This is a genomic window from Bartonella sp. CL434QHHD (genome assembly GCF_042195145.1).
In the GTDB taxonomy this organism is placed as follows: Bacteria; Pseudomonadota; Alphaproteobacteria; order Rhizobiales; family Rhizobiaceae; genus Bartonella.
In genome coordinates this window covers 55,129-112,799 of sequence record NZ_JBHINT010000025.1, presented here as the reverse complement: position 1 = coordinate 112,799, position 57,671 = coordinate 55,129, and the positions used below count along the sequence as shown (strand labels likewise).

Below are 57,671 nucleotides of genomic sequence, written 5' to 3'. Positions count from 1 at the left end.
TAAGGTAGGAGAATCTTCTAAAATCAATCATTTAAGTTATATTGGTGATGCTGAAATTGGTGCACATACCAATATTGGAGCCGGTACAATTACTTGCAATTATGATGGATTTAACAAATATAAAACCGTGATTGGTGATCATGCTTTTGTTGGGTCTAATACGGCACTTGTTTCCCCATTGATAATAGGGGATGGCTCTTATGTTGCTTCAGGAAGTGTTATTACTGAAAATATTCCTATGAACAGTATGGCTTTTGGGCGTGCACGACAGGTTATAAAAGAGGGCTATGCGACAAAATTTCGAGAGCGCTTGTTAGAAAACAAACAGAAAAAATGATTATTTTCGGCTTATTCTTTTGTTTCGTGTTAATCTAACGATGGATGGGAGGTTTATTCTTAAAGATTGCCGTACTCCATGTTTGAATTATTTTTATTATTTATAGTTTTAAATAAAGGCTGTTGGATTGTTTTATAAGATTTAAATCTTAAGATGTGGGTTGGAGCTTTTTAATGTGTGGAATTATTGGAATTCTTGGAAAGAGGTGTGTTTCGTCCTCTTTGGTTGAGGGGTTAAAACGTCTTGAATATAGAGGGTATGATTCATCTGGGGTGGCAACGGTCCATAATGGGCATCTTTATCGTGTACGTGCTGAGGGGAAGCTTGTTCATTTAGAAGAAAAATTAAAAAAAACACCTCTGGAGGGAAATTTAGGGATTGGTCATACCCGTTGGGCTACGCATGGAATTGCTGTTGAACGCAATGCGCATCCCCATGTGACTGAAAAGCTTGCGATTGTTCATAATGGTATTATTGAAAACTTTGTAGAACTGCAAAAGGAACTCATAGAGGATGGTTGTATCTTTGTAACAGAGACGGATACGGAAGTTATTGCACATTTAATAACGCGTGCATTAAAAGATGGTCTTTCTCCGCAAGAAGCCATACGCACCAGTTGGAAAAGGCTGCAGGGGGCTTTTGCTATTGCTCTTATTTTCGAAGGTGAAGATAACCTTATGATTGCGGCTTGTTCTGGTCCACCTCTGGCAATTGGTTATGGAAAAGATGAATTTTTTGTGGGGTCAGATGCGATTGCTTTGGCACCATTCGTTGATTATATTAGCTATATGGAAGATGGGGATTGGGCTGTTCTCACACGGGAGGGTGTTACAATTTATGATGCTAATAACCAACCGGTAAAACGTCCTGTGACGACATTACTTGAAGGGGCTTTATTGATTTCTAAGGGTAATCATCGTCATTTTATGCACAAGGAAATGTTTGAACAACCTGAAGTGATTTCTCATAATTTGGCGCATTATCTTGATCTTGGAAATTATGTCGTTCGACCCCTTGAGAATTTGATTGATTGGAAAAATATTCATCGTCTCCTTTTTGCGAGTTGTGGAACGGCGTATTATTCAACCTTAGTTGCGCGCTATTGGTTTGAGAAATTTGCCGCTTTAAGTGTTGATAATGATGTTGCTTCGGAGTTTCGTTATCGTGAACCTCCTATAACGTCTGATGTGTTATCGCTGTTTGTTTCTCAATCTGGTGAGACAGCTGATACATTGGCTTCTTTGCGTTATTGTCGTGAGCGGGGTGTACAAACAGCAACAATTGTGAATGTAGAGCAATCAACAATGGCAAGGGAGGCTGATTTTATTCTCCCAACACTTGCCGGACCGGAAATAGGTGTTGCTTCAACAAAAGCTTTTACCTGTCAATTGGCAACGCTTGCTTCACTAGCACTTAGTGCTGCTAAACAACGTGGCTATCTCTCGGCTCAAATGGAAAAGAAACTGGTTCAACAGTTGGCAGAAGTTCCACGTATTTTAAATGAGGTCTTAAAACTAGAGAGAAAAATTGAATGTATTTGTCGTGATTTGGTAAATGCAAAAAGTGTTCTTTATCTGGGACGTGGAACTTCTTATCCGATTGCTTTGGAGGGAGCCCTTAAACTGAAAGAGCTTTCTTATATTCATGCTGAAGGTTATGCGGCAGGTGAATTAAAGCATGGACCAATTGCTCTGGTGGATGAGACAATACCCGTTATTGTTGTTGCACCGTATGATCGGTGGTTTGAAAAAACTTTTTCTAATATGCAAGAAGTGGTAGCGCGTAATGGTCGTATTATTTTAATAACCGATAAAAAAGGAGCAGAAGTAGCTTGTCTTAAGACTTTATCAACGATCACTTTGCCAGATGTTCCAGAATTTATTTCTCCTATTATTTATGCACTCCCTGTTCAGTTAATCGCTTATCATACGGCTGTTTTATTAGGAACAGATGTTGATCAACCCCGTAATTTAGCAAAATCAGTCACGGTTGAATAAAAGTATATTTCTGAATCTTTTGGAGAATAATCAAGTGTAAGAAATTGATTTATAATGAAACTTATTTTTTCATTTTTCTCTGTTGAACGAGAATACTGAAGAAAAGTTTTTTCTTTCTAAATCCTTTACGATAAAACGAAAAATATTTTCTTACCTATCAAAAAATAGATCAGTTATGTGAATATAATGGTAGAAAAAGACGCAATATTGCTTCTACTGTTTTAATGCAAGAATAATTCAGATTGAGAGAGAAGATAGTGCTGTTGATTTGTTATTCGTTCATGAAGCATAAAGATGCTAAGAGACTGCGTAGATCATTTATGGGTAATTCTAAGAGAGAAAACCATATTTGAACAGAGAGGTATTTAAGTTTTTTATTAGAGGGTCTTTGTTATCCTGCTCGTAAGAGGCGTGCAGCATCGTTGTGTCCGAAAAGATAAAGGAGCAACCGTAAAGCTTGTCCTTGCTCAGAAGAAAGATGAGGATCGCGTTGTAAAAATAAACGAGCATATTTTCTTGCCATTGACAAAAGATCGCTATGAACTGCAAGGTTTGCTATATGAAATTCAGGGACTCCGGATTGTTTTGTACCTAAAAGTTCTCCTTCGCCTCGTAGGCGCCAATCTTCTTCAGCAATTTCAAAACCATCTTCTGTATTGCGGATAATATTAAGGCGTGTTGCTGCTGTTTTAGTCAGTGGATCTTTATAGAGCAAAATGCAGGAAGATTTTTTATCGCCTCGTCCTACACGTCCACGTAATTGGTGCAATTGTGAAAGGCCAAAATGTTCCGCGTGTTCGATGATAATGATCGAAGCATCTGGAATATCTACTCCCACTTCAATGACGGTGGTTGCAACTAAAATACGTGTATTTCCACATTTAAAAGATGCCATAGCGGCTTCTTTTTCTGCTGTAGACATTTTTCCATGGATCATACCAACGTGTGCTCCAAAGCGCTCATGGAGAAATGCAAAGCGGTTTTCAATTGAAGTGAGATCAAGAGCTGTCGATTCTTCTACTAAAGGACAAATCCAATAGAGCTTTTCTCCTTTTTCTAATGCAATTGCGATTCTCTCTATAAGCTCATGAAGACGTTTCAAAGAAAGCGTTGCTGTTGTAATGGGTTGTCGTCCCATTGGTTTTTCGGTAATTTTAGAGACATCCATATCACCAAAAGCTGTTAAGACGAGTGTGCGCGGAATGGGTGTGGCGGTCATAACCAGCATATCAGCTTTATTGCCTTTTTCTGTAAGAGCGATACGTTGATGGACACCAAAACGGTGTTGTTCATCGATAATGGTTAAAGCGAGATTATTATAAGTAACGCTGTTTTGTATGAGAGCATGGGTTCCGATGACAATAGAAACTTGACCTGACAGAATATCATTCACGATATTTGTCCTCAACTTCCCTTTTTCTCGTCCTGTTAAAAGGGTTGTTTGTAATCCGACCTTTTCGGCAAGAGGAGCGATGGTGGCAAAATGTTGCCTGGCAAGCACTTCGGTTGGTGCCATTAAAGCTGATTGTCCTGAATTTTCAGCAATTTGTGCCATTGCCATCAATGCAACAACAGTTTTTCCTGCGCCTACATCACCTTGAAGTAGTCTTAGCATCGGTTCTGGTGAAGCAAGATCATTTGCGATATCTTCTACTGCTTTTTTTTGTCCGGTTGTGAGTTGAAAGGGGAGGATATTGAGCAATTTTTTAGTATAAATTCCTGTTGATGGTCGAGAAGTGCCAACAAGAGATTTAGTTTTCAAACGCACGAGTCCTAGTGCCAATTGACAAGCGAGCAATTCATCATAGGCAAGACGTTTGCGTGCTGTACTTTCTAAGGATAGATCGTCGGGGTTAATGGGCGCATGGATACGGCGTAAAGCAACAGAAAAAGAAGGAAAATTTTGCTGCTTTTTCACATTTTCATCTATCCATTCTGGGAGGAGTGGAATAAAATCAAGAGCGTTTTGTATGGCGCGTCTTAGTGTCTTTGCAGTTAGTCCTGCAGTAGAGGGATAGACAGGTTCGATGAGAGGTATCTGATTTGATTGTTCGCTCGAGGCAATATAGTCTGGATGCGCCATTGAAAGCTGTCCATTAAACCATTCAACTTTTCCTGATATAATGACTTTTTTTCCTTCGGGGAGTTGTTTTTTTAGCCAAAGAGGTTGAGCATGAAAAAAGACTAAATTTATTTTTCCTGTGTGATCATGGGCAATAACTCGATAGGGAATTCGGTTGTGACCACGGGGTGGTGATTGATGTTGATCGATGATAATTTCGAGCGTAACAGTATCTCCTTCTTTTGCACAAGCAATACTGGGACGCATTCTGCGGTCTATAACGGAATGGGGCATTAATTGAAGAAGGTCAATAAGGGTTGCTTCTCGTTGTGTAGGATTAACATCTAAGAGTTTGGTCAATAAACCATAGACTTTAGGTGTAATACCAGAAAGAGTTCGAATAGAATTAAAAAGAGGGGTAAGAAGACTTGGAGGCATGAGCAAACTTAACCTGCCCTTTTTGTTTTTTCTAGACCTTTAGAAGAGCTTTTTGGGGATAACGTCATAAAGAGGAGGTTGCTTTATTTACACATTGAACTTTAGGAAGAAAAATACAATTAAAGGGTCAAAAATTAAAGTGCTTAGATGAGGTATATTGTTTTTCTTTTTATTTTAGGTGTTTATTTGCTGTGAATAGAAGCATTTTCTTGATAGAACTCTCTTATAAATATTAATAAAATTGGGATATTTCTCCTATGTATGATGATGAATTTATAGCTTTAAAGTTATGATAAACAGAAGTTTTTTCTTTTATAAGGGGTGCTGTTTAGCATTGATTTTGTAGTGGGAAATTGTGAGAGTGGTAAAAAATAAAATGCAAGAGAACAAAAATTCTCTTCCTCGCTTTATTCATTTGAGAGTGCATTCAGCTTATTCCTTGCTCGAGGGGGCTTTAAAAATCCCCCAAATTATTCAACAGGCGATTTCAGATCATGCACCAGCGGTTGCTATTACCGATACCAATAATTTATTTGGTGCTTTGGAATTTTCACAGCATTGTCTTTCTCATGGGGTCCAACCTATTATTGGTTGTCAGCTTACTGTTGACTTTCGTGATGAAAATGATCATTCACGTTTGGCTAAATGGCGTAATTCTTCTGATTTCTGCTCTATTGTTCTTTTGGCTGCTAGCAAAACCGGTTATGCTCATTTGGTTCGTCTTGTTAGCCGTGCTTATCTTGATAAATGTGATACTGATCCTCCTCATATTAAAGCTGATTGGTTGTCAGAACACAGTGAAGGAATAATCGCTTTAACGGGAGGAAAGGGAGGACCTATTAATCTTTCTTTGGCAGAAGAGAAAAAAGAACATGCTGTTGAGCGCTTAATTTATTTGAAAAAATCTTTTGCTGATCGTCTTTATGTGGAGTTACAACGGCATGGCTCTTATGATCAGAGAGTAGAAGCTGATCTTATTGAATTGGCTTATGCGCATGAAATTCCTCTTGTTGCAACAAATGAAGCTTTTTTTCTGAAGAGAGAAGGATATGAAGCCCATGATGCGCTGATGGCTGTTTCAGAAGGACAAATCGTCTCTAATCCAGATCGCAAACGTGTGACGCCAGATCATTATTTGAAGTCACAAGATGAAATGGTTACACTGTTTTCTGATCTTCCAGAAGCTTTGGAAAATAGTGTTGAAATTGCATTGCGTTGTCATATTGCCACGCCTCTTCGAAAACCGATATTGCCTCGTTTTATAGAACAATCTGCTAATTCAGAAACTACTTTAGAAATAGAAGATAGTGAGTTGTTAAATCAGGCTAAAGCTGGTTTGAAGATGCGGCTTGAAACAATAGGGTTGGCTGAAGGGTATACGATTGCAGATTATGAACAGCGGCTTGATTATGAAATTTCAGTTATTACGCGTATGCAATTTTCTGGATATTTTCTTATCGTTTCAGATTTCATAAAATGGGCAAAGGTTCATGATATTCCCGTTGGACCAGGACGGGGTTCTGGTGCTGGTTCACTTGTTGCTTATGCATTGACGATTACTGATGTTGATCCCTTACGGTTTTCTCTTCTCTTTGAACGTTTTCTCAACCCAGATCGTGTTTCAATGCCAGATTTTGATATCGACTTTTGTCAAGAGCGGCGCGAAGAAGTTATTCAATATGTTCAAAAAAAATATGGACGTGATCAAGTTGCTCAAATTATTACCTTTGGTAAGTTACAGGCGCGTGCAGTTTTGCGTGATGTGGGGCGTGTTTTAGAAGTTCCTTATCGTCAGGTGGATTATCTTACAAAATTAATTCCTGCCACGCCAGGAAGTCAGGTAGAATTGGCTGATGCTATTAAGGATGAACCTAAATTTGAAGAGGAAAAGAAAAAAGATCCCGTTGTTGGCCGCGCATTAGATATAGCACTTCAGTTGGAGGGACTTTATCGTCATGCTTCAACTCATGCTGCTGGGATTGTTATCGGAGATCGTCCACTTTGGGAGCTTGTCCCGATGTATCGTGATCCTCGTTCTGATATGCCTGTTACACAATTTAACATGAAATATGTGGAACAGGCGGGGCTGGTAAAATTTGATTTTCTTGGATTAAAAACGCTTACTGTTTTGAAAATGGCAGTCGATTTTGTTGCCAGAAAGGGGATTAAAATAGATTTATCAAATATTCCTCTGAATGATGAAGCAACCTACGCTATGATGGCACGTGGTGAAACGGTTGGTGTGTTTCAGGTGGAAAGTTCTGGTATGCGCAAGGCGTTGATTGGAATGAAGCCAGACCGTATTGAAGATATTATTGCGCTGGTCGCACTTTATCGTCCAGGTCCAATGGAGAATATTCCAACCTATAATGCACGCAAACATGGGGAAGAGGAAATTGCTTCTATTCATCCTAAAATAGATCATCTGATCAAAGAAACACAAGGTGTGATTGTTTATCAAGAACAGGTGATGCAGATTGCTCAGGTTCTTGCTGGTTATTCGCTTGGAGAAGCTGATTTATTACGTCGTGCTATGGGGAAAAAAATTCATGCTGAAATGCAAAAACAGCGTACGCGTTTTGTCAATGGAGCTGTTGCAGGTGGCGTGGATAAAGATCAAGCTGATATTATCTTTGATCTTTTAGCAAAATTTGCCGATTATGGTTTTAATAAATCGCACGCTGCTGCTTATGCAATTGTTTCTTACCAAACGGCTTATATGAAAGCAAACTATCCCGTTGAGTTTTTAGCTGCTTCAATGACATATGATATGACGAATACAGATAAGCTCAATGATTTTCGGCGTGAAGCATTAAGGTTGGGTATTGAAGTTATTGCACCTTCTATACAAACATCTCATCGTGTTTTTGAGGTTGGTGATAACTGTATTTATTATTCTCTTGCTGCCATTAAAGGTGTGGGAGAAACTGTTGTAGATCATATTGTTTCTTGTCGTGGGAATAAGATTTTTAAGGATTTGGAAGATTTTTGTGCGCGTGTTGATCCTCGTATTGTTAATAAGCGTGCGATGGAAAGTTTAGTTTGTGCTGGTGCTTTTGATTGTTTTAACATTGCACGTGAGGTTTTATTAGCCAATCTTGGAACCCTTCATGCGCGTGCACTTCGTATTCTCGATGACAATTCTAGCGGGCAGGTTGATATATTTGGAATGGCAGGCGGATTAAAAGAACCATTGATTTTATCGCAAACAACCCCTTGGTTGCCGGCTGAGAAACTTTATCGAGAATTTCAAGCTATAGGTTTTTACTTTTCTGCGCATCCTTTGGAGGAGTATCAAGCTATTCTAAACAAAAAACGCATTCAGACTTGGGGTAATTTTGCCAATGCCGTTAAAGGGGGAGCAACGGCTGCACGGCTTGCTGGAACTGTTGTGGCAAAAAACGTGCGCAAAACAAAATCTGGTAAAAAAATGGGAATTATTCATTTTTCTGATACAAGTGGACAATATGAAGCAGTTCTCTTTTCTGAGGCACTCTCGGATTATGAAGAGATGCTAGAACCCGGAAAATCTTTTATTATTACGGTGAGCGCAGAAAATCGTTCTGAAGGAGTTAGTTTGCGAATTGAAACAATTCAGTCTTTGGAAAATGAATCATTACAACAGCATAAAATGATGCGTCTCTTTATAAAAACAGTTGATATGCTTCCACAAATTGAACAAAACTTAAATCTTGGGGGGAATGGAGAGGTGGGGCTTATTTTAATTCAAGAGGATGGATTGCGAGAAGTCGAAATTGCGCTTCCTAAGCGATATAAGGTAAATTCACATGTCGCAAATGCTATGAAATTAATTCAGGGTGTTGTTGATGTAGAATTGAGTTAAAGAAAGATTAAAGATGGGAGCTGATTTTGAGTGGTGTTTTTGCTTTTAGGAGAGCTAAAAATTGAGCTTTTAAAATCGGATTGTAGGTTTCGAAAAATATTGCTTTTATTTGAGTAAATTATGATATTTTTTTAGTGTCATAAAATTAAAAAAAATCTCGTTCTTTCGTAATATTCAAAGTGTCGGAAGGATTTTATAAGTTTTTATCATTATTTTTTATAGAATTCATCGCATCATACATGTAAAGCCAATTGAGATCTGACATAATGCTCTCTGGTGTACGAATTTTCATCATGAGATTGCGTGCAATTGCTATGGGACCGGTTGCATGATAGGCTAATCTATTGAAATCTCCGCGTTTTTTTACTGCTGCAATACGGGGTGTGCGTGTTGTTTCGTAAAGCGAAAGTGCTTTCGTTAATGAAAAATCTTTCAATGAAAGTGCTTTTGCTAATGTGGCAGCATCTTCGATTGCCATAGCGGCACCCTGTGCTGCAAAAGGTAAGGTAGCATGTGCGCAATCGCCAACAAATACTTGTCTCTCTAAACCGATAAAACGATTTTGTTTCATTTGAAAGAGTGGCCAATAACTCCATTCATCAATATGATCGAAAATTTGTAAGATTTTTGAATTCCAATCTTTAAAAAGAGATTTGAGTTTTTCTTTATTTCCTTTATGGGCCCATCCTTCTTTTGAATTTTCTCCATGCGTAATGGCGACAAAATTAAAAATTTTTTCTGATGATTGAATGGGGTAGACAACAAGATGATTTTTTGGTCCCATCCAAGCCGTAATTGTCTTCATATTTTGCAATGAAGAACGAAAGTTTTGAGGAAGATTATCAAATGTTGTTGTTGCACGCCAAGCAATAAAGCCACTAAAATTTGCTTTTTCATGAAAAGGAGATTGTTGCCGTAATGTTGACCAAACGCCATCACATCCGATCAAGAGGGGCGTTGAATGAAGCTGTTCTGTTGCCGTATCTGTTTTTATTGTCGTGATTTTAATGTTGGTCGCAGATTGGGTAGAAGATAAAATTGTTTCGCCTGCTTTGTATTTGATCAAAGGATTTTCAATCACTGCATTATATAAAATTTTTTGTAAAGCCGCGCGGTGAATCGTCATATAAGGGGCTTTCCAATATTTTTCTGTTAGATTAATAAGATGAGCCCGTAGATGTATTTTTAAAGATAATCCATCTTTTAACTCAAGAAAATATGGGATTGTCGCGACTTCAGTGAGTTTGTTAAGAAGTTTCCAGCGAGCAAGAATAGATGTTGCATTTGGTGTCAATTGAATACCAGCGCCTATCGTTTCAAGTTGCTTACACTTTTCGATAATGGTGCTTGCAATTCCTTTATGAGCGAGTGCTAAAGCAGTGCTTAAACCAGCAATTCCTCCTCCAACGATGATGGGTGATTGTTCCACAAATGATTTCATATTAAACAAGCAGAATTAAAAGAGTGGTTATTAAGAAAGCCAAAAAACGCAATTATAATAGCTTTTCTGGATGATATAAGCATCCTGTTGGGTTTGTTTGATCGTATGATAGCGAGGGAACATAACGATAAAGGGTTGAGCAGTAAGGGCAAATTTTCTCATCTGCTGTTCCCATGTCGATAAAGATATGAGGATGATCGAATGGTTGTGTAGCGCCTACACACATAAATTCTTTCACACCAATTTCGATTGTTTTATATCCAAGGTCATTTTGGAAATGAGGAATATTGTGATCAGCCATGGCATACAAACTCCAGAATAAATTTTCTCATCAGCTATGATTGGGCTCTTCTATTTTATAGGCGTGAGTTTGTAATAAAGCGTATAATAATGCAAGATGCTTTTTAAGACAAATTTCTCTTCTTTTATGCTATATTAGAATAGTTGTCTTAGCTTTTAGTGCTTTGCGCATAGCAATAATTCCAAGTATTTTTAAATATTAAATGGAAAAATGATGAGGGAAGTTAGGCATTGATATATTATTATGATGATAACATATTATCAAATGTTATGTGAGATATTTTGTCAAGGATTTTAGAAAATATAAAAGAAAATTATTTAGGATATATGGAACAGAGGGTGGTAAATAAAATTTCTATATCGAATATAACAATGAAAAATCCGGTACGGTTTATTAATCGAGAGTTTTCATGGCTACAATTTAATAATCGTGTTTTGATGGAAGCGGCTAATTCGAAACATCCTTTATTAGAGCGTCTACAATTTCTTTCTATTTCAGCTGCAAATCTTGATGAGTTTTTTATGGTTCGTGTTGCAGGACTAGCAGCTCAAATTCGTGCTCGCGTTACAGCGTGCAGTGCAGATGGGCACACTCCACAGGAACAACTTGATATTGTATTAGCTGAGATTTTAAAGCTGCAGGCTCACCAACTACGAGAATTGAATGTTTTACGTGATGAATTAAAAAAGAATGATATTGAAATTATTTGTTCTGATGATCTTTCAGAAATTGAAAAATTATGGCTTGAAAAATATTTTCTTGAGACAATTTTTCCTGTTTTAAAACCTTTGCCTGTTGATTCTACTCATCCTTTTCCATTTATTCCTAATTTAGGGCTTTCTATTGCGCTTCAATTGTCTGGAGAAACTGATCAGAACTCACACACAGTGTTGTTGTCTATTTCAATGCTTTTAAGGCGTTTTATTCTTCTTCCTCAAGAAGGCAATCATTTTCGTTTTATTGCATCTGAAGATGTTATTTGCCTTTTTATTAAACATGTATTTCCTAACTATGAGGTTAAAGGAATTGGTACATTTAGAGTAATCCGAGATAGCGATATTGAAGTAGAAGAAGAAGCTGAGGATCTTGTTCACTTTTTTGAAATTGCTCTTAAAAGGCGGCGCCGTGGGCAGGTTATTCGAGTTGAGTTTGACGCAAAAATGCCAGAGAGTTTACGTCAATTTATAGCGAATAGTCTCGCTGTTCCTGATAATTGTATTAATGTTCTTGATGGATTTTTAGCGCTTAATACGGTATCAGAAATTGTTTCTATTCCTCGTGATGATCTCAAATTTATTCCTTATATTTCTCGTGTTCCAGAATGTATTCGTAAACATAAAGGGGATTGTTTTGCGGCTATTCGTGAAAATGATATTGTGATTCATCACCCCTATGAGACATTTGATGTTGTTGTCCAATTTTTACGTCAAGCTGCTTGCGATCCTGATGTTGTGGAAATCAAACAAACACTTTATCGTACATCAAATGATAGTCCAATTGTTGGCGCTTTGATTGAAGCAGCTGAACAGGGAAAGTCTGTGACTGCTTTGGTAGAACTTAAAGCACGTTTTGATGAGGAAGCAAATATTCGTTGGGCCCGAGATCTTGAATGTGCTGGGGTTCAAGTTATTTTTGGTTTTATTGCATTAAAAACGCATGCTAAGATGTCATTGGTTGTGAGACGTGAGGGAAAACGTCTTTGCTCTTATGTTCATCTTGGGACAGGAAATTATCATCCCATTAACGCTAAAACTTATACCGATCTTTCTTTTTTTTCCACAGATGATGATATCGCTCATGATGTTGCGTTATTGTTCAATTATATTGCGCAATATGAGCGTCCAAATGAAACAATGAAGATTGCTTTTTCACCCTTAACATTGCGTGGTCGTATCTTAGAGCATATTGAGGAAGAAATTGTTTACGCACAACAGGGAAGGTTTGCTGCTATTTGGATGAAAGTTAATGCATTGGTAGATCCTGAAATTATTGATGCTTTATATCGTGCTAGTCAAGCAGGGGTGCAAATTGATTTGGTTGTGCGGGGGATATGTTGTTTACGTCCTGGTATTCTAGGAATTTCGGATAATATTCGTGTAAAATCAATTGTCGGGCGTTTTCTTGAACATAGTCGCATTTTTTGTTTTGGGAATGGTCAAGATTTGCCTAATGAAAATGCAATCGTTTACTTAGGCTCTGCTGATATGATGCCTCGTAATCTGGACTATCGTATTGAAATATTGGTTCCAGTTTTTAATAAAATAGTCCGTCAAAAAATTCTTTTACAGATTATGTTAGCTAATATCATTGATAATCAACAAAGCTTTGATATACTTAAGGATGGAACATCAAAACGTATTACACCGCAGATAGGTGAAAGTCTATTTAATGCGCAGGAGTATTTTATGGCCAATACAAGTTTTGCGGGGGAAAATGAGTCTTTTGAGTCTTCTGTTTCGCGCTTGGTTGCGTTGCATCGGCAACAAGCCGAAATACATAAAGACTGAAATCCAATGACATATAGAGATGCTCAAGGTCGGTTAAAAGGGTGTAAGCCTGTTGCTGTTATTGACATTGGCTCAAATTCTGTTCGGTTGGTTATTTATGAGGGGCTTGTTCGATCACCAACAGTTTTGTTTAATGAAAAGATTCTTTGTGGTCTCGGTCATGGTGTGGCAAAAACGGGATTTTTAGAAGAAAAATCGATGAAAATGGCGTTGCAAACACTGAAACGGTTTCGTACGCTTTGTCGACAGATTGGGGCAGATGAGGTCTATACTTTAGCAACAGCAGCAGCACGAGATGCACAGAATGGCGTAGCATTTATTCAGCATGCTGAAGATATTTTGCAAAATAAAATATATCTTCTTTCAGGAAGTGAAGAAGCTATGTATTCAGCATATGGAGTTGTGTCTACTTTTTATCAACCAAAAGGTATTTCTGGGGATCTTGGTGGTGGAAGTCTTGAGCTGATTGATATTGATCATTCTGATGTTGGTGAAGGGATAACTCTTCCATTGGGTGGTTTAAGGCTACAGTATATGTCAAATAATGATAGTGCTGTAGCTACAAAAATTGTACATGAGCAATTTTATAAATCGTCTGTTGTTCGTACTCGTAAAGGTATAGCACGTTATTTTTATGCAGTAGGGGGGACATGGCGTAATTTGGCAAAACTCCATATGGCAATGAAACACTATCGGCTCCCTGTTATGCATGGCTATGAAGTTGATGCCGTTGAAATGGAGAACTTTTTACGTCTTGTAGCACGTGGCAATATTGATAATATGAGAGGGATTGCAGCGGTTTCTCAGAATCGTCGAAAACTTTTATCTTATGGGGCAATAGTTCTTATTGAACTCATTCAGTGTATGGAGTTTGAAAAGATAATCTTTTCTGGTGCTGGCGTTCGTGAAGGTTTTCTTTATTCACGTTTGCCGCAGGCGATTCGGCTTTCAGATCCTCTCATTGCAGCATGCACAGAAATGGCTATTTTACGGGCACGTTCACCAAAACAAGCAGAAGAACTCATTGATTTTACGACGAATGCTTTTGAAGTTTTTGGAATTTCAGAAACTGAAAATGAATGCCGTTATCGTCAAGCCGCTTGTCTTCTTGCAGATATTGGTTGGCGTATACATCCAGATTATCGAGGCAATGAAGCAGCAAATCAAATAGCTTTAGGATCTTATCCAGGAATTTCTCATGAAGGGCGCCTTTATGCAGCGCTTGCTGTTTTTTTTCGCAATACGAGTTTATTGGTTGATAAAGAATCTCTTCCCATTTTTCAATTAGCAACTCAAAATATAATTGAAAAAGCACGTATTCTTGGCGAAACTATGCGTATTGCTCATCTTTTTAGTGCTTCTGTTGCAGGAATTTTACCTCATTTATTGTGGCATAAAAAAGCAGATCATATTATCCTGCAGATCCCAAAGAATTACGCTGGGTTATTAGGAGAACGTCCTCTTGGACGATTACAGAAGTTATCAAAAATAATAAAACAACCTCTCGCTTTTGAAATTTTTTGATTTTTTTCTAATTTATTCGTGTTTTATGTCTTATAATAGGGCCATTGACAAGGGATAAACTAGGCAATCTATCATCACGAGCTGGACAATAGGACTTGTTCCATAACGCCCAAGCCAGACTCCATGCAAGGCATTTGTAATGCCCTGAGCATTCATAAAAGAAAACATAATTTTTTATTCTGTTATTTGCGTCACAGGATGGATTTTTCACTTCATAAGCTTCATGTGAAAATGAAAAGCCTTGTCCATTTTTACGTGAAAAGATTTTCTTTTATGCTGCGTCGTTATAACGTTTCTGTTTAGCTTGCTCGATTATCTTGATAAGATTCGATTGTAACCAACGCGATAAAAAACAAAACTTTAAAGGTTTTGGAAGAGATCCATTGGTTACATGACGGCGGAATGTTGAAATACTCATATGAAACAGTTTTGCACTTTCACGGTCTGGCAAAAGAATATCATTTCAGTCATTATAAAATCCTTCCACTATAAAAAATAAAAATAAATCATAACTATTTATTAACCATGATTTTTGAATCCTTTGAAATGTGTTTAATCTATAAAAAAAACAGCGCTTTATAATATAATTTCTTATGTAAAACTTTATGAGTCTTATTGAGATGGAATGAGAGAAACTTACGATATTCGGGGGCTAATTTAATATAAATAACGCTAGATTATCTTTATAAATAAATATATTGCCTTTGTTAGGTATTTTAGTTGTTATGCTGGATCGTTTTTGATTGTTAGATTGCAATCTCGGTAGTTTTTTTAATACGATATGGTGACGTGAGGCATTATATCTTTGTTTGTTCCGATTGCTAGGCTACTATTTTTGTAATGAATACGCTTTTATTATCAGAGCTTTTTCTTTTTAAAACTTTTAAATGAGGAGCTGTCTGTTTTTTTAGATTTTCTTAATAAGATTGCTATTTGATTGATCTAATAAAGATTTATCTGTCATTTTTAATAAGAGTTTACTATTTAAGTTTTTAACTTTGTCAGAAGTAGGTTTTATTTATCCTATTTGCGTTGGCCTATAGGGCATACCAATTGATGTAGATTATATGTATCATAATGGATTTTTAAAATAAAAATGTAAATTAAAGCTGTTTTGTGCTTACTTTTCCATCGTTAAAGTAAAATCCTATCTGGCCCTTTAGCAGTTGTTCGGCTTTTTGACCAAATATTTCATAGCGCCAGCCATTCATAGCAGGAATATTTTTCTTTATTCCTCCATTGGCAATTTTTTCTAAATCATTAGATGTTGCAATAATTTTAGGGGCAATGCTGTTTTCATTTGCAACAATTTTTAATAACACTTTAAGTAGATCGATAACAGCGGCCGTCGTATCATTGAGTGGATTATGTTTAGGAATGGGGGGTAAAGTAGAAAGATCCACCTCTAATCCTTCGTGGACAGCTTTGATTAATGATTGAGAAATTGAGAGTTTATCCCAGTTCTTATTAAGACTGCGCAACCGCTTTAATGCAGATTCATCTTTTGGTTGTTGGGTTGCTATTTCTATAAGACATTCATCTTTTATGATATGACGACGTGGCATATTGTATTTTCGTGCTTCACGTTCCCGCCAAGCTGCTATCTTTTGTAATACAGCAAGTTCACGTGGCTTTTTAATTTTTCCTTTCACTTTTTTCCATGCTTCATCTTCTGGCATATCATAGGTTTTAGGATTTAAAAGGATTGTTATTTCATCGTCCATCCAGTGAGCACGTTGATTTTTTTCTAACCTTTTTTTCAATAACAGGTAAACATCTCTTAAGTAAGTTACATCGGCAAGTGCATAGAGCAGTTGTTTTTCAGACAAAGGGCGGTAACTCCAGTCTGTAAAGCGGGAGGATTTATCAAGATGATGCCCCGTGCAGCGTTGTACAATTTGATCATAGGAGATAGAATCACCAAATCCACAAATTGATCCTGCTATTTGCGTATCAAAGAGAGGGGAAGGAATAACACCTCCAAGATGATAAATTGTTTCAATATCTTGGCGCGCAGCATGAAAAACTTTTACAACTTTTTTATCGATCATAAGGTCAAAAAAAGGTTGTAAATCAATATCTGGTGCTATGGGATCAATCAAAACTGTGACATCTGGTGATGCGAGCTGGATTAAACACAGTTGAGGCCAAAAAGTTGTTTCGCGGATAAACTCAGTATCGACTGTTACAAAATCAGAGGTACGTAGAGCGTTAAGTGCAATTTCAAGATCTGTTGTTTGTGTAATAAGATTCATCATTTTATTATAATTCGATAAATTAAATTTGTGCTTTATTGACTTTATTTTTGAGTTTTTATTCTCATATCTTGACAAATGGTTATTAAAAAGCGTTTGTAGCGCATGTGAATATTATAATCAAAGGCAAAAAACATGCACCGTTATCGCAGTCATCATTGTGCGGCTCTTCGTAGATGTGATGTAGGAACACAAGTTCGTCTTTCGGGGTGGGTTCATCGTGTTCGTGATCATGGAGGGATTCTTTTTGTGGATTTACGTGATCATTTTGGAATCACACAAATTGTTGCTGATCCTGCTTCACCAGCTTTTAAAGTTATTGAAAAAGTGCGTTCTGAATGGGTTATTCGTGTGGATGGGGAGGTGTGTGCACGTTCTGATGAGGTTATTAATGCAACGCTTCCAACAGGTGAGATTGAAATTTTTGCACAAGAGGTAGAAATTCTTTCGAAATCTGATGAGCTTCCTTTACCGGTTTTTGGTGAGCCTGATTATCCAGAAGATATTCGATTAAAATATCGTTTTCTTGATTTGCGTCGGGAGACTATGCACAAAAATATCATGCGTCGGACTGAAATTATTGCGGCTATGAGACGGGCTATGCAAAATAATGGTTTTACGGAATTTACGACGCCACTTTTGACAGCTTCATCGCCGGAAGGAGCGCGTGATTTTTTGGTTCCAAGTCGTGTTCATCAGGGAAAATTTTATGCGTTACCGCAAGCGCCACAGCAATATAAACAATTGTTGATGATGTCAGGTTTTGATCGTTATTTTCAGATTGCTCCATGTTTTAGAGATGAAGATCCAAGGGCCGACCGTCTTCCTGGTGAATTTTATCAATTAGATGTTGAGATGAGTTTTGTTGAGCAAGAAGATGTTTTAGCAACTATGGAACCTATTATGCGTTCTATTTTTGAAGAATTTGCAGATGGAAAGACTGTGACACAAAGCTTTCCTCGCATTTCCTATGATGAAGCAATGCAAAAATATGGTTCTGATAAGCCTGATCTACGTAATCCGATCATTATGGAAGATGTTTCTCAGCATTTTTATAATTCTGGTTTCAAAGTCTTTGCTCAAATTTTAGCGAATGATGAGAATGCTCAAGTGTGGGCTATTCCAGCTAAAACGGGTGGAAGTCGTGCTTTTTGTGATCGTATGAATGTATGGGCACAAGGTGAGGGGCAACCAGGGCTCGGTTATATTTTTTGGCGTGAAGAAGAAGGAAAATTTGAAGGAGCAGGGCCTATCGCCAAAAATATTGGTGAACAGAGGACTGAAGCAATCCGTATACAGCTTGGGCTTGAAAGTGGGGATGCCTGTTTTTTTGTAGCTGGCGATCCAAAAAAGTTTTCATCTTTTGCCGGAGCCGCACGCACAAGGGTAGGAGAAGAATTAGATCTTCTTGATAGAGATAGTTTCTCTTTGGCGTGGATTGTTGATTTTCCATTTTTTGAATGGAATGAAGATGAAAAAAAGATTGATTTTGGACATAATCCTTTTTCTATGCCTCAAGGGGGAGAAAATGCCCTTGCCTGTCAAGATCCTCTTACTATTAAAGCTTTTCAATATGATCTTGTTTGCAATGGTTATGAAATTGCATCAGGTGGAATTCGTAATCACTTACCAGAAATGATGCTTAAAGTTTTTGAACTTGTAGGACTTTCTAAGGAAGTTGTGAAAGATCGTTTCGGTGGTCTTTATCGTGCATTCCATTATGGGGCTCCACCACATGGTGGTATGGCTGCAGGAATTGACCGCATCATTATGCTGTTGCAAGGTGTTAAAAATTTGCGTGAAGTTGCTTTATTTCCTATGAATCAACAGGCGCTTGATCTTTTGATGAGTGCTCCGTCTGATGTTTCTCCTACACAATTACGTGATTTAGGAATCCGCATGGCTCCTACTCACAAAAATAGCTCATAAAGTTGATAATGGATTGTTTTCATCTTTTCTACGTAGAGTGAAGTTTTGATGCCTTTCAAGAGCCATTGGTGTGTGTGGCTGTTTGTGAAATTTAGATAGGTAAAAACGCTATTGTGTTGATTCTTTACGAGGCATTTTTATTCCTTGTTTCTATAGTGGCTCTTCCACTTGTGATAGGTGAGGAAATGATTATGATTGCTTGATCATGAATAAATTAGAATGAAAGAACTCTATAATATTCGGGAGTCTCATTTTAGTTGAAAAAAATGAATTATCTTTATGTGTCAATATATTATTTATTTTTTATTGAAGTTTTTACAACGTTGTAGCAGAGAATTGTGTCTCTTCGTTTTTATGAAAATAATGTGATTTTCCATTCTATGGACTTACTCTAAAAAGTTTAAGTTTCATAAGTTTTGAATATTTTTTAGTTTTTCATAGAAAAACTGAAGGGGATTGTTATACAATTTATCTTTATAATAAAAGATGATGTTTGAAAGGTGCTTTTGTCATTCCAGAAAGGATGAAATAGCTCTTTGTGGGCAGTTAATTATCGTCGGATTTGACAAAGCTTTCAATAAATTACTTAGGACAAGGGGGACGGACATGTATAAATTTTTCAAATTGATATAATTTTCTGTTCATGTTCTAATTGCAGCGTTTGTTTTTATGTAATTGACTTTTAATAAAAAAGTCGACTCATAGAAGATTTCACTAAATAAATCCTATAAGATAATTTCTTATTATTGTGGGAATTGTTGTTTTAATACTATGTCTGATAAAATGAATTTACCTTTTGATAAAGAACATATTGAACCAATAGAATTACGCTCTGCTTTACAGGAACGTTATTTGGCTTATGCACTTTCTACGATTACACACCGTGCATTGCCTGATGTACGTGATGGATTGAAGCCGGTCCACCGGCGGATTGTTCATGCGATGCGTCTTCTCAAACTAAATCCTGGACAGTCTTATGCGAAATGTGCGCGGATTGTTGGTGATGTCATGGGAAAATTTCATCCTCATGGGGATGCGTCTATTTATGATGCCTTGGTGCGCTTGGCTCAAAGTTTTGCTGTTCGTTATCCGTTGGTTGATGGGCAAGGCAATTTTGGTAATATTGATGGTGATAATGCTGCTGCCATGCGTTATACGGAAGCACGTATGACTGAAGTGGCTGCATTGTTACTTGAAGGAATTAATGAGAATGCTATTGATTTTCGTTTAACCTATAATGAGGAAGATGAAGAGCCGGTTGTTTTACCAGGAGCTTTCCCTAATCTTTTAGCAAATGGTTCTTCTGGTATTGCTGTTGGTATGGCAACATCTATTCCACCCCATAATGTTGCTGAGCTTTGTGATGCAGCACTCCATTTGATTGCGCATCCCGATGTAAATGATGAGGCATTAAATCAATTCGTTCTTGGTCCTGATTTTCCGACGGGGGGAATTTTAGTTGAACCTAAAAAAAGTATTGAGGAATCCTATCGTGTTGGGCGTGGATTCTTTCGCTTGCGTTCACGTTGGCATCAGGAACCTGGTAGCCGTGGTTCTTATGTGATTGTTGTGACTGAAATTCCCTATCAGATTCAAAAGTCACGTCTTATTGAAAAAACAGCAGAGTTATTGCTTGCACGCCGATTGCCAATGCTTGAGGATATCCAAGATGAATCAGCAGAAGATATCAGAATCGTGCTGGTTCCTAAAAATCGGTCGGTTGATCCGGAGCTCCTTATGGAGTCTCTTTTTAAATTGACTGACTTTGAAGTAAGATTTCCCCTCAATCTGAATGTTTTGTCTTTGGGAAAAATACCCAATGTTCTTTCTTTACGAGAAAGTTTGCAGCAATGGCTTGAACATCGTCAAGAAGTGCTTATTCGTCGCTCTCATTATCGGCTTGATCAAATTGATAGCCGATTGGAAATTCTTCATGGATATCTTATTGCCTATTTAAATCTCGATGAGGTCATTCAGATTATTCGTGAAGAGGATGAACCGAAAAAGAAGCTGATTAATCGGTTTGAATTAACAGAAAATCAAGCTGAAGCTATTCTTAATATGCGCTTGCGTTCTTTGCGTAAACTTGAGGAATTTGAAATTCGTAAAGAATTTGAAAGTTTGAAAGCTGAAAAAGAAAAACTACAGAATTTGTTAGCTTCTCCTATAAAACAGTGGAAAATAATTTCAGAAGAAATCAAAAAAGTTCGAAACACTTTTGGTCCTGAAACACTCTTGGGGAAAAGACGTACGACGTTTGAAGAGGCACCAAGACATGATCTTGATGATATTCAACAAGCAATGATCGAAAAAGAACCGATTACTATTGTTATTTCTGAAAAGGGGTGGATGCGCGCTTTGAAGGGACATTTGACCGATTATAAAGCGCTTTCTTTTAAAGAAGGAGACAGTTTAAAGTTAGCATTTCCGGCATTTACAACCGACAAGATTGTGCTGATCAGTACGGGTGGAAAGTTTTTTGCTATTGGTGCAAATAGTTTACCTGGAGGGCGGGGACATGGTGAACCTATTCGTCTTTTAGTTGATATGGATGATGAGCACGATGTTCTCACAGCTTTTGTGCATCGCGCCGAGGAAAAATTGCTCTTGGTTTCATCTCACGGTAATGGTTTTATTGTTTCTTCTGCAGAAGTGATCGCCAATACACGAAAAGGAAAGCAAGTGATGAATGTGAAAGCTCCTGATAAGGTAAAGCTTTGTGTTCCGGTAAATGGTGATCATGTGGCTGTAGTTGGTGAAAACCGTAAAATGCTTATTTTTTCTATTGAACAAATACCAGAAATGAATCGCGGTAAAGGTGTTCGTTTACAGCGTTATAAAGAAGGTGGTGTTGTTGATGCCAAGACTTTTAATTTATCAGAAGGCTTAAGTTGGCAAGATACAGCTGAACGAATCTTTAACCGTCAGGCGGACGATCTCTTTGAATGGATGGGAACGCGTGCGGGAGTTGGGCGTTTGGTTCCAAAAGGATTTCCAAAATCAGGAAAATTTATTAATTAAATGTATTTTATAAATGGGGAAAATTCCCTATAGTTTTATGATTGTTTAAGATATTAATTTATAAGGATAATTTATTATTTTTTATATTGAAAGAAAGACCTAAAGCGTAAGTTTTTCTCTTATTTCGATCTTGTTCAGGTTAAATCAATCAAAACTGTTTGTTTGCCTATCATGAGATGAGAGACCAGCCCGTCTTCATAAAAACTATTGAAGAAAAGAATAAAAATATTTTTTAATAAACCGTTTCACATACAAGAGTTGTTGCAACAATAGGTATGTTTGTTTTTTTACATTATACCATTTATGGGTGCTGTCGTGAAATGATTTGATATTTCGAGAGCTGTACCTTTAAACAAACAATGTGAATGTTAACACAAGAGTGTTCTATTTGGAGATGTTTTATTTTGTCTGATAGGTTTATCTTCTTATTGTTTCTTATTGTTCAAGAGAGATGTTATTAATCTTTCATAGTAATATTTATTCGTTAGGATTACTATGATATTGTCTAAAAAGATGACCACGTTCAGCCCATAAGACGAGAAGTATGGCAGTGAGACTCAGAAAGAAAAATCCTGCTGAGTTTGGGATGGTTGTTTCATCAAATTGTTGGGCAATAAAAAAGCTAAGTCCTGCACCGATAGATGTTTGAAGAAAGCCGGATACAGAAGAAGCTGTTCCAGCTATTTCTCCTACAGGTTCAAGAGCGAGTGTATTGAAATTGGCCATAATACCACCGCAGGTAAACATTAATATACAATATAACGTCATATAAAAAGGAAAAGGGATAACACCACCTGCTAAGATGGACCCAATAAACCAAATGCATGAAGCGGCACAAAAGAGCAAAAGCATAGTATGAGCAATACGCCGCATTCCAAGGCGTCCAACGAGTTGAGAGTTAAAGAATGATGATAGAGCTTGAAATGCAGCACCAACTGCAAAAGCAATAGGGAACCAAAGTCCTAGATTATAGATCCCTTCATATGTTTGTTGTGATGTATTAACGGCGGTAAAGATACAGCCTAAAATAATGGAAGTTGCAAGTGTATAGCAAAGTGTTGTGCGATTGGTTATTACAATCCATAAGTTGTGTTTAACTGAAAAAAAGGAAAGAGAGCGTTGCGTATAAAGAGTTTCAGGCAAGCGCAGTTGAATCCAAATCATCAGTCCTAAACCAATCATTGCCATGAAAATAAAAATATATTGCCAATGTCCGAGCAGTAAAATGATCTGTCCTGTTGCGGGACCAACCATTGGTGCAACAAGAAAAACCATCATAACAATAGACATAACTTCTGCCATTTTTCGACCACTGTAAAGATCACGTACGACGGAAACTGTAAGAACCCGCATAGCAGCCCCTCCAATACCTTGCAAGATACGTAAAATAAGCAAGAGAGAAAAATCAGTTACAAAGGCACAGCCAATCGCCGTAAATGAATAGAAAGCAAGCCCGAGAAGAATAAGTTTACGTCGTCCATACCTATCGCTTATTGGACCGAAAAATATTTGAGCAATGCCATAGCTAATAAGATAACTCGAAATGATATAATGTTGATCATTTTCATTGAGAACATTTAAGCCGTCTAAAATATTGGGCATAGCTGGCAGCATAATATCAACAGCTATAGCGTTAATAGCCATAAGCGAAGCAATAAGAATAACAAATTCTTTATAGCCAATTTTGTTTCTAATCGCATCTCTATGCGTTTGTTCATCGACTGAATATGACATATGGCATCCTTGAAATAAAAATTTCGTCTGAAAACAGCTCTTTTTAAGAGTCTGAATAAAATGAAAGATACCTATGATTGATTACAGGGAATATTTTTTTCTTTCAAAAGTTCCTGTAACTCATTGTTTTGAAACATCTCTTTAACAATATCACAGCCTCCGATAAATTCACCTTTGATATAAAGCTGTGGAATTGTTGGCCAATTTGAGTAATCTTTAATCCCTTGACGCAATTCGTTAGAAGTTAAGATATTAATCCCTTTATAATTCAATCCTAAATAATCAAGGATTTGAACCACTTGTCCTGAAAACCCGCATTGCGGAGCGTCAGGTGTTCCTTTCATGAATAAAATGACGTCGTTTGTTTTAATTTCGTTGTCAATAAAATCATGAACAGTGGTCATTTTTATCCCTCGATATTTCAGATTTTTATCAGTGTGTAATTTATATCCATACTGCTTTTAATCGTATTAAATGTGTGAATGCAAGAAAAAATTTTAGATTATTTTGGGACATTTGTTTGCAACATTAAGGCGTGAAGGTCATTTCCCATATTGCCTTTAAGGGCATCATAGACCATTTTATGTTGTTGAACACGGGTTTTACCACGAAAACTTTCAGAAATAACTTCTGCAGCATAATGTTCCCCATCTCCAGCAAGATCACGAATTGTTACAGTAGCATCAGGAATGCCTTCACGAATAAGCGTTTCAATTGCATGGGCACTCATTGCCATCATTATTCTCCTATGTTGTTCATTTTTTTATAAAGGCTGTTTAAGAGAAAAAACAATTTTTATTCTTCACCCATAAATTGTGGAAACCAGTTTTCATAGGCTTTTGTGAGTTTGTCTACTGAAAGTGTTAATATCCCATCTATATTAAGGGAAGTACCCTCGACTTGACCTAGCTCTGTTAAAGAAACTGTATTGATTTGTGCACGCTCTTTAAGACTATTAAGAGAGTGAGGTTTGACGGCTAAAAGATAACGTCCTTGGTCTTCTCCAAAAAGTTCTGCATGATGGGGTGATTTATTGCTTAATTTTACTTTGATTCCTTTACCTGCTTTAATCACCATTTCAGCAAGTGCTATCGCTAATCCTCCGTCAGAAAGGTCATGGGCGGCGTGAATAAAACCACGATGTATGACATCTCGAACAAATTGACCATGCTTTTTTTCAAGTTGTAAATCTACAGGGGGGGGGGGGCGCCTGCATCAATATTTAAAATGTTACGTGCATAGATTGATTGTCCTAAATGGGAGCCGCAATTTCCTACTAAAACAAGAATATCTCCATTTTGCATACCACTTATTGTTACCATTTTAGACCAATCATTAAGAAGACCTACCCCAGCAATTGTGGGGGTTGGAAGAATGGCTTCCCCATTTGTTTCATTGTAAAGAGAAACATTGCCTGAAACGATAGGAAAATCGAGGATTCTACAAGCTTCTCCTATACCTTTAATAGCAAAAACCAGCTGTCCCATAATTTCAGGTTTTTCAGGGTTACCAAAATTGAGATTATCTGTAGCAGCCAGTGGTGTTGCACCTGTCGTACTAATGTTTCGCCAGCATTCTGCGACAGCTTGTTTCCCCCCTTCATAAGGGTCTGCTTCACAATAGCGAGGTGTTACATCAGAAGAAAAAGCAAGAGCACGTTTGCTGTTGTTTCCTACACGGATAACGCCTGCATCACCTCCTGGACAAACAAGGCTATTTCCTTGGATAAGGGTATCATATTGTTCATAAACCCATCGCCGTGAACTTTGATTAGCAGAATTCAATAAGGTCAGAAGCGCATCACCAAGATTTTCAACTTTTTTGACGTCTTCTGCTTTCAAGGGTGTTTTTTTTGCCGGCTCACTCCAAGGACGATCATAAACAGGCGCTTCATCACCAAGCTCTTTGATGGGAAGATTGACAACTTCTTCCCCTTGATGAAATACACGAAAACGTAAATCATCGGTTGTTTTCCCAATGATAGAAAAATGTAGCCCCCACTTATGAAAAATTGCTTCTGCTTGCTTTTCTAGTTCTGGTTTAAGGACCATGAGCATACGCTCTTGACTTTCAGAAAGCATCATTTCATAGGCTGTCATGTTTTCTTCTCGAACAGGAACTGTATCGAGATTAAGCTGTATCCCTAAATTTCCTTTTGCTCCCATTTCAACGGCAGAAGAGGTGAGTCCTGCGGCTCCCATATCTTGAATAGCAACCACGGCTCTAAGTTCCATGAGCTCTAAACATGCTTCAAGGAGACATTTTTCTGTAAAAGGATCACCTACTTGAACAGTTGGGCGTTTTTCACTGATTGAATCATCAAATTCAGCAGAGGCCATTGTTGCTCCACCGACACCATCACGTCCTGTTTTTGCACCAAGATAAACAACAGGGAGTCCAATACCTTGCGCTTTAGAATAAAAAAGGGCGTTTGTCTTTGCAATACCGGCGACAAAAGCGTTAACAAGGATATTGCCATTATAACGCTCATCAAAATTTACTTCTCCACCAACCGTTGGAACGCCAAAAGAATTGCTGTAACCACCTATTCCAGAAACAACACCAGAAACAAGATGGCGTGTTCGTGGGTGATCAGGAGCACCAAATCGCAATGCATTCATAGCAGCAACAGGACGGGCTCCCATTGTAAAGACATCACGTAAAATACCACCAACACCTGTCGCTGCACCTTGATAAGGTTCAATATAAGAAGGGTGGTTATGGCTTTCCATTTTGAAAACAACACATTGTCCTTCGCCAATATCGACAACACCAGCATTTTCACCAGGTCCTTGGATGACACATTTTCCTTCTGTCGGAAGAGTTTTTAGCCATTTTTTAGATGATTTATAGGAACAATGTTCGTTCCACATTGCAGAAAAAATTCCTAGTTCAGTAAATGTTGGTTCTCTACCGATTAACGTCAGGATACGTTGATATTCATCTTCTTTTAGCCCGTGTTGTGCAATGAGTTCTGGTGTAATAGTGATGTTATTGCAAGGCTTCATGAGTATTTATCCGTCAAATTAATCGAAATTTAGCATTTTTATTTTTTTAACCTAGCAGCTTATATTATAAACAATAATGTTGTTTAATAATAAAAATATTTATAGACAGTAAGCTGAAGATTTTGTCCGTTTATTTGGTGGGATTTAAGACCAAAAATGGTCTTAAATAATTATGTGTTTAGAAAATAATATCCATTGTTGTTTGTGAAGAGCTTTGTTTATAGATTTACGATGCGAGAAATGGTATAAATCCCTGTTTTTTTAAATTATGGAGCGCGAGTATTTTTGCAGCATTATCCATTTACTAACTCTAAAGCACTTTGAAAAAGTAAACGACCGTCAGTACCTCCATGGGCGGGTTCAATAAAGTTTTCAGGATGGGGCATCATACCAAGAATATTACCAGCTTTATTAACAATACCAGCAATATCTTTCATTGAGCCGTTCGGGTTTGTATTTTCTGCATAGCGAAAAACAATTTGTTCATTGTCTTCCATTTGTTTCAATGTTTCACTATCAATAAAATAATTTCCGTCATGATGGGCAACAGGACAACGAATAATTTGTCCTTTAGAATAATATCGAGAAAATTTTGTCTTGGCGTTGACGACTTCAAGTTTGATTTCACGACAAACAAACTTTAAAGAAGCGTTACGCATTAAAGTACCGGGTAATAATCCTGCTTCCAACAAAATTTGAAATCCATTACAGATACCTATAATTGTCGTACCTTCTTGTGCTTTTTCACGAATGGCTTTTAAGACGGGAGTTCGCGCTCCAATCGCACCACACCTTAAGTAGTCGCCATAGGAAAAGCCACCAGGAATAATAATAACATCTACATCTGGAATTGTTGTTTCTGTTTGCCAAATTTTTAGTGGCTCAACTCCCGTTATATGATGTAATGCTGCAACCATATCTCGATCACGATTTAATCCAGGAAGTTGAATGATGGCAGTTTTCATGAGCGTTTCACTTAAAAAAGTTCGATTGTATAATTTTCAATGACAGTATTTGCGAGTAACTCTTCACACATTTGTTCAAGTTTTTTCTTTGCGGTTTCAGAAGGTAGTTCATCAAGAACAATATCAAAAACCTTTCCTTGACGAATGGATTGAATGCCTTCGAAAGCTAAACTTTTTAAAGCACCGACAATTGCTTCTCCTTGTGGATCAAGAACGCTTTCTCTTAAAGTAACTGTAATGCGTGCTTTCATTTTTTGCTTCCTGTTTTTAAAAGAACCTCTCCTTTGAAGAGGGGTATTTATATAAGGTAATGTTTTTTTACCTTGTTTTTACTTTACGAGAACGGGACCACTTGGTCGTGTTGGTTCATTTTCATTCATAATACCAAGACGTTTGGCAACTTCTTGATAGGCATTAATAAGCCCACCCATATCACGACGAAAACGGTCTTTATCCATTTTTTCTTGTGTGTGCATATCCCATAGTCGTGCAGAATCAGGAGAGATTTCATCAGCAAGAACAATGCGCATCGTTTCATCTTCCCACAGGCGACCAAATTCCATTTTAAAATCAATTAATTGGATGTTAACACCGGCAAAAAGCCCAGAAAGAAAATCATTAATACGAATTGAAAGTTGCATGATATCTTCTATCTCTTGTGGGACAGCCCACCCAAAAGCTGTGATATGTTCTTCCGTTACCATAGGATCATCGAGAGAATCATTTTTATAGTAGAATTCAATGATGGATTGCGGAAGCGGGGTTCCTTCTTCCAGTCCTAAACGCTTAGCAAGAGAGCCAGCAGCAACATTGCGAACAACAACTTCCAACGGAATGATTTCCACCGCTTTAATAAGCTGTTCGCGCATGTTTATACGTTTGATAAAATGTGTTGGGATGCCCAAACGTCCAAGATGGCTAAAAATATGTTCCGAAATTCGGTTGTTTAAAACCCCCTTTCCGTCGATAATTTCATGTTTTTTTGCATTAAAGGCAGTTGCATCATCTTTAAAAAATTGAATATAAGTCCCTGGTTCAGGTCCTTCATATAAAATTTTAGCCTTGCCTTCATAAATACGGTGGCGACGATTCATCATGATTCTCTATTTATCTTGAGAGGTTTTTAATAACATTGATAAATGATACTATCCTAATTGATAGAATTTCTCAATGATATTGCTATGATACTTTTATAATTTTTATCATTACACGTTTACCCAAAGGTGAAGATACATAAGCGATGAGAAAGAAGATCACCTCTTTTGGATCAAATTTTTGCAAGAAAGTGAGAGAGGACCATAAGCCCTTCAGGCCAAGGTCCGTGTCCGGATTCTGCGTTAATATGGCCAGAATACCCAGCATCAACAAAGAGTGATCCCCAATCATTGGCAATTTTTTCTGCTACTGAAAATTGACAAAACTCATCGTTGCGACTGGCTATGACAATAGAAGGAAAAGGAAGCTTTTGGCGATGATAGGGGCCAAATGTCATTAAATGTTTGGGACGTATTTTTTCATTGGCGACATCTGGAGGTGCAACAAAGAATGCGCCACAAATTTTTTCTGTATTTTGTACAGTTGCATGAATAACACTGGGAACTCCTAATGAATGAGCAATAAGCATAACAGGCCTTTGAGCTTTTGCGATGGCGGTTTTAACTTTGTTAACCCACTCTTCACAAACAGGCTTTGACCAATGGAGTTGTTCAATGCGGCGGGCTGTAGACAATTTTTTTTCCCAGCGTGTTTGCCAATGATCTGGACCAGATCCTTTGTAGCCAGGAACAATAAGAATATCGAGTTGATTTGCTCTCATGAATTGTTTTCTTTGTTACAACAGATTTTTGATCATAGGTGGAATGGATTTTGGTTTTCTATGTCGCTTTATTGTTCTTCAAAAACACGTTTAAAAATCGTATTGATATGTTTGGTGTGGTAAGAAAGATCAAATTTTTCGCGAAGTTCTTCTTCACTTAAAGCTTTGGTAACATCTTTGTCATTGAGGAGTTCTTCTAAAAAATCTTTTCCTTGTTCCCAAACTTTCATCGCATTTCGTTGTACAATTCGATAAGAATCTTCACGACTAATCCCTGCTTGTGTGAGGGCTAAAAGAACCCGTTGTGAGTGAACAAGACCGCGGAATTTATTGAGATTTTTTTGCATATTTTCTGGATAGACAATAAGATTTTCAATGACAGATGTGAGGCGAGAAAGAGCAAAATCAAGTGTAATAGTCGCATCTGGAGCAATATAACGCTCAACAGATGAATGGGAAATATCACGTTCATGCCAAAGAGCTACATTTTCCATGGCTGGGAGTGCAAATGCACGTACCATACGGGCTAATCCAGTTAAATTTTCTGTTAAAACTGGATTACGTTTATGAGGCATTGCCGATGAACCTTTTTGCCCAGGTGAGAAATGTTCCTCTGCTTCAAGAACTTCTGTTCGTTGTAAATGGCGTATTTCTATCGCTAGCCTTTCAATAGAGGAAGCAATAACACCAAGTGTTGCAAAAAACATAGCATGACGATCTCTTGGTATTACTTGGGTGGAAACTGGTTCAGCACGCATCCTCAAGGCTTTTGCTACATGTTCTTCAACGCGTGGATCGATATTTGCAAAAGTTCCTACGGCTCCTGAAATCGCGCAAGTAGAAATTTCTTCTCGTGCTGCAAGAAGACGTTTGCGACAACGGGAAAATTCAGCGTATGCAAGAGCAAACTTGATTCCAAATGTTGTCGGTTCAGCATGAATGCCATGACTCCGCCCAATAGTGATTGTCTCTTTATGCTCAAAAGCACGTCTTTTTAATGCTTCAAGAAGTTGATCTATATCCTTTAGCAAAATATCACTCGCACGCATCAATTGAATGTTCAGCGTTGTATCGAGAACATCAGATGATGTCATGCCTTGGTGGATAAAACGTGCTTCTGGTCCAATGAATTCAGCTAGGTGGGTTAGAAATGCGATAACATCATGTTTGGTAATTGCTTCAATTTCATCAATGCGATTGACATCAAATTTAGCTGCTGCCCCTTTTTCCCAAATGACTTTGGCGGCTTCTTTCGGAATAATCCCTAAGTGAGCAAGGGCATCACAGGCATGGGCTTCAATTTCAAACCAAATACGATATTTTGTTTCGGGAGACCAAATTGTTACCATTGCAGGGCGGGAATAACGTGCGATCATCATTTTTTTCCTTGTTGTGAGAGGATTGCGGCTTGGCGCAATGCATTAATACGTGTTCTGTAAAGCTCTTTATTTCCATCTTTATAAATTGCAGAGCCTGCGACAAATACATTTGCACCAGCTTTTGCTGCTATCCCAATTGTATCAACGGTGATACCACCATCAACTTCAAGATCAATAGGGCGGTTTGCAATCATGCTTTTAACGCGCTTAATTTTATCTTTTATTTCTGGAATAAAACTTTGTCCACCAAAACCGGGATTGACTGTCATGATGAGAATGAGATCTAATTGATCAAGCAAATATTCAAGTACATGTTCAGGGGTGCTTGGATTGAGTGCGATTCCTGCTTTTTTTCCCATTTTTTTGATTGTTTGTAATGAACGATGAAGATGTGGACTTGCTTCAGCATGAATGGTTATAATATCTGAACCCGCTTTTGCAAAAGCTTCCAAATAAGGGTCTACTGGTGCGATCATCAGGTGGACATCAAATATTGCTTTTGTTAATGGGCGTAGAGCCTTGACTATTTCAGGACCAAAGGTGATGTTAGGAACAAAGTGCCCATCCATAATATCAAGATGAAGCCAATCTGCACCAGCATCAACAACATCTAACATTTCTTGTCCAAGTTTAGAAAAATCAGAAGCCAAGAGAGAAGGCGAAATGAGATGAGAATGGGGCATTAAAATCTCCTTGATTGGCAGTTTTTATCATATCGCTGTGTATACACAAATATCTTTTGTGTTATGACGGAAAAGAAAGAATATGTATTATAGATCTTTTTATGGAAAGATCGCTTGAAATTTTAAAGCTTTATAAGTGAAAGATATGTCGAATCATAAAACATATTTGATGCCTGAACTTCAACATAAACATACTATCGCGGTTTCTTCCCAAGAATATCGAGATGCCATGAGTCTTTTTGCAGGAGCTGTGCATATTGTGACAACAAATGGTATTAAGGGAAGACGCGGGGTGACTGTTTCGGCGTGTTGTTCTTTATCTGATGATCCTCCAACCCTTCTTGTTTGTCTCATGCGCCATAATTTAAAGAATCAGGTGTTTATGGAGAATGGAAATTTTTGTGTTAATAGCTTGGCAGGAAAGCATCGTTCATTAGCGGATGTTTTTTCGAGGCGTTGCAATTCTACACAAAATGAGCGTTTTGATGTTGCTCAATGGGGAGCTTTGCAAACGGGGGCGCCTAGTCTTTCAGATGCTCTAGCATCGTTTGATTGTCGTTTGATTTGTTGGCATGAGCACGCAACCCATTGTGTTTTGATTGGTGAGGTTGTTGCAATTAACTGTAATCAAGAAAAAGATGCTTTGATGTATTTGAAACGTGAATATCACACTTTGCCTTTATAAAGATTTTATTTTTTTGCATTGATGAAATGATTTATTGTTGCTTCATTTAGACTTTAAACAATGAATGAGAGAGTAGGGGAGGGATGGCTCTGATATCTGATATTAGATTTCCTTCTTTTTAAAGTTTTTCAATAAGCGAGAAAAATGATTCTGGATGAGATTTGATCAAGAATCCAATCTACATAAAAAGCGATTAAACCTAAACAGTGCATTTAGACATATTCGTCAATTGTTATGAAAAGACATTTTACTCTTGTGTTGATGGGTATTGCACAATATATAGACCGCACATAGCATATGTGGAGGTTTTTTATTGCATGAGCGAAGAGATTGATGGTCAATATCGCCCTAGTGAAGATGAGCCTTTTATGAATGAGCGGCAAAAGGCGTATTTTCGTGCTAAACTGGTTTCTTGGAAGAATGATATATTAAAAGAAGCTCGTGAGACTTTGGAAAATTTGCAGGAAGAGAATGTTGGTCAACCCGATTTGACTGATCGGGCTTCTTGTGAAACTGATCGTACAATCGAATTACGTGCTCGTGATCGTCAGAGGAAACTTATTTCAAAAATAGATGCTGCTTTAGAGCGCATTGATAATGGGACATACGGTTTTTGTGAAGAAACCGGCGAGCCCATTAGTATAAAGCGTCTTGAGGCTCGGCCGATAGCCGTTTTGTCATTGGAAGCGCAAGAACGTCACGAACGACGTGAGAGAGTTTATCGCGATGATTAAAGTCATTGAAATGATAAAAAACGAAATTCGTGGTGATAAAATTGTGTATTTTTATTTTTGAGGAGTAGGAATGAATAAAGATGGTTCTTGCCGCCCCTCAATTTCGGCGGTGATTGCTGAATCTTTTACCGCTTGATTCGTAAAAGGAGAGGGATTTTTATCCGATATGTTGTTTCTTTCTGTAGGGGCGGAATTTAGATGTGTGTGTGTTTCTCTCTTTTGTATTTTAGATGTACCTGTAATATCGGATTCTACAACCACATCTGTTAATCCGCCAATAAGGAGCAAATGTTCTTTATTATCGCAACGGACTAAAACAAGGCGGCGTACTCGATCTATAGAAATTACTTCACATAATGCTAATCGTGATAGACTTTTTTTTCTATTAATGCTGAATCTTCTCGTACTTAAACGACGTAAAAACAAGATAATTATGGTAATAGCTGTGATTGTTATTATAAAAAACAAAGAGCTTATCGTTATTTTCGCAGCAGATACACCTATTTGCTCTGATAACCAGATATACATAGATTTTCTCCCATTTTTGTGTGAAAATATCGTTTTTTATCGAGATAAATTTATAAATACACCCTTAAAAGGCTCACTTAAATACAAGAAATAAAATTTTTAACATTAAGTGAGCTTTCTTAGAAAGATAATATCATAGTATATACTTTATAACAATGAATATAAAGGAAGTTTTGTGATATAAGAAACAGCTAAATCTAAGGCAATGAGAGATGGATAAAGGTTTTGATAATAATAAAAGATCAGTGTCTTCTGTTCATCGAAGAGTTGTGATTTTTGGTGTTGTTTTTATATTAGTTTTTCTTTTCATTGTGGGTATTTTAGGTTTTTTTTATCCACAAAGCTATTTGCAAAAGGCGATATCAATATCTTTTTTGATTCTAGCAATTATCGGTGTTGCAACACTCGTTTTGTGTGGAATGGGCATTTTAAGATATCATGTGTGGTCGCATGAAGATTTTGATTTTAGCATCTTTAATAGGAGCGATGATGCAATTGTAATCTCTGATCTTTCTGGTTTTGTTTATTATTCTAATCAAAACTATCAAAAAATTCTGACCTATAAGCCTGAAGTGTCTTGTTATGTGGTTATTGCTGATCTTCCAGGAGCAGATGCACTCTCGTATCGCTTAAAGGTTGCTGCCTGTAATAATCTTGCAGCGCAAGAGGAATTGAGAGTAGAACAACCAATTTTTACCGATTCTACACCAAAAAAATCTGTTTGGTATAATATTTCCGTGCAGCCTATCACAAAACAGAAAAAAAAGCTTTTATTTTGGCGTATTACTGATATTTCGCATTTACAACAAACGCGAGAAGTTTTTTTCTCGAACCTTCAAGAGGCTATCAATCACTTGGATCAAGCCCCTATTGGTTTTGTATCCGTTAATAGACAAGGAACTATTCTTTATGCCAATGCGATTTTTGCCGAATGGTTTTCAATTGATTTAGCGAATTTCTCAATTGGTCAATATAATTTTGATTCGTTATTTGATAGCGTTGGCGCTAAGAGCTCATGGAGTGATATCTGTTTGCAAACCAACAGATATCAAAGTTCAGGTTACTCTTTACCTTATAGGTTTTCGTTATGTTTAAATTCACACACGACTTGTGAGAAAATATTCCATTGTCTTATATCTGTTTCTTCTCTCTTAGAAGAGGAGGCCATTTATCGTATTGTGATCATTCCACAACAAATACAAAAAGAAGAGGACGATCAATTAAAATTACCCAGTATATTAGGAGAATATTTTGATGCGAGTCCTTTTGCAATAGCCGTGGTGGATCATGCAGGGCAATTGATTCATATGAATAAAGCTTTTTCATCACTCACGGGATGTATGGACAAAGCTGTCAATTTTTATGATGTTATTTCTCGTCGTGATTGTGTGCAGTTAGAGCGTTCTTTTCAGAGAATTGCGACAAATAAAAATTATTTTGTTTCTCTAGAAACTGTTTTAGAAAAAAATGAAGAATGCCATTTACGACTCCATATTATGTCTGTACCGCCTTATCATGGTGATGCATTGCAAGATTTGCTTATTATCTCTGTCATTGAAACAACCGAACAAAAAACACTTGAAGACAAAATGATGCAAAGTCAGAAGATGCAAGCTGTAGGACAATTGGCTGGCGGTATTGCTCATGATTTTAATAATGTTTTAACAGCAATTTTAATGTCGTGTGATCTTCTTTTAAATACGCATCGTAGTTCTGATCCTGCTCATGCTGATCTGATCAATATTAAAAATAATGCTAATCGAGCAGCTGCTCTTGTACAGCAATTATTAGCTTTTTCTAGAAAGCAAACACTTCGACCTGAAGAAGTTGATTTTACTGAATTTTTATCAGATATCCGCAATCTTATTTTACCACTTTTGGGGAATAATATTCAGTTAAAAATTATCCATGGAAGAGATTTGTGGAGCGTTGAAGTTGATCAAGCATCTTTTCAGCGTGTTATTATGAATTTGGTTATTAATGCGCGTGATGCCATGTTAGATGGAGGTATTGTTACGATTGCGACAAACAATATTACAAAGCAACAAAGTGCTGAATTTAATCATCTTGGTTTAGCAATTGGCGAGTATGTGCAATTGACTATTTCAGATACAGGGGCTGGTATATCCGCTGCTATACAAGAAAAAATGTTTGAGCCATTTTTTACAACAAAAGAAGTTGGAAAAGGAACAGGACTTGGTTTATCAATGGTTTATGGAATTATCAAGCAGAGCGGTGGGTACATTTATTGTGAAAGTAAAGAAGGTGAAGGAGCAACATTTCATATTTTTCTTCCCCGTTATATCCCCAATATAAAAGGAGAAATTTCTCAAAAGATTGAAAAAGATGAAGAGAAAGATAAAAATATAGACTTAACAGGATCTGCGACTGTTTTATTGGTTGAAGATGAAGATGCGGTCAGAATGGGGGGGGTAAGAGCTCTTCAAATGAGAGGATATACGGTTTTAGAGGCAGCAAGTGGGGTGGAAGCACTCTCTATTCTTGAGGAACAAAAAGGAGAAGTTGATATTATTGTTTCCGATGTGGTGATGCCAGAAATGGATGGGCCCACTTTATTGAAGGAAGTCCGTAAAAACTATCCTGATATCAAATTTCTTTTCGTTTCTGGATATGCAAAAGATGCCTTTGCTAAAAATCTTCCACAAGATGCTGTTTTTGGTTTTTTATCTAAGCCTTTTACACTCAAACAGTTAGCTGTAACAGTTAAAGAAACACTTTCGTCATAAACAAAAATTTATGCAATAGAAAATTGCGTATTTTAAGATTTTTTAGGCGAAATACGAGAGTATTTTGATAAATAGAGCTTATGATAATGTCATAGAATTGAATAAAGAAGAAAAATTTTAAAAATGAACTAAAATTCAAAAAATTACATATTTTGTGCAAAAATTTATGAAGAGATGGACTCTATTATGTCAATATTTCATAGAGATTTTCAATTGTAGATACTGAGCAAAAACTATGTGTAAAGCATTGAAATATGCTGATTAATAGATTGTTGATACACTCAAAAAGATAAAAGCTGTTGTTGCGTATCGACCATTTTGCTCTTCCCTTCAATAAATGCTTTTAAGGCTTCGGGATAGAGTTTATGCTCTGCTTTAAGAACTCTTTGTGCTAAGCACTCAGCAGTATCATGGGGATAGACTGGAACGGCTGCTTGGGCAAGGATTTTTCCTGCATCCATGTCTTCTGTAACAAGGTGAACAGTGCAACCCGTGATTTTTACACCTGCTTGTAAAGCTTTTTCATGTGTGTTTAAGCCTTTAAATGAAGGCAAAAGAGAAGGATGAATGTTTAAAATTCGTCCTTCATAAAGTTTTACAAAACGTGGTGAGATAAGGCGCATATACCCTGCAAAGCAGAGAAAATCCGGTTTATATTGATTTAAAATTGTAAAAATATTTTCTTCATGCTCTTCTTTTGTTTTGTAAATTTTACGATCAACAATATGAATAGGTAAGTTATGGTTTTGCGCTTTTTCAATACCGTTGGCACGCGGATTATCGCAGATAACCGCAACGATTTCAGCAGGATATGCCGTTTGTTGACTAGCTTGAGCAAGGGCGACCATATTGGATCCATTACCAGAAATGAAAACGACGATTTGTTTTTTCATAAATGCAGTACCCCTTTATAAAGTATTCCTTTATTTTGATCTTGGCATTTTGTTAAAATGCCAAGGGGAGTTACAGTCTCTCCTTTTCTTTCAAGAGCTTGTGTAATTGTTTCAGCTGCATGCTGTGCTACGATAATGATCATGCCAATACCACAATTAAATGTTCTTAACATTTCTGTTTCTTCTATTTTACCTTGTTTGGCAATCCATGAAAATACTGCTGGAACATTGATGTTAGAAAGATTAACTTCAGCGCAGAGAGAGGATGGAAGGACACGTGGAATATTTTCAGGAAAACCTCCACCCGTAATATGAGCAAGAGCTTTAATCCCTTCATATTTTCTCATGATGGGAAGAAGCGATTTTACATAAATGCGTGTTGGTGTAAGAAGTGCTATACCAAGGCTGCTTTCGGGGGAAAAAGGGGCAGGGTCATTCCATTTGAGATAATTTTGCTGGATGATTCGTCGAACAAGCGAAAAGCCATTGGAATGAATTCCAGAGGCGCTTAGACCTAATATAATATCACCTTCTGTCAAATCTTTTGAAGGGAGTAGCTTGCTACGTTCGCATGCTCCAACAGCAAAACCAGCTAGATCATAATCTCCCTCTGCATACATTCCTGGCATTTCTGCAGTTTCTCCTCCAATAAGAGCAGCACCGGCTTGTTTACATCCTTCTGCAATACCGGAAACAATCGCAGCTCCTTGTTCAGGGTCAAGCTTTCCAGTTGCAAAATAATCCAGAAAAAAGAGAGGTTCAGCCCCTTGTACGAGTAAATCATTGACACACATAGCTACAAGATCAATACCTACAGTGTTATGGTGACCTACTTCAATGGCAATTTTTAATTTTGTTCCCACACCATCATTGGCTGCTACTAGGATAGGATCCGTAAAGCCTGCTGCTTTTAAATCAAAAAGTCCACCAAAACCGCCAATTTCTGCATCTGTTCCGGCTCGTTTTGTTGCGCGTATAAAGGGTTTAATTTTTTCTACCATGGCATTACCCATATCGATGTTTACACCGGCTTTTGCGTAGGTAAGACCAGCTTTGGATTTATCCCCAGCCTTGGATTTATTATTTGTAAGATCTTGATTGCTCATTGGAGCCTTCCTTTAATGGAAAATCAGGTTTTGATATTATGCAATGCCATGATAGAGTTCTCTCTGCAAGAGATATTGATAAGAAAATAAGCAACTTTTCTTGTACCTTATTTTGAAGTTGTTTATAATTTTTTGTGAAGAATTTTTTAGGATATTTTATGAGCAAGATATCAGATAATCACGGACAGTCTTCTTGGCAGCTTATGAGAAAGAAAGTGAGTGAGAATACATCTCGTGATCGTTATAAGACTTATGTGCCAGCGTATACTCAATTACCTTTGCCGAATAATATGAAAAGGCAAATCTTTTTTTGGCTTGGTACGCTGATTTTTTTCATTTTTTTTATGTTTGTTTTTGGATCAATTTTGCTTCCTTTTGTGGCAGGGATTGTGTTGGCTTATTTTCTCAATCCCATTGTTCAATTATTTGAAAAATTTGGTATTCGTCGTGTGTTTGGGACTGTCCTTATCACCCTATTTATTGTTATTACCTTTGTTGCTGCTTTAATTATTTTGATTCCTGTTATTAGTTGGCAAATACAGCAATTTATGAGTGATGGTTTACCTGTTTACATTAATCGTATTCAAACCTTTTTTGTTGAGCATGATTTTGATTGGTTAAGGCGCTATTTTGGAAGTGATCCAAATGAATTACGGAATAATATTAAAGGATTTTTGGGAGAAGGTTCGGATTTTATTACGTCTCTTTTGAATTCACTTTTAAAGTCAGGAAAATCAATCGTTAATATCGTTAGTCTATTTGTTGTGGCACCTGTGGTGGCATTTTATATGTTATTAGATTGGCCACGTATGGTAACAGCAATCGATTCGTTAATACCGCGTGATCATCTTGAAACTGTTCGTAGTATTTTTCATGAAATGGATAGAGCTATTGCAGGCTTTGTTCGTGGACAAGGAACAGTTTGTCTCATATTGGGAGGCTATTATGCTATTGGTTTAACGATTGCAGGACTCAATTTTAGTCTTTTGATTGGTATGTTTATTGGTCTTATTAGCTTTGTTCCTTATATCGGCACAATGAGTGGCTTGGTCCTTTCTGTTGGTATTGCATGGGTCCAGTTTTATCCCAATAATTGGGGGGGAATCATCGTTGTGATGGCACTTTTTTTAATTGGTCAGTTTATTGAAGGTTATATCCTTCAACCCAAGCTTGTAGGTTCATCAGTGGGATTACATCCCGTATGGTTGATGTTTTCACTTTTTGCGTTTTCTTCACTCTTTGGTTTTACTGGTATGCTTGTTGCTATTCCTGCGGCAGCGGCTGTTGGCGTTTTAGTTCGTTTTGCTCTTCATACTTATCTGAGTTCTCAGATGTATTCGCGAAGCGGAAATTCGGAGCCGCTAAAATGAATGGGCGTGAAACGCAATTATCTTTAAATTTTCCCTATGATCCGATTTTTCAATTTGAGGATTTAGTGGTAACGGAAAGCAATCGTATGGCTTTTCAGCTTATTGATCACTGGCCCAATTGGAGCTTACCTATTGCAGTTTTGGTTGGTAAAGAAGGCTCTGGAAAAACGCACTTTTCTAATATATGGCTCCAAAAAGCAGATGCTTTCAGGATTCAGCACAATGAAATTGATCAAGCTATTACTATGGCTTCTTTAGGCAGATCATTTTTAATAGAGGATATTGATGCAGGTGAAATCAATGAGACAGAACTTTTTCATTTAATTAACAGTATTAAGCAAGCAAATCTTGATGCACGACAAGCTACTTTATTGATGACGGCACGAACACTTCCTTCCGCTTGGAATTTAATGTTAAATGATCTAAAAAGTCGTCTTAATTCGGTGATGTTCGTTGAAATTAATCAGCCTGATGATGCATTGTTAACAGCTGTTGCATTTAAGCTTTTTTCCGATAGGCAACTTATTGTACATCCAGATACGGTTTATTATCTTGTAAGTCGTTGTGAACGTTCTTTATTTTCATTGAAGCGTGTTATTGATTCTGTTGATCAGTTGGCATTACAAAGAAAAAGAAAAATAACACGTTCTGTTATTGCTGAAGTTTTGAATAGAAGAAATCCGTAAATACTCCTTATCATGGCTTACTTATTCTGTCCTTCTACTATCGTTTCAATACGTGGAAAGACAAGTCATTTAAATTTTCTCCTTTTTGGATATCTATATAACAGTAAAAAATAATATTTTTTACTTTTATCATGTGTTTATTTTAAATAGCTTTGAGATTTTATTGTATGATGTTGAATTCTTTCCATCTTCGCATTTGAAAATTTTTCTAAAAAGAGCGCTTTATTTTATTTATAATAAAATCTTTGTGCTTTGAAAAAATGTTTGTTGTTTATGGATTTGGATTGTAGAAGATTCTAGAATTTTTAATAAAAGCGTCTTTGGGAAGATAGAAAAAGAGAGGAAAAAGCTTAATACAGCTGAATTTTTTGGCTTATGTGCTCTTTGGGAAAGTTTTTCTATGATATTTAAGTCGTTTTTTTCTAAAATTGTATCTGTGGAATGCGTTTTGATACAGTGAGAGCTTGCTTAAAACAGGACAAAAATTATGAAGTCCTTATAGAGAAATTCATTCTTTTTTAATATAGATTGGATTTTCTACGGAGGTTATTTTCTACTACTTGTTAATAAATCTGTTATTGAATAGGGAAAAAGATTTAAAAATGTGCTTTTTTGTAAAGAAATGCAACAAAATTAAAAAAAAGTGTGTTTTTCTCTTGCACTTCTGTTGTGAAAATTTTAGGAAATGTGCATCAAGTAAATGTAAATGGCGGAGCGTAGCGCAGCCTGGTAGCGCACCTGATTTGGGATCAGGGGGTCGTAGGTTCGAATCCTATCGCTCCGACCATATTTGATTGAGTGTGTGAGAATGACCCAATTGGGTACGTGTGGTGAGAAACTATCATTCAAGCGTTGTGTAATCTGAAGGAAAAAGGCATGATCGCACGTATTTATAGTCCTGCTAAGACAGCTATGCAGTCAGGTAAGGGGAATACAGGTTTTTGGATTCTAGAGTATGAGCCGGTGAAAGCGAAAATGCTTGAACCTCTTATGGGGTACACGGCAACGTCTGATATGAATAATCAGGTAAGAATCCGATTTAATAGGAAGGAAGAAGCGATTGCTTTTGCGCGTAAGAATGCTATCTCTTACCGTGTAGAAAAGAAACATACGTCGATTCGACGTGCTATTTCTTATTCTGATAATTTTCGCAGTGATCGGCAGCATTCTTGGACACATTGAATTAAAGATGCTATTTTGAATTGAGAAAATAATCAGTTGGGTCCCGTAGCTCAGCTGGATAGAGCAACGGCCTTCTAAGCCGTGGGTCACAGGTTCGAATCCTGTCGGGATCACCATGTTTAAATGATATTAATAGGCTATAAAAAGTTAGAGAGTTTTCCTTTTATTCTATTAGCTTATTTTTCTGTAAACTCCCGAACCTTTTTGATGTTTTTTGGTTGATTTTGTTGATAAACGTTTTCTGTTGACTGTTTTAGTATAAAATGATGCTGTTTTCTCTTTTTTCAGTAAAAATTGCTTTTGATTGCTGAAACTTTAGCATTGCATATTCTTGCCGCGTGTTGCTACTATATCACATGCTTTAGGAAACAGATTGCAAAAACTCTTTTTTACGAGCTTCTTTTCATCTTTCTGAAAATGAATATTTTATTTCTTAGATTAGATTTAAGCATTGCGGCTAATGCTGGTGAAATTGCCAAAAAACATCTATTGTGATTTTTTTTATTTTTTATGAATAATATTATTACGTTTTTCAGCATGATCTTTGGTAAGATCGATTTTGATTAGATACAAGGCATGATGGATTCGATTTAGAACTGTTTATGATGAGAATTTACAGACGGCACAAGAGGTAGGGAATATCTTCTTGTCTTGGAAGCTGTGATTCATAACGAATTACTTCTTTATAGTTTTTTCGTATAAAAAGTTGTTATATGTGCCGTCCAGATAAGATATTGTTTTTTTCAATGAGAGACACTTGCGGACAATTTGATTTAACATGATTGTCACTTTTTCTCAGGTAGGGTTATAGGTTGCATCAATGTTTAGGTTTTCTTAGTCTTATAGGTTTAAGAATGTATACTGTGTATTTATATGAATGAAGATAGATTGTATCTTAGAGTTAAATTTTTAGATTTCATATTTACATTTTCAAATGTTTTTTCTTATTTCTTTATAGTTTGTACATCATGTTAGAAGTATTTTAATATTGGATAACAATCACATTAAAATGTTATGCAGATGAGATCTGAAGATCTAAACTCACACGGTTCAAGGTGATCATTATTTCAGTAGGAATACAGTGTGAGGAGAATGCCATTTTACAGGCTTTGTTTTAAGAGATATCTCTTAAAGCTCACTTCATGCTGGCGCTCGTGAATGGTACAATGATAAATCCATTGAGCTCCATCATCTTTACACTTATGAAGAAATAAGCTGACACTATCATATACTTTGCCTATTTGTTAGCCTCCGATGTTGCAATAGATCTTAGCACTTGAGGCATTTATCGGCATTTTTGTGCTTTTTTATACAATTTTTACTTAATACTAATTTCTCTTATGACGTGTAAGAGAGACGGTTTTGTTTGATTCAATATAAATTAGGTTTGAAATGAGAAAACATTACGATATTCGGATTTCTCATTCAACATGGCAAACAATAAAACATGATTATAAATTAATGTATTTTTAGAATGAAAAAATTTGCTTTTATCGTGTTTTTTTACTATTTTTAATATTTTATTATAATCTGTAATTGGTAAACTCAAAATACAGCTCTAAGGTTAAGTGTTTTATATCTATCGAAGTGACTGTGGTTATATCTAACTGTTTGGACAACAAGTGTATACCAATAGACATGAAAGAATTAAGAAAAACAGGGGATAGATCAGGAAATAAACAATATTTTTTAGAACAGAAGCCTATGCTTGTCGAAAGAATTTTAAAATCCAACTTCTAATCTGTTGCAAAATGATGTTGTTATTACGTTTGTGATACTTTTAGATGGCTTCCCCCAAGAGGCGCTATCAGAACGTAAAAAATATTAGAACACTCCCTAAGGCATGCCCTTTGTAGAGGCATGTTGCAAAATCTTATTTCCGAACCTTTATTTACGCATCCCGCACCTTGGAAGAATACGATAATTCAATAATTTATTTATACTATAAAGTTGAATGGTGGGCGTGACAGGGATTGAACCTGTGACCCCTACGATGTCAACGTAGTGCTCTCCCGCTGAGCTACACGCCCATTCATTGATGTTGCATACACCATATAGAATGCCAAACGTCAATGCCTAATTTCATTTTCTCTTTCAACAGATGCAAATAACTTTAAAAATACTTTTTAAGCAGCGATAAGGATCTTTTCAACTTCATTGACGAGTTCACGTAAGTGAAATGGCTTAGAGAGAACCTTTGCATCAGGAGGGGCATCACTATTTGAATTGAGTGCTACTGCTGCAAAACCTGTAATGAACATTACTCGTAAATCAGGGTCAATCTCAGTAGCACGTCGTGCAAGTTCGATTCCGTCCATCTCTGGCATCACAATATCAGTCAGGAGAAGGGAAAATGGCTCTTCTTGTAAACGTTCATATGCGCTAATACCATTATCGAAATCGGCGACTTCGTAGCCTGCACGTTCTAAGGCCTTTACGAGAAAGCGACGCATATCGTTATCATCTTCTGCGAGCAGGATTCGTTTCATGATTATGTTCCAATGGCTCCATTTGTCAGAGTTTTGCCGCATCAATTATACAATATAGAGTATTTAGAAAAAAGATGGTAAAATGCTCATAATTGAAATGAATGGCAAAATGGTTAATTCTTACATTCTTATTCAGAATACAGCATATTCGTTGTGAGTTGGTTAAATTCGAAATATATGTGATTTTGAAAAAAGAAGGGGGGCTCTAAAACTTCTAAGATGATTCATTGCTATCTTTTCTTTTAAATTTGCTGATTATTATCAGAATTCCATTAAAAAACTTATGAAAACCATTATTGTAGGGACTTCCTATATCGAGAAATTAAAAGAATATTATGTTAATTTATTGTTTTTAAAAAGTTCTCCTAAGAAATAGAAATTTTATAGTTATTTGTTTTTATAGAGATTTGTAATAAATATTATAAATGCGCTTTATTTCCAGTTTTTTTCCTTAAATAGATGAAAAATATTATTTTTCTAGATATAATATTAAATGAGCATTTTATAACAAATCAAAAATAGTATTTTGATGCTTTATTTATAAATATGTATCATGTTATATTAAGATAGATTTATTATTTTTATTTATATAAGTAGTTTTTTATTAAGTTATTTTTTATGATATAAAATAATATTGTTTAATGTAATGATATACTTTGTATATTAGTTTTTTTATTAGAATGCGTGGTGAATATTTAGGTCATGGCTTGTTTGTAGAGGCTAGAAAACGAATCATATGAGTGGTTGGAAAGTAAAACCCATTATATTAAAAAGTGTCTGTAGATCCAATGCTCGTAGAAAAATTCTTTTTTGATGGGGCGGAGCGGAAATTAAGGTTTAGTGTTATTTTACAGATACATTATCGGGAATAAATGCATCAAATGCAGCCCAAAATTGCTTTTTATAATCTTCGTTAACCATAATTGTATCCAGTTCAGCGCCTGTAATAGTAATACTTTCTGTCAGACGTGTGTGTTGGCATAATTGCTGCACTTCAATGTTGTTTGCAATATTATTTTGATTGGCAAGAATAAAGAGTGTTGGGATTTGTAAATCTCCATGAAGTACATTTCTCTTCACAGAATCAATCGCATTAAATACTGATGCTATCCATTGGTATGTTGGGGGCTTAATGGAAGAGAGCGGCACTTTATGTATGTGTCCCAATTGTATATTTTTTTGTTTTGTTTTGTTTAATTTTTTACCATCTTTCGCTGGTATAAAGCCAAGACCTATATCAGAAAGAAATTGTGTTAATTTATGTTGAAAACCATTTGTTTTATTGCCGAATGGAGCAAAAAGGGGAGAAACACAGAGCAATCTATTAAACTGATGATTAATGAGATCTAATCCGCTAAGTGCTATCAATCCACCTATGCCGTAGGCAAGCATAGAGTAAGGTGGCGGACAATTAGGATAAACAATATTTTTAAGAAATTTATATAAGTCATTAATATCGTTATTTATATCAAAATAATGATGTCTGTTTTGTTTTCTTATCTTGAGGGATGTTTTTTCTTGATCAAACCAGTCAAATATTGCTGTATGAAAACCGCGTTTAGAAATTTCATTTATTAATAAAAAATATTTTTCTAAAGCATTTGCGTAGCTTTTGAGAATAACAATTGTTCCCTTAGATTTTTCCACCTCAGGATATGTTATAGCAAAACGAATTTCATGATCTATTGCTATTTTAAGAGTACCATGATGGACATTAAGAGGAGTGGCCCCCCAGTCTATGGGATAAAGAGGTGTTTCCAATTGAAATCCTTTACAGTGTATTTGCTGCTTAGTGCTTTGACATTTATGTAATGAAGAAAAAGGATTTAAAAAGGGGTATATTGCTTTTTAGATAGTTTTTATCAATTTAGGTCCCAAAGAGTTGAAATAAAGAAAAACGATTACTAGATAATATAGTGCGGTTGCCATGATGGGGCCGCAGGTTCACAAGTAAGTTTGCCATGTGGGAACTTTGTGAATTAGTTATAAATTATAGTCGCTCTAGAGGAGGGCAATATTATGCGTCAAGTAGATTTTTCACCATTTTATCGTTCCACAGTAGGTTTTGATCATCTTTTTAACTGGTTTGATTCTAGAACACAACCAGACGAAGTTTCTTCTTATCCCCCTTATAATATCGAGCGTTTAACTGAAGATTCTTATAGAATTTCTATGGCTGTTGCTGGTTTTTCTCAAGATGAAATTGATATTGAAACGCATTGTAACCAGCTGATCGTTAAGGGAGACAGAAAGTCTAAAAATGATGATGAAGAGCGAGAATTCCTTTATCGAGGTATTGCTTCGCGTGCTTTTGAACGGCGTTTTCATTTAGCTGATCATGTTAAGGTTATTGGGGCAGAACTTGGAGATGGACTTCTTCATATTCAGCTTAAAAGGGAAATGCCAGCTGAATTAAAACCTAAAAAGATAACCGTACAGATGTCACCATCCATTACAAAAAATGATAACAGCGACATTATCGTGTAAAGAAAATTTAGAAAATATGAGATCGAATAATTATAAATTTTTCTGAAGAATAAAAAACGCGAGACAAAAGGTCTCGCGTTTCGTATGTGTTTTCCTAAGAACGAAGCGCATTTAAATAAAACAGCTTATCTCGAATTTATGATAAAATATCATTGCACATTATTCTATGTTGAAGAAAAATTTCATGTGTGTGCAATTGAAATGCATAATAATTCACTTTTTAAGTAAGCTTATTTTATAGCATTTTAAAAATGGTCGGAGCGGCGGGATTTGAACCCACGACCCCTTGACCCCCAGTCAAGTGCGCTACCAAGCTGCGCTACGCTCCGAGTTTGTGTAAAACGATTAAATGACTGTTTCTTTAAAGGCAAGAGAAAAAATAAACAGAATAATCTAAAATGCTCTTGCACTTAGAGCTTTTGAAAGTAAAAATTTTGGACATCAATATTTTGTTGTTAATTCAAGATAAATAACGAATTTGTAAAATTCTTTGTGATCATTAAATTTTTAGCACTATAGTTAATAGATGTATGCATTTAATTACTTTTGAGATTGTGAGGGGGGTAAGATTGGTGACTTTAGGGGTATGAATTGGAGCAAATGAGTGCGGAAGGTATATTTTTTTTCTTACCTAATCGTTACTTTTCTAAAAAGATAAAGATTTTCAAAAGAAGAGGAGTGAATGTATGGTTTTGAAAAGTTTTCGTTTTTTTAGAGTTTTTATAGATGAGGTATTTTGCATTTTATGTGGACAAAAAATTGTAAGTTCTGGATTATATAATCACAAATCTCATTTTACGGGTATGTATTTTTATCCAAATAAACAAGGTCAGAATGCTTTAATTTATGTTTTGTTTTTTTTCTGAAATATCAGATAAAATATTATAGAGGAAAAACTTTCAAAGTGTCTATTGAACTAAGAAAAGAGTAAACTATGAGCCGTTTTTCGGTAATAAATTTGACGCAAGCAGCAGTGGATCGTGTTAAAGCGATTATGGATGCAAAAGATGCACAGGGTATTCTTGTTGGTATCAAAAAAGGTGGTTGTGCAGGGATGGAGTATACAATTACTCTTGTCAAAGAAAAGGGGATAGATGCGGATGTTGTTGAAGTGAATGGTGCCCGTGTTTTTGTAGCACATGATGCGGTATTATTTTTATTAGGGACGCAGATGGATTATGAAGTGACAACGCTGCGGTCTGGTTTTATCTTTAAAAATCCTAATCAAGTTTCAGCATGCGGGTGTGGAGAATCGGTGGAACTTCGTCCTGCTACGCAGGATCAATATAAAACAAATTGAGCTGAGCTAAATTATAATTTAGTAATTTTAGAGGGGCTTGTTCTTTTAGGTAGAAGAAATCTACTATTTTTTATTGTTCATTTTTAGCTTGCTTCCAAAGTGCTTCCATTTCATTCAAGGATGCGTCAGTGAGTGTTTTAGATTGAGTGGATAGCTTTTCTTCAATATAGGCGAAACGATTTCGAAATTTTATATTCGTTTTTTTTAATGCTTTTTGTGAATCAATCGCTAAGTGGCGCGCGAGGTTAAGGAGTATAAAGTAGAGATCTCCAAACTCTGCTTCTATCTCTGAGTTTTGTTTATTTTTGATGGCTTCTTTGAGCTCTTCGAGTTCTTCTTCTATTTTTTCAAAAACTTTATCACTTTTTTGCCAATCAAAACCTACTTTAGCTGCTGCTTCTTGTAAAGCAAGTGCCTCTTGATTTGCTGGCTGGATTTGTTTTACTTTTGCGAGTATGCTTGTGGAGGAATTGTTGTTTTTTTCTTCGCACATTCTTTTTTGTTCAACCTGTTCTCTTTTTTTTATATATTCCCACTCCTCTTTTATAAATCCTCGTTTTTTTTGCTCGGCATTTCCAAAAACATGAGGATGGCGTCGAATCATTTTTTCCGTGATTGCATAAACAACATCTTCAAAAGTAAAGCTGCCTTCTTCTTGTGCTATGGTAGCATGATAGACAACTTGTAAAAGAAGATCCCCAAGTTCTTCACAGAGATCCTTTCGATTCTTTCGTTCAATGGCATCGATGACTTCGTAAACTTCTTCGAGCATATAGGGTATGAGGGATTCAAAAGTTTGTTTTTTATGCCAGATACAACCATTATCAGAGTTTCGTAATGCAGTGATAATTGCTGTGAGATCTTTGATATCTTTTGAGGCTAACATTTTGCACTTCCTTTGTAAGCAATAGAGCTTATGTTAGATGTCCCAACGCCTATGTAACCACATCCATTGTCCAGGATATTCACGGACCCAAGATTCAACAATATCATTTAATTTTTGCGTAGAAGCAGCTATATCGATATCATTTTTTTCATCACGTGGAAGTTCTACATGTTCATATAACTCTAAACGATGACGTCCACTAGGCAAACGAATACAACGTGCTGGATAAATATCACAGTCATATTGTCGAGCAAGTTTTATAATTAAGGGGTTTGTTTTAAGAGGTCTGTTAAAAAATGTTCCCATGATACCGCGGCGAAATTTTTGATCAACGAGCATACCAACATTTTCACCTTCTTCTAATTTGGCTGCTAATGCCCATGCTGCTCCGGCCTTGGAGGGAACAAGGTGTCCCATAGAAGTTTGTCGTGCTTTAAGGATTCGTTTGGCAACATAGGGATTATTGGGTGGTCTAAATAATACCGTAACATTAAGATCAAAACTTTGTGCACAAATAGGCAGAAGTTCAAAATTTCCAGTATGTGCGGTGAAAAAAATATGTGGTTTTTTTTCATTTTTTAATCGCTCAAATATTTCAATACCTTTAACCTCAATGAAACCTGGCTCGTCTGCATGAGGATCAAAATCAAAAATTTTATCAAGAAAAATATATTCGGCTAGGAAACATCCTATATTTTCCCACATTTCTATTGCAATCGCACGGAGTTCTTGCTCTGTTTTTTCTGGATATGCACTCCTAAGGTTTGCAAGTGTGATTTGATGACGATGTACAAGGGGACCAATTTTTTTTGCTAACCAAGCAAAAAAAGAAATTCCCATTTTGGCTGGAAAACATTTTAGAATAAATAAAGAACCAAAGAGCAGATATGCCCATAACAAGTAGGATATTTTTTTAGCTATAATTTTAATACGATATATGAGATTTTTAAGAGAAAGCTTCATCATGATTTAATCGATTTTAAGGATAATTTTACCAAAAACATCACGGCTCTCCATTCGTTTTAAAGCTGTATCAATTTCATCCAGCCCAACAATTGTATCAATGACAGGGTGTACGGCTTTTTGTGCCATTTTTTGCATGGCATTTTTCATATTTTCCATACGGCAGCCAAATGAACCGAATATCTTAAGCTGTTGCTGGAATAATTGCATGAGATTTATTGGTGCTGAAACACCAGAGGTAGAACCGCAAGTCACTAAACGTGCTCCTTTTTTCATACATAACAGAGAACCGTTCCATGTATCTACACCAACATGCTCAAAAACAACGTCAACACCTTTTTTTTGGGTTAATTTACGCACTACACCTTCAAAACGATCTTTACGATAATTAATCACATGATCTGCCCCAAGAGCGTGCGCTTTTGCAATTTTTTCATCTGAACCTACAGTTGTGATAACTGTACAGCCCATGTGTTTTGCAAGTTGAATGGCTGCAGAACCAATACCTGAACCACCAGCCTGTATCAGGATTGTTTCTCCTGCTTGTAGTTTTGCGTTATCGAAAAGCATATGTTCTACGGTACCAAAAGTAATTGGAGCAACTGCTGCCTGCAATTCATCACATTGGGGTGGTGATGGAACTAATAAACGTGCTGGCAAATTGACAAGCTCACACGCAAATCCATCAAGGTGAAAACCGTAGACTCCCTTTACCTGACTGCAAAGATTATCCCGTCCTTCATGACAAGCTTGGCATACTCCGCAGGTTTGTGCACCATAAATTGAGACAATCTGTCCAAGTTGGAGATGTTCAACGCCATCTCCTATTTGTATAACCTCACCAGAGGCTTCTGCACCAATGATGAGTGGCATTTTTCTTTTCGCAAAAGCCATGCCACGCCATCCCCATACATCAATATGATTAAGAGCAACGGCTTTTATCCGCACAGTTACTTCACCTATACTAGGTGAAGATGGCGGGGAAATATTGGTGATTTCAAGCCGACGATCATCGAAGAGTTGCAGTGCACGCATTATCATCCCCCTTAAATATATTATTAGGTTAGCGTTATAAAATTTTATTATTAAAGGATTATCCTTTATATGCAGTGATAACAAGACTCATATTTTGACCACCAAATCCAAATGAGTTTGACAAAACTGCATTGACACAGGCCTTACGGCTATGATGAGGAACAACATCTAAAGGGATCGCAGGGTCAGGATTATCATAATTTATTGTCGGTGGAAGTATCCCCGATTGAATGGTTAAAAGCGAAAAAACCGCTTCTATTGCACCAGCAGCAGTTAATGTATGCCCAATCATTGATTTATTAGAAGAGACTGGAATATGCTTTAAAAGATCACCGAATACTGTTGATAATGCAAGATATTCCATTTTCTCATTTTCAGGTGTTGAAGTTCCATGGGCATTAATATAGTCAATTTCATTGATGGTTATTTTTGCATCGTCTAAAGCTTTGCGAACGGATTCAATTGCTGGTGATGCATCGGGTTTTGAACGTGTACGGTGAAAGTCATCGGCGGTTTCTCCACAGCCAGCTAAAATTCCTAAAACTGTAGCATTACGGTTTAATGCGCTTTGAAGAGATTCAAGAACAAGAGCGCCTGAGCCTTCTGCCATAACAAAACCATCTCGATCACGGCTAAAGGGTTTTGCTGCTTTTTCTGGAGGCTCATTCTGAGTTGAAAGAGCAGATAGTAACGAAAAACGGATGAGAGATTCTGCTGAAACTGATCCATCTGTCGCAATTATGAGAGCTCGATTTGTTTCTCCCCGTCTAATAGACTCAACACCTAATTGAATTGCTGTTGCACCAGATGCACAGGCAGTGGAAAGTGTAACAGGAAGTCCTTTTGTGCCAAATGTTTTTTGAAGTTTTTCTGCAATTGCACCAAATTGTGTGGCTTCAAAAAGCGTCTCATGGAGTTTATCCTTACAGACTTTAAGAAGATGTGCATAAGAAGGCTCATTATTGAATTCTTCCTCTTGATCAAGACTAAAACGTGCTTTCCATTCAAGTTCAACAGGAGGAGCAGCTAGAAAGAGTGGTCCATTAAATTTTTTTTTATCAATAGCAGCTTGTTCTAAAGCTTCTTCAGCAGAAAGATGTGCAAGCTTCTCAGAGAGAGCTGAAGCACCAAGTGTACTTTCTTTAAGAAAATCAATTGTTCCAGCAATATATGTATTTAATCCCTCAACGGGAAAACGTGTTATTTTGTGGATACCACTTACACCACTTGTTAATTTTTGCCAATTTTCATGTTTCCCTTGTCCCAGTGATGTGACAATGCCTGCACCAGTTATTGCTACAAGTGGACGCCCAAAATGATCATGATATTTCACTATAGAAATTCCCCTTCAAACAGCTGTAAGACGCACAATACCTTCAGCTCTTTTTATACCAATAGTTGTAACAAATATTTCACGTACTTCTTTAGAAAAAGGTTTTTCATGAGGACTTAACGCTGGAAAACAATGTTTTTTTTCAATTGAAAGTGCTGCAAGAGCTAGAGCTAGAGGAAATTGTGCTTCCCTCATATAACCAAATAATGTTGTAATGCCACGATAAGATAGATCAGCATTATCAAGAGCATTTTGTTCTGCTTTTGTTGCTTCGTGAGCTCCTGAGGCTGCTGAAATGGCTAAGGCAGATTTAGCGCCAGCAGTTTTCAACATTGTTGCAATTGACTCTCTAAGTGGAATTTTGGTTCTATCTGTTTGGTCTGTAATAATTTGGTTAATTTCAGCATAAGCACGTGCATTGCGTTTTTTGGCATGTTCTCCACTTTCAACAACTAGGAAGATACCACCAGAACCGGCTATGATACCGCCGCCGGGGTGGATTTCACGATCCCACACTGGGCTCCATCCATTATGGGTTAAAAGACCACCAAGCTCATGCGCCAACAACATATCATAACTTTGTGCATTATAGGAACTTCCTACAAGAGCATGGGTGCTTTGACCTGATTTAATACGAGCTACAGCAATTTGAAGTGCAGAAAGACCACTGCCTTCTTCTCCCATAAATGTACGAGATGATCCAGTGACTTTATGAACAATTGAAATGTTTCCTGCCAAAAGGTTTGAAAGTTGTGCCAAAAATAATGTTGGGCGAAGTTCAGTTGAAAGAGCAACATTTAACATAGAGGTATGATAGGCAACTGTGCGCGCTTTAGAAAGAATTTGTGTATCAACAGTAATATCACGTTCTCCCCCACTTGCAGCTACGATCATATCCATTGTTGAAGTGAGTTGTTCATTATTTTTCATGCCGGCATCATCAAGAGCAAGACCAGCCGCATAGGTACCAAGACGCTGCCATGTTCCCATTTGCCGTTGATCACTTTTTTTAGGAATTTGTAAACTCCAATCAATTTCGGGCAATTTATGAACCGTGTAGGGTGAAAAAGTTGTATAATCTAGGTTTGGTGTACGGATTGGATCATTTAAGAGATTCCAATGTTGATCAGTTCCTTCCCCCAGAGAGCTTATGAGACCTATACCAGTGATGAATACAGATTGATCATGCATGGCGAAAAAACTACTCCGCCTGTTTTAAGGCAACGAGATTATCAATTTTTGCACAAAGGTTTTTAAGAACAAAGTATTCTTCTGTTGCAACGGTACCTTCGTTGACTTCTTGTGTCCATTGTTCTAGAGGGACTTTTATTCCGAAAGCTTTATCAATAGCGAAAACAATATCAAGAAAATCAAGACTGTCGATTCCTAGATCGTCAATTGTATGACTTTCAGGTGTAATTGTATTGCGATCAATTTCACTGATTTCTGCAATGATATCAGCAACTTTATCAAACGTGGAAGGCAATGTACGGATTCCTTATTATAGAGTTAGTAAATTCAAAATACATTTAATATTGTTCTTCTAGCCTTTTTTCTCTTTTAAAAAAAGACTTAATCCAGAATATAGCTGTCTTTATCTATAGAGAAAAGAGGTTTACAGTACATGAAATACTATATCTCAATATTTAAAAAACTTTGAAATTTTATTACGCATTTATTTTACGAGACTATTTTTTCTATTGGCAGCAAGGACAGCAAGGGCTGTTATATTAACAACTCCCCGGGAAGTTACTGAAGGTGTTAAGATATGGGCGGGACGTGCTGCCCCGATTAGAATAGGACCAACATGGAGTGCATTTGTGAGGCTTTTAACAGTGTTGAGCGTGATATTGGCTGAATCAAGTGTTGGAAAGACAAGCAAATTAGCTTCACTTTTAAGACGAGAATTAGGAAAAACACGATCACGAAAAACTTTGGAAAGGGCAGCATCAGCATGCATTTCACCATCTGCTTCTAAATCAGGGTGTAATTTGGCAAGAATTTCTGTTGCACGTCGCATTTTACGCGCACTTTCTGTGTTTTTAGAACCAAAGTTTGAGTGTGATAATAAGGCTGCTTTTGGTGTTATTCCAAATGCTTCAACTTCTTGAGCTGCCAACACAGTCATTTCAGCGATTTCTTCTGCAGAAGGATTTTCATTGACGTAAGTATCTGTAAGGAAAAGAGTACGTTGTTGAGAGATAAGCAAACTCATAGCAGAAAAACGGTGAACATTAGGATCAAGACCGATAATTTGTTCAATCAATTCAAGTTGGCGTTCAAAGCGTCCTTCTAAGCCGCAAATCATTGCATCTGCTTCTTCACGCATAACGGCAAGGGCAGCAATAGCCGTTGTTGATGTTCTCACTACTGTTTTTGCCATTTCAGGCGTAACACCACGCCTTCCTGTATAATGAAAAAATAAATTAACATAATCACGAAAACGTGGATCATCTTCAGGGTTTGTTAATTCAAAATCTATACCGGGACGAATTCTTAAACCAAAGCGTTTTAATCTTGCTTCTACGACATGTGGACGGCCGATAAGGAGGGGCGTTGCTGTTTGTTCTTCAATGACAACTTGTGCTGCACGAAGGACGCGTTCATCTTCACCATTGGCATAGATGACGCGTTTACGTTTTGCTGTTTTTGCTGCAGCAAAAACAGGTTTCATTGTTAAACCAGAAAGAAAGACAAACCGATTGAGGATATCATAGTAGGCTTCCATATCTTCAATGGGACGAATGGCGACACCTGTTGCCATTGCTGCTTTAGCAACAGCGGGAGCAATACGCAGTATTAAACGCGGATCAAAAGGAGAGGGGATCAGATAGTCTGGTCCAAAATTGGGTGGTTCTTTTGAGTATGCACGTGCTACAACATCTGAAGTTTCTTCACGTGCAAGGGCAGCAATCGCATGAACAGCGGCCATTTTCATTTCTTCATTAATTGCACTAGCACCTACGTCTAATGCACCACGGAAGATATAGGGAAAACAAAGGACATTATTAACTTGATTGGGATAATCAGAGCGTCCTGTGCAGATCATTGCATCTGGTCGTATAGAGCGTGCTTCTTCAGGCATAATTTCTGGTACTGGATTAGCTAGCGCTAAAATGAGTGGATTTTGAGCCATTCTTTTAAGATATTCAGGCTTTAAAACACCACCCGCAGATAGGCCTAGAAAAATATCCGCATCATCAATAATATCAGATAAAGTTCGTGCGTCCGTTTTTTGTGCGTAATTGATTTTCCAACGATCCATAAGGGTCTTGCGACCTTCATAAACAACTCCCTCTAAGTCACTAAGCCAAATATTTTCAACTTTTGCCCCAAGACGAACCAAAAGATTAAGGCAAGCGAGGGCAGCAGCACCTGCACCTGAGGTAACTATTTTTGCATTTTCAATTTTTTTTCCTGAAAGATTTAAGGCATTTAATACAGCAGCAGAAACAATAATGGCAGTTCCATGTTGGTCATCATGAAAAACTGGAATTTTCATTTTAGCACGAAGCTTTTCTTCGATTTCAAAACATTCAGGAGCCTTAATGTCTTCAAGATTAATACCACCAAATGTAGGTTCTAAGGTCGATATTGTTTGTACCATTTGTTCTATATCGGATGCATCAATTTCAATATCAAAAACATCAATATTCGCAAATTTTTTAAATAAAACGGCCTTGCCTTCCATAACTGGCTTGGAAGCGAGTGGACCAATGTTTCCTAAACCAAGAACAGCAGTTCCATTGGATATAACAGCGACTAAATTAGCACGGGAGGTATATTGAGCAGCAAGATTGGGATCTTCATGAATCGCAAGACATGGTGCTGCAACGCCTGGAGAATAAGCAAGAGCTAAATCACGTTGATTATCAAGAGGTTTTGTTGCTTGTATTTCCAATTTTCCAGGTTTTGGGTGTTGGTGATAAAAAAGTGCGGCACTGTCAAGTTCAGCTTTTGGTGAACTGAAATCACTATTTCGTTCTCTAGACATTTTTATGATATCCAAGTTAGCGTATGTGTATATGAGATGTTCCATCTACGATAAGGTTTTGTCCACTAATAGATCCTCATTTCTCTGAATATCAAAATGCATGAGTATGAGAAAACTCTTCTGGATCGTAAAACCAGTTTGATGATTCTTTTTGTTTGTGCACAATGAATAATTTCATTGATAGCAGCACGATTAGCTTTTTCTTTCCTTAATAAAACGCGTAAAAATTGATTAGTCTACAAACAAATAAAATATTACTAATGATTACATTACCAAGCCATTATTTTTTTTGCAATGCTTACAAATTAAGGAAAAAAAAGAAGAGTGTTTTCTATTAACTTCATCTTCTTTATTTAAATTTCTATAGGGAGATAGAAGAAATTTTAAATAACAATTTGCAATTTATAAATTGTTTTTGCAGCTATTTAAAAGGAAACTGGAACTTTAAAAATGGAAGTCATTTTGTTTATTATTCAATTGAACTCTTAATAATGCGAGCTGTATATTTTTAATATACTTACAAATCTGTGTTTTAATAAACGAAAAGTATATCCGAAACAGCTGTAATTGCATGTTTTATACCTAAAGTTCATATATTCCGTATAATGCGTTACTTTATAATTTATAATGAATCATCTCGTATGTTGAATAGGAAATTTGAATACAATAAGCTTCTTTTATTTCAAATTCACCTAATATAATAAAAAAACATTTACTTACATAATTCAAACGAGAGTAATATGTGGATAAAAATATTAAAAAAATAAATAGAAGTGTTTCTATAAGCTATTTTAATACAAAAGCATGAATTTTTTTCACAATTAATAAAAATAATTATTACCGATTTTGTACCTTTATGAAACTATGAAAAATAAAGAAGTTAAGAAAAGATAAGGAAATAGAAAACATGCTTTATCATTCTTAGAATGATATGTTGTTTGATAAGCCATTACGCTTCTTTAGGGTTATTGCTTAGGATATCAAAGAAAACCCGCATGCCAATTATCCCAACCTTTGAAGTACAAAGCTACAGTTGAAAGAAAAGTACTCTATGATAAGTCATTAAAACAACTGGAGAGAGAGAAAGTGGAAAAATATTTTTTCCACTTTTCTTATTTGTTATTGGATTCGACCACTTGCATGAGCAAGCATAGTGTAAACTTTTCCGGTATCTGATATCAAGTACTTGCGAACTGAGTTGGAAGAGCCAGAACTGCGCGATATATCACGTAAGAGCTTTTCGAAATCTGTAACATATTGATTCACTGAACGTTTAAACCCAAAATCGCTCATATATTTTTTCTTAATCATTTCAAATATTTTTTGTCCATTTAAGGTGTAAAGGCGTTCTGTTACGATGTTTTTTTGTCCACGTTGATAATGATCCCATAGCTCAACAATGGCATTGTGATTAATAGCTTGCACTATACCAGAAGCTAATGAATTAAGAGAGCAGTTTGCAGGAGATGGTTTTGTTTGCACTGATGTTAAAACATCATCACTAGGGGGAGCATCATAAAATGTTTCTTCACGTGAAGCTCTTTCTAAGAGATTTGATACCCATTTATTTGGTCTTTTTTTGCTTTGATCTTGTTGCAAGATAGGCTTAGGTGGCACAATCTTTTTAACAGACTCAGTGGAACTGTCACTTTTTTGATTAAATATTGATGATGTAGGAAATGCTGATATTAGCTGTTTTTGTACGCTCTTTTGATCATTTTGTATAACACTGACTAAATCTTGTAACGCTGTAATCTGTTCATTCAAAGCTGTGCGAATTGTTTGCGTTGTTTCTTTTGTTTTTTCTGGAAGTTTTTTTACATTTTCATTGATATCATTATTAATCTTTGAAAGCTCTAAACGAACTTCATCAGCGGAGCGACGTATATCTTCTGCTGCTTCTGAAAAACGCGTTGATGCTTCACTAACAAGCTTATTAAGTGATTGTTGGAATGAATTTGTGGAGTTACGCGCATTCTTATCAGAGCGTTCAAGTGCTAAGTTGAAGATTT

At 36.7% G+C, this 57,671-nt stretch carries 42 protein-coding genes, 4 tRNA genes and 1 pseudogene (2 of these 47 only partly in view); 17 read left to right on the top strand and 30 right to left on the bottom strand.

Going from position 1 to position 57,671, the window contains the following annotated elements; translation table 11 throughout:
• Together glmU and glmS are read left to right on the top strand one after the other, a co-directional pair.
• Positions 1-337: the final stretch of a bifunctional UDP-N-acetylglucosamine diphosphorylase/glucosamine-1-phosphate N-acetyltransferase GlmU gene (gene glmU, locus ACFILN_RS04460; RefSeq protein ID WP_375657879.1), read on the top strand. 1,013 nt of this gene lie to the left of the window's left edge; the window shows 337 of its 1,350 coding nt (coding positions 1,014-1,350); the start codon falls outside the window, past its left edge; the stop codon is at positions 335-337.
• A gap of 173 nt (positions 338-510) precedes the next feature.
• Positions 511-2,334: a glutamine--fructose-6-phosphate transaminase (isomerizing) gene (gene glmS / locus ACFILN_RS04455; RefSeq protein WP_375663102.1), complete on the top strand. Its 1,824-nt coding sequence runs from the start codon at positions 511-513 to the stop codon at positions 2,332-2,334.
• A gap of 391 nt (positions 2,335-2,725) precedes the next feature.
• On the opposite strand, the gene recG is transcribed toward glmS, so the two are convergent.
• Entirely contained in the window at positions 2,726-4,834 is a 2,109-nt protein-coding gene (gene recG / locus ACFILN_RS04450; protein ID WP_375660034.1) for an ATP-dependent DNA helicase RecG, read from the bottom strand.
• A gap of 376 nt (positions 4,835-5,210) precedes the next feature.
• On the opposite strand from recG, the gene dnaE reads away from it, so the two are divergent.
• Complete coding sequence (gene dnaE / locus ACFILN_RS04445; RefSeq protein WP_375660594.1) at positions 5,211-8,678, top strand: DNA polymerase III subunit alpha; 3,468 nt, start codon at positions 5,211-5,213, stop codon at positions 8,676-8,678.
• A 193-nt stretch (positions 8,679-8,871) separates the two neighbouring features.
• On the opposite strand, the gene ACFILN_RS04440 is transcribed toward dnaE, so the two are convergent.
• Both ACFILN_RS04440 and ACFILN_RS04435 read right to left on the bottom strand, forming a co-directional pair.
• Positions 8,872-10,119: an FAD-binding protein gene (locus ACFILN_RS04440; protein WP_375670968.1), complete on the bottom strand. Its 1,248-nt coding sequence runs from the start codon at positions 10,117-10,119 to the stop codon at positions 8,872-8,874.
• Positions 10,120-10,171: 52 nt separating this feature from the next.
• Positions 10,172-10,420 carry a zinc-finger domain-containing protein gene (locus ACFILN_RS04435; RefSeq protein WP_273722745.1) on the bottom strand — a complete coding sequence of 83 codons (249 nt, stop codon included), beginning with the start codon at positions 10,418-10,420 and terminating at the stop codon, positions 10,172-10,174.
• A 326-nt stretch (positions 10,421-10,746) separates the two neighbouring features.
• Here ACFILN_RS04435 and ACFILN_RS04430 point away from each other — a divergent pair, with 326 nt between their 5' ends.
• A complete protein-coding gene (locus ACFILN_RS04430; RefSeq protein ID WP_273791190.1) occupies positions 10,747-12,927 on the top strand; it encodes an RNA degradosome polyphosphate kinase in 2,181 nt (726 codons plus the stop codon).
• A gap of 6 nt (positions 12,928-12,933) precedes the next feature.
• Entirely contained in the window at positions 12,934-14,451 is a 1,518-nt protein-coding gene (gene ppx, locus ACFILN_RS04425; RefSeq protein WP_273791189.1) for an exopolyphosphatase, read from the top strand.
• Between the two features lie 271 nt (positions 14,452-14,722).
• On the opposite strand, the gene ACFILN_RS04420 is transcribed toward ppx, so the two are convergent.
• Entirely contained in the window at positions 14,723-14,908 is a 186-nt protein-coding gene (locus ACFILN_RS04420) for a helix-turn-helix transcriptional regulator (RefSeq protein WP_375643226.1), read from the bottom strand.
• Between the two features lie 646 nt (positions 14,909-15,554).
• Positions 15,555-16,709 carry a ribonuclease D gene (gene rnd / locus ACFILN_RS04415; RefSeq protein WP_375631255.1) on the bottom strand — a complete coding sequence of 385 codons (1,155 nt, stop codon included), beginning with the start codon at positions 16,707-16,709 and terminating at the stop codon, positions 15,555-15,557.
• A 132-nt stretch (positions 16,710-16,841) separates the two neighbouring features.
• On the opposite strand from rnd, the gene aspS reads away from it, so the two are divergent.
• Both aspS and parC read left to right on the top strand, forming a co-directional pair.
• The gene (aspS, locus tag ACFILN_RS04410; RefSeq protein ID WP_375670966.1) at positions 16,842-18,635 is read left to right on the top strand and encodes an aspartate--tRNA ligase; all 1,794 of its coding nucleotides are present in this window, start codon (positions 16,842-16,844) and stop codon (positions 18,633-18,635) included.
• A 771-nt stretch (positions 18,636-19,406) separates the two neighbouring features.
• Positions 19,407-21,656, top strand: a complete 2,250-nt coding sequence (gene parC, locus ACFILN_RS04405) for a DNA topoisomerase IV subunit A (RefSeq protein WP_273791186.1) — start codon at positions 19,407-19,409, stop codon at positions 21,654-21,656.
• 477 nt (positions 21,657-22,133) lie between these two features.
• On the opposite strand, the gene ACFILN_RS04400 is transcribed toward parC, so the two are convergent.
• The 10 genes and pseudogenes from ACFILN_RS04400 to rpe all read right to left on the bottom strand — a co-directional run bounded on the left by ACFILN_RS04400 (position 22,134) and on the right by rpe (position 31,241).
• Positions 22,134-23,390 (bottom strand): multidrug effflux MFS transporter, encoded by a 1,257-nt coding sequence (locus ACFILN_RS04400; RefSeq protein ID WP_273791185.1) that lies wholly within the window; start codon positions 23,388-23,390, stop codon positions 22,134-22,136.
• 71 nt (positions 23,391-23,461) lie between these two features.
• Positions 23,462-23,794 carry a Grx4 family monothiol glutaredoxin gene (gene grxD / locus ACFILN_RS04395; protein WP_375606638.1) on the bottom strand — a complete coding sequence of 111 codons (333 nt, stop codon included), beginning with the start codon at positions 23,792-23,794 and terminating at the stop codon, positions 23,462-23,464.
• Positions 23,795-23,892: 98 nt separating this feature from the next.
• Complete coding sequence (locus tag ACFILN_RS04390) at positions 23,893-24,126, bottom strand: BolA family transcriptional regulator (RefSeq protein WP_273791183.1); 234 nt, start codon at positions 24,124-24,126, stop codon at positions 23,893-23,895.
• Between the two features lie 59 nt (positions 24,127-24,185).
• Positions 24,186-26,398, bottom strand: a pseudogene (purL, locus tag ACFILN_RS04385) (phosphoribosylformylglycinamidine synthase subunit PurL).
• Between the two features lie 293 nt (positions 26,399-26,691).
• Entirely contained in the window at positions 26,692-27,363 is a 672-nt protein-coding gene (purQ, locus tag ACFILN_RS04380; protein WP_273791181.1) for a phosphoribosylformylglycinamidine synthase subunit PurQ, read from the bottom strand.
• Positions 27,364-27,374: 11 nt separating this feature from the next.
• Positions 27,375-27,614: a phosphoribosylformylglycinamidine synthase subunit PurS gene (purS, locus tag ACFILN_RS04375; protein WP_273791180.1), complete on the bottom strand. Its 240-nt coding sequence runs from the start codon at positions 27,612-27,614 to the stop codon at positions 27,375-27,377.
• 78 nt (positions 27,615-27,692) lie between these two features.
• Positions 27,693-28,457 (bottom strand): phosphoribosylaminoimidazolesuccinocarboxamide synthase, encoded by a 765-nt coding sequence (gene purC, locus ACFILN_RS04370; RefSeq protein ID WP_273791179.1) that lies wholly within the window; start codon positions 28,455-28,457, stop codon positions 27,693-27,695.
• A 173-nt stretch (positions 28,458-28,630) separates the two neighbouring features.
• Positions 28,631-29,179 carry an RBBP9/YdeN family alpha/beta hydrolase gene (locus ACFILN_RS04365; protein ID WP_375631257.1) on the bottom strand — a complete coding sequence of 183 codons (549 nt, stop codon included), beginning with the start codon at positions 29,177-29,179 and terminating at the stop codon, positions 28,631-28,633.
• 68 nt (positions 29,180-29,247) lie between these two features.
• Entirely contained in the window at positions 29,248-30,555 is a 1,308-nt protein-coding gene (gene purB, locus ACFILN_RS04360; protein ID WP_375631281.1) for an adenylosuccinate lyase, read from the bottom strand.
• Positions 30,555-31,241 carry a ribulose-phosphate 3-epimerase gene (rpe, locus tag ACFILN_RS04355; protein ID WP_273791176.1) on the bottom strand — a complete coding sequence of 229 codons (687 nt, stop codon included), beginning with the start codon at positions 31,239-31,241 and terminating at the stop codon, positions 30,555-30,557. The genes purB and rpe overlap by 1 nt, the downstream gene beginning before the upstream one ends.
• A 145-nt stretch (positions 31,242-31,386) precedes the next feature.
• Between rpe and ACFILN_RS04350 the strand changes: the two genes are divergently transcribed.
• Positions 31,387-31,926, top strand: a complete 540-nt coding sequence (locus ACFILN_RS04350; RefSeq protein WP_273791175.1) for a flavin reductase — start codon at positions 31,387-31,389, stop codon at positions 31,924-31,926.
• A 317-nt stretch (positions 31,927-32,243) separates the two neighbouring features.
• Complete coding sequence (gene dksA, locus ACFILN_RS04345; RefSeq protein WP_015856486.1) at positions 32,244-32,660, top strand: RNA polymerase-binding protein DksA; 417 nt, start codon at positions 32,244-32,246, stop codon at positions 32,658-32,660.
• A gap of 51 nt (positions 32,661-32,711) precedes the next feature.
• Here dksA and ACFILN_RS04340 read toward each other — a convergent pair whose 3' ends face one another.
• Positions 32,712-33,188, bottom strand: a complete 477-nt coding sequence (locus ACFILN_RS04340) for a hypothetical protein (protein WP_375637472.1) — start codon at positions 33,186-33,188, stop codon at positions 32,712-32,714.
• A gap of 212 nt (positions 33,189-33,400) precedes the next feature.
• On the opposite strand from ACFILN_RS04340, the gene ACFILN_RS04335 reads away from it, so the two are divergent.
• Positions 33,401-35,935, top strand: a complete 2,535-nt coding sequence (locus ACFILN_RS04335) for a response regulator (RefSeq protein WP_375670964.1) — start codon at positions 33,401-33,403, stop codon at positions 35,933-35,935.
• A 281-nt stretch (positions 35,936-36,216) separates the two neighbouring features.
• Here ACFILN_RS04335 and purN read toward each other — a convergent pair whose 3' ends face one another.
• Positions 36,217-36,828 carry a phosphoribosylglycinamide formyltransferase gene (purN, locus tag ACFILN_RS04330; RefSeq protein ID WP_375613082.1) on the bottom strand — a complete coding sequence of 204 codons (612 nt, stop codon included), beginning with the start codon at positions 36,826-36,828 and terminating at the stop codon, positions 36,217-36,219.
• Positions 36,825-37,934, bottom strand: coding sequence for a phosphoribosylformylglycinamidine cyclo-ligase (gene purM, locus ACFILN_RS04325; RefSeq protein ID WP_273791171.1), 1,110 nt, complete (start codon positions 37,932-37,934; stop codon positions 36,825-36,827). The genes purN and purM overlap by 4 nt, the downstream gene beginning before the upstream one ends.
• Before the next feature lie 158 nt (positions 37,935-38,092).
• Here purM and ACFILN_RS04320 point away from each other — a divergent pair, with 158 nt between their 5' ends.
• The 5 genes from ACFILN_RS04320 to ACFILN_RS04300 all read left to right on the top strand — a co-directional run bounded on the left by ACFILN_RS04320 (position 38,093) and on the right by ACFILN_RS04300 (position 41,288).
• Positions 38,093-39,304 (top strand): AI-2E family transporter, encoded by a 1,212-nt coding sequence (locus ACFILN_RS04320; protein WP_375667819.1) that lies wholly within the window; start codon positions 38,093-38,095, stop codon positions 39,302-39,304.
• Positions 39,301-39,990 (top strand): DnaA regulatory inactivator HdaA, encoded by a 690-nt coding sequence (hdaA, locus tag ACFILN_RS04315; RefSeq protein WP_273791169.1) that lies wholly within the window; start codon positions 39,301-39,303, stop codon positions 39,988-39,990. Before ACFILN_RS04320 ends, hdaA begins: the two co-directional genes overlap by 4 nt.
• 710 nt (positions 39,991-40,700) lie before the next feature.
• A tRNA-Pro gene (locus ACFILN_RS04310) sits at positions 40,701-40,777 on the top strand.
• Positions 40,778-40,866: 89 nt separating this feature from the next.
• Positions 40,867-41,172: an ETC complex I subunit gene (locus ACFILN_RS04305; protein WP_273791168.1), complete on the top strand. Its 306-nt coding sequence runs from the start codon at positions 40,867-40,869 to the stop codon at positions 41,170-41,172.
• A gap of 39 nt (positions 41,173-41,211) precedes the next feature.
• Positions 41,212-41,288, top strand: a tRNA-Arg gene (locus ACFILN_RS04300).
• Positions 41,289-43,127: 1,839 nt separating this feature from the next.
• On the opposite strand, the gene ACFILN_RS04295 is transcribed toward ACFILN_RS04300, so the two are convergent.
• The 3 genes from ACFILN_RS04295 to ACFILN_RS04285 all read right to left on the bottom strand — a co-directional run bounded on the left by ACFILN_RS04295 (position 43,128) and on the right by ACFILN_RS04285 (position 45,422).
• Positions 43,128-43,202, bottom strand: a tRNA-Val gene (locus ACFILN_RS04295).
• Between the two features lie 96 nt (positions 43,203-43,298).
• Positions 43,299-43,661 carry a cell cycle two-component system response regulator CpdR gene (cpdR, locus tag ACFILN_RS04290; protein ID WP_005773448.1) on the bottom strand — a complete coding sequence of 121 codons (363 nt, stop codon included), beginning with the start codon at positions 43,659-43,661 and terminating at the stop codon, positions 43,299-43,301.
• Between the two features lie 843 nt (positions 43,662-44,504).
• A complete protein-coding gene (locus ACFILN_RS04285) occupies positions 44,505-45,422 on the bottom strand; it encodes an alpha/beta hydrolase (RefSeq protein ID WP_375670962.1) in 918 nt (305 codons plus the stop codon).
• A 258-nt stretch (positions 45,423-45,680) separates the two neighbouring features.
• On the opposite strand from ACFILN_RS04285, the gene ACFILN_RS04280 reads away from it, so the two are divergent.
• Positions 45,681-46,148: an Hsp20 family protein gene (locus tag ACFILN_RS04280; RefSeq protein ID WP_273791398.1), complete on the top strand. Its 468-nt coding sequence runs from the start codon at positions 45,681-45,683 to the stop codon at positions 46,146-46,148.
• Between the two features lie 252 nt (positions 46,149-46,400).
• Here ACFILN_RS04280 and ACFILN_RS04275 read toward each other — a convergent pair.
• A tRNA-Pro gene (locus ACFILN_RS04275) sits at positions 46,401-46,477 on the bottom strand.
• A 605-nt stretch (positions 46,478-47,082) separates the two neighbouring features.
• Between ACFILN_RS04275 and ACFILN_RS04270 the strand changes: the two genes are divergently transcribed.
• Entirely contained in the window at positions 47,083-47,448 is a 366-nt protein-coding gene (locus ACFILN_RS04270) for an iron-sulfur cluster assembly accessory protein (protein ID WP_273791397.1), read from the top strand.
• 70 nt (positions 47,449-47,518) lie between these two features.
• On the opposite strand, the gene mazG is transcribed toward ACFILN_RS04270, so the two are convergent.
• The 8 genes from mazG to ACFILN_RS04230 form a co-directional block, all read right to left on the bottom strand.
• Positions 47,519-48,334: a nucleoside triphosphate pyrophosphohydrolase gene (gene mazG / locus ACFILN_RS04265; RefSeq protein WP_375637474.1), complete on the bottom strand. Its 816-nt coding sequence runs from the start codon at positions 48,332-48,334 to the stop codon at positions 47,519-47,521.
• A gap of 33 nt (positions 48,335-48,367) precedes the next feature.
• Complete coding sequence (locus tag ACFILN_RS04260; RefSeq protein WP_375670977.1) at positions 48,368-49,297, bottom strand: lipid A biosynthesis lauroyl acyltransferase; 930 nt, start codon at positions 49,295-49,297, stop codon at positions 48,368-48,370.
• Positions 49,298-49,303: 6 nt separating this feature from the next.
• On the bottom strand, positions 49,304-50,332 hold the full coding sequence (locus tag ACFILN_RS04255) for a zinc-binding dehydrogenase (RefSeq protein ID WP_375654570.1): 1,029 nt from the start codon (positions 50,330-50,332) through the stop codon (positions 49,304-49,306).
• A 58-nt stretch (positions 50,333-50,390) separates the two neighbouring features.
• Positions 50,391-51,665 (bottom strand): beta-ketoacyl-ACP synthase, encoded by a 1,275-nt coding sequence (locus ACFILN_RS04250; RefSeq protein WP_375631263.1) that lies wholly within the window; start codon positions 51,663-51,665, stop codon positions 50,391-50,393.
• 15 nt (positions 51,666-51,680) lie between these two features.
• The gene (locus ACFILN_RS04245) at positions 51,681-52,856 is read right to left on the bottom strand and encodes a beta-ketoacyl-ACP synthase (RefSeq protein WP_375670959.1); all 1,176 of its coding nucleotides are present in this window, start codon (positions 52,854-52,856) and stop codon (positions 51,681-51,683) included.
• A 10-nt stretch (positions 52,857-52,866) separates the two neighbouring features.
• Positions 52,867-53,151, bottom strand: coding sequence for an acyl carrier protein (locus tag ACFILN_RS04240; protein WP_375620202.1), 285 nt, complete (start codon positions 53,149-53,151; stop codon positions 52,867-52,869).
• A gap of 189 nt (positions 53,152-53,340) precedes the next feature.
• Positions 53,341-55,659 (bottom strand): NADP-dependent malic enzyme, encoded by a 2,319-nt coding sequence (locus ACFILN_RS04235; RefSeq protein WP_375643179.1) that lies wholly within the window; start codon positions 55,657-55,659, stop codon positions 53,341-53,343.
• 1,119 nt (positions 55,660-56,778) lie between these two features.
• On the bottom strand, positions 56,779-57,671 hold the end of the coding sequence (locus ACFILN_RS04230) for a hypothetical protein (RefSeq protein WP_375670958.1). Its footprint extends 3,667 nt past the window's final position; the window shows 893 of its 4,560 coding nt (coding positions 3,668-4,560); its start codon lies beyond the right edge, outside the window; it ends in the stop codon at positions 56,779-56,781.

Bases quoted from the DNA above. Each gene is read 5' to 3' on its own strand.
- ACFILN_RS04365 (WP_375631257.1), bottom strand. From the start codon at position 29,179: ATGAGAGCAAATCAACTCGATATTCTTATTGTTCCTGGCTACAAAGGA.
- ACFILN_RS04245 (WP_375670959.1), bottom strand. From the start codon at position 52,856: ATGCATGATCAATCTGTATTCATCACTGGTATAGGTCTCATAAGCTCT.
- ACFILN_RS04340 (WP_375637472.1), bottom strand. From the start codon at position 33,188: ATGTATATCTGGTTATCAGAGCAAATAGGTGTATCTGCTGCGAAAATA.
- ACFILN_RS04335 (WP_375670964.1), top strand. From the start codon at position 33,401: ATGGATAAAGGTTTTGATAATAATAAAAGATCAGTGTCTTCTGTTCAT.
- ACFILN_RS04350 (WP_273791175.1), top strand. From the start codon at position 31,387: ATGTCGAATCATAAAACATATTTGATGCCTGAACTTCAACATAAACAT.
- ACFILN_RS04440 (WP_375670968.1), bottom strand. From the start codon at position 10,119: ATGAAATCATTTGTGGAACAATCACCCATCATCGTTGGAGGAGGAATT.
- ACFILN_RS04430 (WP_273791190.1), top strand. From the start codon at position 10,747: ATGGAACAGAGGGTGGTAAATAAAATTTCTATATCGAATATAACAATG.
- ACFILN_RS04305 (WP_273791168.1), top strand. From the start codon at position 40,867: ATGATCGCACGTATTTATAGTCCTGCTAAGACAGCTATGCAGTCAGGT.
- ACFILN_RS04390 (WP_273791183.1), bottom strand. From the start codon at position 24,126: ATGGCAATGAGTGCCCATGCAATTGAAACGCTTATTCGTGAAGGCATT.
- ACFILN_RS04235 (WP_375643179.1), bottom strand. From the start codon at position 55,659: ATGTCTAGAGAACGAAATAGTGATTTCAGTTCACCAAAAGCTGAACTT.
- ACFILN_RS04255 (WP_375654570.1), bottom strand. From the start codon at position 50,332: ATGCGTGCACTGCAACTCTTCGATGATCGTCGGCTTGAAATCACCAAT.
- purC (WP_273791179.1), bottom strand. From the start codon at position 28,457: ATGAATCGTCGCCACCGTATTTATGAAGGCAAGGCTAAAATTTTATAT.
- dnaE (WP_375660594.1), top strand. From the start codon at position 5,211: ATGCAAGAGAACAAAAATTCTCTTCCTCGCTTTATTCATTTGAGAGTG.
- purM (WP_273791171.1), bottom strand. From the start codon at position 37,934: ATGAGCAATCAAGATCTTACAAATAATAAATCCAAGGCTGGGGATAAA.
- ACFILN_RS04320 (WP_375667819.1), top strand. From the start codon at position 38,093: ATGAGCAAGATATCAGATAATCACGGACAGTCTTCTTGGCAGCTTATG.
- rpe (WP_273791176.1), bottom strand. From the start codon at position 31,241: ATGCCCCATTCTCATCTCATTTCGCCTTCTCTCTTGGCTTCTGATTTT.
- ACFILN_RS04260 (WP_375670977.1), bottom strand. From the start codon at position 49,297: ATGAAGCTTTCTCTTAAAAATCTCATATATCGTATTAAAATTATAGCT.
- hdaA (WP_273791169.1), top strand. From the start codon at position 39,301: ATGAATGGGCGTGAAACGCAATTATCTTTAAATTTTCCCTATGATCCG.
- glmS (WP_375663102.1), top strand. From the start codon at position 511: ATGTGTGGAATTATTGGAATTCTTGGAAAGAGGTGTGTTTCGTCCTCT.
- ppx (WP_273791189.1), top strand. From the start codon at position 12,934: ATGACATATAGAGATGCTCAAGGTCGGTTAAAAGGGTGTAAGCCTGTT.
- grxD (WP_375606638.1), bottom strand. From the start codon at position 23,794: ATGACCACTGTTCATGATTTTATTGACAACGAAATTAAAACAAACGAC.
- ACFILN_RS04435 (WP_273722745.1), bottom strand. From the start codon at position 10,420: ATGGCTGATCACAATATTCCTCATTTCCAAAATGACCTTGGATATAAA.
- rnd (WP_375631255.1), bottom strand. From the start codon at position 16,709: ATGATGAATCTTATTACACAAACAACAGATCTTGAAATTGCACTTAAC.
- parC (WP_273791186.1), top strand. From the start codon at position 19,407: ATGTCTGATAAAATGAATTTACCTTTTGATAAAGAACATATTGAACCA.
- mazG (WP_375637474.1), bottom strand. From the start codon at position 48,334: ATGTTAGCCTCAAAAGATATCAAAGATCTCACAGCAATTATCACTGCA.
- ACFILN_RS04270 (WP_273791397.1), top strand. From the start codon at position 47,083: ATGAGCCGTTTTTCGGTAATAAATTTGACGCAAGCAGCAGTGGATCGT.
- purS (WP_273791180.1), bottom strand. From the start codon at position 27,614: ATGAAAGCACGCATTACAGTTACTTTAAGAGAAAGCGTTCTTGATCCA.
- recG (WP_375660034.1), bottom strand. From the start codon at position 4,834: ATGCCTCCAAGTCTTCTTACCCCTCTTTTTAATTCTATTCGAACTCTT.
- dksA (WP_015856486.1), top strand. From the start codon at position 32,244: ATGAGCGAAGAGATTGATGGTCAATATCGCCCTAGTGAAGATGAGCCT.
- purN (WP_375613082.1), bottom strand. From the start codon at position 36,828: ATGAAAAAACAAATCGTCGTTTTCATTTCTGGTAATGGATCCAATATG.
- ACFILN_RS04280 (WP_273791398.1), top strand. From the start codon at position 45,681: ATGCGTCAAGTAGATTTTTCACCATTTTATCGTTCCACAGTAGGTTTT.
- purQ (WP_273791181.1), bottom strand. From the start codon at position 27,363: ATGAAAACTGCCATCATTCAACTTCCTGGATTAAATCGTGATCGAGAT.
- cpdR (WP_005773448.1), bottom strand. From the start codon at position 43,661: ATGAAACGAATCCTGCTCGCAGAAGATGATAACGATATGCGTCGCTTT.
- aspS (WP_375670966.1), top strand. From the start codon at position 16,842: ATGCACCGTTATCGCAGTCATCATTGTGCGGCTCTTCGTAGATGTGAT.
- ACFILN_RS04400 (WP_273791185.1), bottom strand. From the start codon at position 23,390: ATGTCATATTCAGTCGATGAACAAACGCATAGAGATGCGATTAGAAAC.
- purB (WP_375631281.1), bottom strand. From the start codon at position 30,555: ATGATCGCACGTTATTCCCGCCCTGCAATGGTAACAATTTGGTCTCCC.